This window comes from Streptomyces sp. NPDC039423 (genome assembly GCF_055598725.1).
In genome coordinates, this window is sequence record NZ_JBVKAH010000016.1 from 1 (window position 1) to 55,675 (window position 55,675).

Annotated in this window: 53 protein-coding genes (1 of these 53 cut by a window edge); 20 read left to right on the forward strand and 33 right to left on the reverse strand. The window is 73.3% G+C overall.

All coding sequences use genetic code 11. From position 1 onward, the window contains the following. Positions 1–524: 524 nt before the first annotated feature. Positions 525–1,523: a tryptophan--tRNA ligase gene (trpS, locus tag ACZ7LK_RS31330; protein ID WP_471144580.1), complete on the forward strand. Its 999-nt coding sequence runs from the start codon at positions 525–527 to the stop codon at positions 1,521–1,523. 96 nt (positions 1,524–1,619) lie between these two features. Here the strand turns inward: trpS and proC are convergent, their stop codons facing one another. From proC to ACZ7LK_RS31360, 6 genes are all read right to left on the reverse strand, one after another. After that, entirely contained in the window at positions 1,620–2,429 is an 810-nt protein-coding gene (proC, locus tag ACZ7LK_RS31335; RefSeq protein WP_392275329.1) for a pyrroline-5-carboxylate reductase, read from the reverse strand. Positions 2,430–2,438: 9 nt separating this feature from the next. Beyond that, a complete protein-coding gene (locus ACZ7LK_RS31340) occupies positions 2,439–2,990 on the reverse strand; it encodes a GNAT family N-acetyltransferase (protein WP_469462177.1) in 552 nt (183 codons plus the stop codon). Between the two features lie 9 nt (positions 2,991–2,999). Further along, on the reverse strand, positions 3,000–3,737 hold the full coding sequence (locus ACZ7LK_RS31345) for an ABC transporter permease (protein ID WP_469462175.1): 738 nt from the start codon (positions 3,735–3,737) through the stop codon (positions 3,000–3,002). Next, the gene (locus ACZ7LK_RS31350) at positions 3,734–4,501 is read right to left on the reverse strand and encodes an ABC transporter ATP-binding protein (RefSeq protein WP_392275332.1); all 768 of its coding nucleotides are present in this window, start codon (positions 4,499–4,501) and stop codon (positions 3,734–3,736) included. The genes ACZ7LK_RS31345 and ACZ7LK_RS31350 overlap by 4 nt, the downstream gene beginning before the upstream one ends. A 255-nt stretch (positions 4,502–4,756) precedes the next feature. After that, positions 4,757–5,278 carry a hypothetical protein gene (locus tag ACZ7LK_RS31355; RefSeq protein WP_392275685.1) on the reverse strand — a complete coding sequence of 174 codons (522 nt, stop codon included), beginning with the start codon at positions 5,276–5,278 and terminating at the stop codon, positions 4,757–4,759. A gap of 25 nt (positions 5,279–5,303) precedes the next feature. Beyond that, positions 5,304–5,618 (reverse strand): peptidase, encoded by a 315-nt coding sequence (locus tag ACZ7LK_RS31360; RefSeq protein WP_392275333.1) that lies wholly within the window; start codon positions 5,616–5,618, stop codon positions 5,304–5,306. Between the two features lie 154 nt (positions 5,619–5,772). Here ACZ7LK_RS31360 and ACZ7LK_RS31365 point away from each other — a divergent pair, with 154 nt between their 5' ends. After that, on the forward strand, positions 5,773–7,929 hold the full coding sequence (locus tag ACZ7LK_RS31365) for a serine/threonine-protein kinase (protein WP_471144593.1): 2,157 nt from the start codon (positions 5,773–5,775) through the stop codon (positions 7,927–7,929). Positions 7,930–8,093: 164 nt separating this feature from the next. On the opposite strand, the gene ilvD is transcribed toward ACZ7LK_RS31365, so the two are convergent. From ilvD to ACZ7LK_RS31385, 4 genes are all read right to left on the reverse strand, one after another. Continuing rightward, a complete protein-coding gene (ilvD, locus tag ACZ7LK_RS31370) occupies positions 8,094–9,947 on the reverse strand; it encodes a dihydroxy-acid dehydratase (RefSeq protein ID WP_392275334.1) in 1,854 nt (617 codons plus the stop codon). A gap of 92 nt (positions 9,948–10,039) precedes the next feature. After that, positions 10,040–10,648 (reverse strand): TetR/AcrR family transcriptional regulator, encoded by a 609-nt coding sequence (locus ACZ7LK_RS31375; RefSeq protein WP_392275335.1) that lies wholly within the window; start codon positions 10,646–10,648, stop codon positions 10,040–10,042. Positions 10,649–10,754: 106 nt separating this feature from the next. Further along, entirely contained in the window at positions 10,755–11,561 is an 807-nt protein-coding gene (locus ACZ7LK_RS31380) for a sugar phosphate isomerase/epimerase family protein (protein ID WP_392275687.1), read from the reverse strand. A gap of 44 nt (positions 11,562–11,605) precedes the next feature. After that, positions 11,606–12,538 (reverse strand): Ppx/GppA family phosphatase, encoded by a 933-nt coding sequence (locus tag ACZ7LK_RS31385; protein ID WP_392275336.1) that lies wholly within the window; start codon positions 12,536–12,538, stop codon positions 11,606–11,608. Between the two features lie 39 nt (positions 12,539–12,577). On the opposite strand from ACZ7LK_RS31385, the gene ACZ7LK_RS31390 reads away from it, so the two are divergent. Next, on the forward strand, positions 12,578–13,411 hold the full coding sequence (locus tag ACZ7LK_RS31390; protein ID WP_392275337.1) for a DUF3109 family protein: 834 nt from the start codon (positions 12,578–12,580) through the stop codon (positions 13,409–13,411). A gap of 21 nt (positions 13,412–13,432) precedes the next feature. On the opposite strand, the gene ACZ7LK_RS31395 is transcribed toward ACZ7LK_RS31390, so the two are convergent. Then, positions 13,433–15,259, reverse strand: coding sequence for a BACON domain-containing protein (locus tag ACZ7LK_RS31395; RefSeq protein ID WP_471144581.1), 1,827 nt, complete (start codon positions 15,257–15,259; stop codon positions 13,433–13,435). A gap of 198 nt (positions 15,260–15,457) precedes the next feature. Here ACZ7LK_RS31395 and radA point away from each other — a divergent pair, with 198 nt between their 5' ends. Together radA and disA are read left to right on the forward strand one after the other, a co-directional pair. Beyond that, on the forward strand, positions 15,458–16,867 hold the full coding sequence (gene radA / locus ACZ7LK_RS31400) for a DNA repair protein RadA (RefSeq protein ID WP_392275339.1): 1,410 nt from the start codon (positions 15,458–15,460) through the stop codon (positions 16,865–16,867). Between the two features lie 225 nt (positions 16,868–17,092). Then, on the forward strand, positions 17,093–18,217 hold the full coding sequence (disA, locus tag ACZ7LK_RS31405; RefSeq protein WP_031077317.1) for a DNA integrity scanning diadenylate cyclase DisA: 1,125 nt from the start codon (positions 17,093–17,095) through the stop codon (positions 18,215–18,217). 85 nt (positions 18,218–18,302) lie between these two features. Here the strand turns inward: disA and ACZ7LK_RS31410 are convergent, their stop codons facing one another. Next, entirely contained in the window at positions 18,303–19,145 is an 843-nt protein-coding gene (locus ACZ7LK_RS31410; RefSeq protein ID WP_392275340.1) for a hypothetical protein, read from the reverse strand. A gap of 135 nt (positions 19,146–19,280) precedes the next feature. On the opposite strand from ACZ7LK_RS31410, the gene ACZ7LK_RS31415 reads away from it, so the two are divergent. The 6 genes from ACZ7LK_RS31415 to cseC all read left to right on the forward strand — a co-directional run bounded on the left by ACZ7LK_RS31415 (position 19,281) and on the right by cseC (position 24,455). Beyond that, complete coding sequence (locus tag ACZ7LK_RS31415) at positions 19,281–19,946, forward strand: phosphatase PAP2 family protein (RefSeq protein WP_392275341.1); 666 nt, start codon at positions 19,281–19,283, stop codon at positions 19,944–19,946. A 25-nt stretch (positions 19,947–19,971) separates the two neighbouring features. Then, positions 19,972–20,895 carry an HhH-GPD family protein gene (locus ACZ7LK_RS31420; RefSeq protein WP_471144582.1) on the forward strand — a complete coding sequence of 308 codons (924 nt, stop codon included), beginning with the start codon at positions 19,972–19,974 and terminating at the stop codon, positions 20,893–20,895. 180 nt (positions 20,896–21,075) lie between these two features. Next, positions 21,076–21,660: a SigE family RNA polymerase sigma factor gene (locus ACZ7LK_RS31425; RefSeq protein ID WP_392275343.1), complete on the forward strand. Its 585-nt coding sequence runs from the start codon at positions 21,076–21,078 to the stop codon at positions 21,658–21,660. Between the two features lie 56 nt (positions 21,661–21,716). Then, entirely contained in the window at positions 21,717–22,349 is a 633-nt protein-coding gene (locus ACZ7LK_RS31430; protein WP_392275688.1) for a hypothetical protein, read from the forward strand. A 67-nt stretch (positions 22,350–22,416) separates the two neighbouring features. Beyond that, on the forward strand, positions 22,417–23,130 hold the full coding sequence (cseB, locus tag ACZ7LK_RS31435) for a two-component system response regulator CseB (RefSeq protein ID WP_392275344.1): 714 nt from the start codon (positions 22,417–22,419) through the stop codon (positions 23,128–23,130). Next, positions 23,127–24,455: a two-component system sensor histidine kinase CseC gene (gene cseC / locus ACZ7LK_RS31440; RefSeq protein ID WP_392275345.1), complete on the forward strand. Its 1,329-nt coding sequence runs from the start codon at positions 23,127–23,129 to the stop codon at positions 24,453–24,455. Before cseB ends, cseC begins: the two co-directional genes overlap by 4 nt. 81 nt (positions 24,456–24,536) lie before the next feature. Here cseC and ACZ7LK_RS31445 read toward each other — a convergent pair whose 3' ends face one another. Then, positions 24,537–26,219: an MDR family MFS transporter gene (locus tag ACZ7LK_RS31445; RefSeq protein WP_471144583.1), complete on the reverse strand. Its 1,683-nt coding sequence runs from the start codon at positions 26,217–26,219 to the stop codon at positions 24,537–24,539. A 102-nt stretch (positions 26,220–26,321) separates the two neighbouring features. Between ACZ7LK_RS31445 and ACZ7LK_RS31450 the strand changes: the two genes are divergently transcribed. After that, the gene (locus ACZ7LK_RS31450) at positions 26,322–26,885 is read left to right on the forward strand and encodes a TetR/AcrR family transcriptional regulator (RefSeq protein WP_392275347.1); all 564 of its coding nucleotides are present in this window, start codon (positions 26,322–26,324) and stop codon (positions 26,883–26,885) included. Between the two features lie 3 nt (positions 26,886–26,888). On the opposite strand, the gene ACZ7LK_RS31455 is transcribed toward ACZ7LK_RS31450, so the two are convergent. Then, positions 26,889–27,620 (reverse strand): M23 family metallopeptidase, encoded by a 732-nt coding sequence (locus tag ACZ7LK_RS31455; RefSeq protein WP_392275348.1) that lies wholly within the window; start codon positions 27,618–27,620, stop codon positions 26,889–26,891. A gap of 501 nt (positions 27,621–28,121) precedes the next feature. Here ACZ7LK_RS31455 and dacB point away from each other — a divergent pair. Beyond that, a complete protein-coding gene (dacB, locus tag ACZ7LK_RS31460) occupies positions 28,122–29,699 on the forward strand; it encodes a D-alanyl-D-alanine carboxypeptidase/D-alanyl-D-alanine endopeptidase (protein WP_471144584.1) in 1,578 nt (525 codons plus the stop codon). A 56-nt stretch (positions 29,700–29,755) separates the two neighbouring features. Here the strand turns inward: dacB and ACZ7LK_RS31465 are convergent, their stop codons facing one another. Then, positions 29,756–32,281 (reverse strand): ATP-dependent Clp protease ATP-binding subunit, encoded by a 2,526-nt coding sequence (locus tag ACZ7LK_RS31465; RefSeq protein WP_392275350.1) that lies wholly within the window; start codon positions 32,279–32,281, stop codon positions 29,756–29,758. Positions 32,282–32,711: 430 nt separating this feature from the next. Between ACZ7LK_RS31465 and ACZ7LK_RS31470 the strand changes: the two genes are divergently transcribed. Then, complete coding sequence (locus ACZ7LK_RS31470) at positions 32,712–33,287, forward strand: SCO3374 family protein (RefSeq protein ID WP_471144585.1); 576 nt, start codon at positions 32,712–32,714, stop codon at positions 33,285–33,287. Here ACZ7LK_RS31470 and ACZ7LK_RS31475 read toward each other — a convergent pair. The 11 genes from ACZ7LK_RS31475 to ACZ7LK_RS31525 form a co-directional block, all read right to left on the reverse strand. Continuing rightward, the gene (locus ACZ7LK_RS31475) at positions 33,266–33,601 is read right to left on the reverse strand and encodes a histone-like nucleoid-structuring protein Lsr2 (protein WP_392275352.1); all 336 of its coding nucleotides are present in this window, start codon (positions 33,599–33,601) and stop codon (positions 33,266–33,268) included. The genes ACZ7LK_RS31470 and ACZ7LK_RS31475 overlap by 22 nt on opposite strands. 135 nt (positions 33,602–33,736) lie before the next feature. Further along, positions 33,737–34,288 carry an amino-acid N-acetyltransferase gene (locus ACZ7LK_RS31480; RefSeq protein WP_392275353.1) on the reverse strand — a complete coding sequence of 184 codons (552 nt, stop codon included), beginning with the start codon at positions 34,286–34,288 and terminating at the stop codon, positions 33,737–33,739. A 9-nt stretch (positions 34,289–34,297) separates the two neighbouring features. After that, entirely contained in the window at positions 34,298–34,729 is a 432-nt protein-coding gene (locus ACZ7LK_RS31485; RefSeq protein ID WP_469462147.1) for a BlaI/MecI/CopY family transcriptional regulator, read from the reverse strand. A 98-nt stretch (positions 34,730–34,827) separates the two neighbouring features. Beyond that, positions 34,828–35,016, reverse strand: coding sequence for a hypothetical protein (locus ACZ7LK_RS31490; RefSeq protein WP_392275355.1), 189 nt, complete (start codon positions 35,014–35,016; stop codon positions 34,828–34,830). 13 nt (positions 35,017–35,029) lie between these two features. After that, the gene (locus ACZ7LK_RS31495) at positions 35,030–35,608 is read right to left on the reverse strand and encodes a hypothetical protein (RefSeq protein ID WP_392275689.1); all 579 of its coding nucleotides are present in this window, start codon (positions 35,606–35,608) and stop codon (positions 35,030–35,032) included. A 272-nt stretch (positions 35,609–35,880) separates the two neighbouring features. Continuing rightward, entirely contained in the window at positions 35,881–36,687 is an 807-nt protein-coding gene (locus ACZ7LK_RS31500; RefSeq protein WP_471144586.1) for a type III pantothenate kinase, read from the reverse strand. Next, complete coding sequence (gene nadC, locus ACZ7LK_RS31505) at positions 36,687–37,718, reverse strand: carboxylating nicotinate-nucleotide diphosphorylase (RefSeq protein ID WP_392275357.1); 1,032 nt, start codon at positions 37,716–37,718, stop codon at positions 36,687–36,689. Before nadC ends, ACZ7LK_RS31500 begins: the two co-directional genes overlap by 1 nt. Positions 37,719–37,720: 2 nt before the next feature. Beyond that, a complete protein-coding gene (locus tag ACZ7LK_RS31510) occupies positions 37,721–39,415 on the reverse strand; it encodes an L-aspartate oxidase (protein WP_392275358.1) in 1,695 nt (564 codons plus the stop codon). Further along, positions 39,412–40,524 (reverse strand): pantoate--beta-alanine ligase, encoded by a 1,113-nt coding sequence (gene panC / locus ACZ7LK_RS31515; protein WP_471144587.1) that lies wholly within the window; start codon positions 40,522–40,524, stop codon positions 39,412–39,414. Before panC ends, ACZ7LK_RS31510 begins: the two co-directional genes overlap by 4 nt. Beyond that, complete coding sequence (locus ACZ7LK_RS31520) at positions 40,521–41,423, reverse strand: Rossmann-like and DUF2520 domain-containing protein (RefSeq protein ID WP_392275360.1); 903 nt, start codon at positions 41,421–41,423, stop codon at positions 40,521–40,523. The genes panC and ACZ7LK_RS31520 overlap by 4 nt, the downstream gene beginning before the upstream one ends. 82 nt (positions 41,424–41,505) lie before the next feature. Next, positions 41,506–41,673 (reverse strand): hypothetical protein, encoded by a 168-nt coding sequence (locus ACZ7LK_RS31525; RefSeq protein ID WP_392275361.1) that lies wholly within the window; start codon positions 41,671–41,673, stop codon positions 41,506–41,508. A gap of 105 nt (positions 41,674–41,778) precedes the next feature. Here ACZ7LK_RS31525 and ACZ7LK_RS31530 point away from each other — a divergent pair, with 105 nt between their 5' ends. Next, a complete protein-coding gene (locus tag ACZ7LK_RS31530) occupies positions 41,779–42,885 on the forward strand; it encodes a DUF5937 family protein (protein ID WP_392275690.1) in 1,107 nt (368 codons plus the stop codon). 69 nt (positions 42,886–42,954) lie between these two features. On the opposite strand, the gene ACZ7LK_RS31535 is transcribed toward ACZ7LK_RS31530, so the two are convergent. After that, entirely contained in the window at positions 42,955–43,629 is a 675-nt protein-coding gene (locus tag ACZ7LK_RS31535; protein ID WP_392275362.1) for a response regulator, read from the reverse strand. A 28-nt stretch (positions 43,630–43,657) separates the two neighbouring features. Beyond that, entirely contained in the window at positions 43,658–44,860 is a 1,203-nt protein-coding gene (locus tag ACZ7LK_RS31540) for a sensor histidine kinase (RefSeq protein ID WP_471144588.1), read from the reverse strand. A gap of 87 nt (positions 44,861–44,947) precedes the next feature. Between ACZ7LK_RS31540 and ACZ7LK_RS31545 the strand changes: the two genes are divergently transcribed. Next, complete coding sequence (locus tag ACZ7LK_RS31545) at positions 44,948–46,033, forward strand: SAM-dependent methyltransferase (protein WP_471144594.1); 1,086 nt, start codon at positions 44,948–44,950, stop codon at positions 46,031–46,033. Beyond that, a complete protein-coding gene (locus ACZ7LK_RS31550; protein WP_392275364.1) occupies positions 46,030–47,172 on the forward strand; it encodes an NADH-quinone oxidoreductase subunit D in 1,143 nt (380 codons plus the stop codon). Before ACZ7LK_RS31545 ends, ACZ7LK_RS31550 begins: the two co-directional genes overlap by 4 nt. Before the next feature lie 12 nt (positions 47,173–47,184). Here the strand turns inward: ACZ7LK_RS31550 and ACZ7LK_RS31555 are convergent, their stop codons facing one another. From ACZ7LK_RS31555 to ACZ7LK_RS31570, 4 genes are all read right to left on the reverse strand, one after another. Further along, the gene (locus ACZ7LK_RS31555) at positions 47,185–48,198 is read right to left on the reverse strand and encodes a hypothetical protein (RefSeq protein WP_392275365.1); all 1,014 of its coding nucleotides are present in this window, start codon (positions 48,196–48,198) and stop codon (positions 47,185–47,187) included. 108 nt (positions 48,199–48,306) lie between these two features. Next, entirely contained in the window at positions 48,307–49,281 is a 975-nt protein-coding gene (locus ACZ7LK_RS31560; protein ID WP_392275366.1) for an ABC transporter substrate-binding protein, read from the reverse strand. Positions 49,282–49,330: 49 nt separating this feature from the next. Beyond that, a complete protein-coding gene (locus ACZ7LK_RS31565) occupies positions 49,331–50,008 on the reverse strand; it encodes an ABC transporter permease (RefSeq protein WP_392275367.1) in 678 nt (225 codons plus the stop codon). Between the two features lie 3 nt (positions 50,009–50,011). Next, the gene (locus ACZ7LK_RS31570) at positions 50,012–50,722 is read right to left on the reverse strand and encodes an ABC transporter permease (protein ID WP_392275368.1); all 711 of its coding nucleotides are present in this window, start codon (positions 50,720–50,722) and stop codon (positions 50,012–50,014) included. A gap of 159 nt (positions 50,723–50,881) precedes the next feature. Here ACZ7LK_RS31570 and ACZ7LK_RS31575 point away from each other — a divergent pair, with 159 nt between their 5' ends. Continuing rightward, positions 50,882–52,021, forward strand: coding sequence for an ABC transporter ATP-binding protein (locus ACZ7LK_RS31575; protein ID WP_392275369.1), 1,140 nt, complete (start codon positions 50,882–50,884; stop codon positions 52,019–52,021). Here ACZ7LK_RS31575 and ACZ7LK_RS31580 read toward each other — a convergent pair whose 3' ends face one another. Further along, positions 52,022–53,137: an alpha/beta hydrolase gene (locus ACZ7LK_RS31580; RefSeq protein ID WP_471144589.1), complete on the reverse strand. Its 1,116-nt coding sequence runs from the start codon at positions 53,135–53,137 to the stop codon at positions 52,022–52,024. 148 nt (positions 53,138–53,285) lie between these two features. On the opposite strand from ACZ7LK_RS31580, the gene ACZ7LK_RS31585 reads away from it, so the two are divergent. Both ACZ7LK_RS31585 and folP read left to right on the forward strand, forming a co-directional pair. Beyond that, entirely contained in the window at positions 53,286–55,124 is a 1,839-nt protein-coding gene (locus ACZ7LK_RS31585; RefSeq protein WP_471144590.1) for a phosphatidylglycerol lysyltransferase domain-containing protein, read from the forward strand. 37 nt (positions 55,125–55,161) lie between these two features. Then, positions 55,162–55,675: the 5' portion of a dihydropteroate synthase gene (folP, locus tag ACZ7LK_RS31590; protein ID WP_469462131.1), read on the forward strand. Its footprint extends 347 nt past the window's final position; 514 of the gene's 861 nt are visible here — the first part of the coding sequence; the start codon lies at positions 55,162–55,164; its stop codon lies off the right edge, out of view.

Sequence of the window (55,675 nt, forward strand, 5' to 3'; positions counted from 1 at the left end):
CCGTTCTTCGCTTTCGCGTTTCCCTTTCCGGCGGTTCCGACTCTATCAGATCCTTTCGGGCCTGATTCCCAGTCAGCGGGGTTTGTCTTTCCGGCCGTTGGGCCGTTCCGACGAGTGAGACTTTAGCGGATTCCTGGGCTCCGACGCTAATCGGGGCCGCGCTCGTTCGAACGTGGATTCCTCATTTCGCAAAAGCGCACGAAAAGCAGGGCGACGGATCGTCGCTCGCTTGGAGTGGTTCTTGCGGAATGGCTGTCCGGGGACCGACCGGGGTCGGCGCTCACGTCGGACAACCCGGAGAACAGTACGGATCGAGCAAAGCCGTGTCAACCCCGGGCCTGGGGGCGTAGTCTTCGGGCATGACATCGCGTGCGTTCACGACCCAGTGGTGGGCCGCCTGACGGCGGCCGCGCTGATACGCATGCACTCAACGGCCGCCGCCTCGGCGGCCGTTCGTGTTTCTCCCTCCGGGGAGGCCCGGCCGCGGTGGCGGGGGCCTCGACCGTAGGGCGGAGGAGAACGCGATGACGCGGATCTTCAGTGGGGTCAAGCCGACCGGGCACCTGACGCTGGGGAACTACCTGGGGGCCGTACGCAGGTGGGCCGAGGTGGACCAGTACCGGGCGGACGCGCTGTTCAGCGTGGTCGACCTGCACGCGCTGACCGTGGAGCACGATCCGGCGCGGGTGCGGCGGCTGAGCCGGCAGGCGGTGACGCTGCTGCTGGCGGCCGGGCTCGATCCGGAGCGGTGCACCCTCTTCGTACAGAGTCATGTGGACGAGCACGCGCGGCTCTCCTATCTGCTGGAGTGCACGGCCACGGACGGGGAGCTGCGGCGGATGATCCAGTACAAGGAGAAGTCGGCGGCGGCGCGGGCGGCCGGGCAGAGCGTACGGGTGTCGCTGCTGACGTACCCGGCGCTGATGGCGGCGGACATCCTGGCGTACGAGACCGACGAGGTGCCGGTGGGGGACGACCAGACGCAGCACGTGGAGCTCACGCGCGATCTGGCGGTGCGGTTCAACCAGCGGTACGGCCACACCTTCACGGTGCCGAGGGCGACGCCGCCGAAGGTGGCGGCGCGGGTGATGGACCTGCAGGACCCGACCGGGAAGATGGGGAAGTCGCACGAGAACGGTGCCGGAATCGTCTATCTGCTCGACGAGCCCGACGTGGTGCGGCGGAAGGTCATGCGCGCGGTGACCGACAGCGGGCGGGAGGTGGAGTACGACCGGGAGGGCCGGCCGGGGGTGGCGAACCTGCTGGACGTACTGGCGGCGTGCCGGGGCGGGGAGCCGGCGGAGCTGACCGGTGCCTACGCGTCGTACGGGGCGCTGAAGGAGGACGTGGCCGAGGCGGTGGTGGAGCTCCTGCGGCCGTTGCGGAAGCGGCACGCGGCGCTGGTGGCCGATCCCGGGTACGTGGACTCGGTGCTGCGGGAGGGCGCCGAGCGGGCGCGGGGGGTGGCGCGGCCGGTGGTGGACCGGGCGTACCGGGCGGTGGGGCTGCTGCCGCCGGGGTGAGCGCCGGGTGGTGGCGGGTGCGGGCCGCCGGCTCCGGGGTGGCGGGGCCGGCGGCGGGCGGGGGCGTCGGGGCGTGGGGGGGCGTCGGCGGGCGGGTCAGCCGTTGCCGCCGGCCAGCTCGCGGCTGCGGTCGCGGGCGGCTTCGAGGGCGGCGATCAGGGCGGCGCGTACGCCGTGGTTCTCCAGCTCACGGATGGCGCTGATGGTGGTGCCGGCCGGGGAGGTCACGGCTTCGCGGAGCTTGACGGGGTGCTCGCCGCTGTCGCGGAGCATCACGGCGGCGCCGATGGCGGCCTGGACGATCAGGTCGTGGGCCTGGGCGCGGGGCAGGCCGAGGAGGATGCCGGCGTCGGTCATCGCCTCGACGAGGAAGTAGAAGTACGCCGGGCCGGAGCCGGAGAGCGCGGTGGCCGCGTCCTGCTGGGACTCGGGGACGCGGAGGGTCTTGCCGACGCCGCCGAAGATCTCCTCGGTGTGGGCGAGGTGGTCGCCGGTGGCGTGGCTGCCGGCCGAGATGACGGACATGCCCTCGTCGACCAGGACGGGGGTGTTGGGCATGACGCGGACGACGGGGGTGTCGGCGGCCAGGCGCTCCTCGATGAACGCCGTGGTGATGCCGGCGGCGGCGCTGATGACGAGGCGGTCGGGGGCCACGTGGGGGGCGAGCTCGTCGAGGAGCTTGCCCATGTCCTGGGGCTTGACGGCCAGGATGAGGGTGTCGGCGCGCTTGGCGGCCTCGGCGTTGGTGACGGTCTCGACGCCGTAGCGGGCGCGGAGTTCCTCGGCACGGTCGGAGCGGCGGGTGGTGACCAGGAGGTGGGCGGCCGGCCACCCGGCCCGGATCATGCCACTGAGCAGGGCTTCACCGATCTTGCCGGTACCGAGGACTGCGACGGTCTGGGTCATGGCTGCTGTTCACCTCGCCGGGTGGGGGTACGTGTCGCCATCCTCGCACCGGGGGCCGGTCCGGGGTGTGGGCGTCCGAGGGGCGGTACGGGAGGGGTCGAGCTCGGCGACGATCTCGTCGTCCTCGACGGTGCCGGTGGGGACGAAGCCGAGCGACTCGTAGAGCGCGCGGGCGGGGGTGTTGTCCGGGTGGTAGGAGAGGCGGACGGCGCGGCAGTCCTCCTTGGCCGTGAGCCAGGCGGTGAGGGTGGGGAGGGCGGCGCGGCCTATCCCTCCGCCCTGGTGGGCGGCGTCGATGAGCATGCCGCCGATCCAGTGGGTGCCGTCGTCCTCGCGCGCCCACATGAGGTGGCCGGTCACCTCGTCGCCGGCGAGGACGGCGAGTGAGTGCCAGACGTCCTCACGCTGGGAGAGGAGCAGGTAGCGGGCGGCGAGGGCGGGGACGTAGGTCCGCTGGTCGTCCCGGGGGGCGACGTCGGCGACGGCCCGCCAGTTGTCGTCGGTCACCTCGTGGAGGGTGACGGGGCGGCCGGTGGCGTCGTGCAGTCCGTAGTCGATCATGCGGCGAGGCTACGGGGTGCGGCGGCGGAGGGTGACGGCTCCGAGGACGAGGACCAGGAGGGCGCAGCCGGCGACGACAAGGCCGTCGCGGACGAAGACGGTGGTCATGTCGGTGTGGTGGAGCACCTCGTTCATCCCGTCGACGGCGTACGACATGGGCAGGACGTCGGAGAGGGCTTCGAGGGCGGGCTGCATGGTGTCGCGCGGGGTGAACAGGCCGCACAGCAGGAGCTGCGGGAAGATCACGGCCGGCATGAACTGGACCGCCTGGAACTCGGAGGCGGCGAAGGCGGAGACGAACAGGCCGAGGGCGGTGCCGAGGAGGGCGTCCAGCAGGGCGACCAGGAGCAGCAGCCAGGGTGAGCCGGTGACGTCCAGGCCGAGGACCCAGAGCGCGGTCGCGGTGGCGAGGGCGGACTGGACGACGGCGAGCAGTCCGAAGGCGAGGGCGTACCCGGCGATGAGGTCGGGCTTGCCGAGGGGCATGGCGAGGAGGCGTTCCAGGGTGCCGGAGGTGCGTTCGCGCAGGGTGGCGATCGAGGTCACCAGGAACATCGTGATCAGCGGGAAGATCCCGAGCAGGGAGGCGCCGATGGAGTCGAAGGTGCCGGGGCTGCCGTCGAACACGTACCGGAGGAGGGTGATCATCCCGACCGGGACGAGGAGCATCAGCGCGATGGTGCGGGGGTCGTGACGTAGCTGGCGCAGTACGCGGGCGGCGGTGGCGAGGGCGCGGGCGGCGTTCACGGGCGGGCCTCCTGGAGGGCGTCGGCGGCGTCGACGAGGCGGAGGAACGCGTCCTCGACGGTGGCGGTGTCGTGGCGGCGGCGGAGTGCTTCGGGGGTGTCGTCGGCGAGGACCTCGCCGTCGCGCATGAGGAGGAGGCGGTCGCAGCGTTCGGCCTCGTCCATGACGTGCGAGGAGACGAGGAGGGTGGCCCCGCGGTCGTGGGCGAGGTGGTGGAAGAGGTCCCACAGGTCGCGGCGGAGGACCGGGTCGAGGCCGACGGTGGGTTCGTCGAGGACGAGCAGGTCCGGGGTGCCGAGCAGGGCGACGGCGAGCGAGACGCGGCTGCGCTGGCCGCCGGAGAGGTTTCCGGCGAGCGCGTCGGCGTGGCGGGTGAGGTCGACGTCGGTGAGGGCGCGGGTGACCGCTTCGGCGCGGGTGTCGTGGTGGGCGCGGCCGGGGAGCAGGACGGCGGCGAAGTAGTCGAGGTTCTGCCGGACGGTGAGGTCGTCGTAGACGGACGGGGCCTGGGTGACGTAACCGACGCGGTCGCGGAGGGCGGGGTCGCCGGCGGGGTGGCCGAGGACGTCCAGGGTGCCGGTGACGTTCGCCTGGGTGCCGACGACGGCCCGCATCAGGGTGGACTTGCCGCAGCCGGAGGGGCCGAGGAGGCCGGTGATGGAGCCGCGCGGCACGGAGAAGGTGAGGCCGCGCAGGACGGTGCGGCGGCCGCGGACGACGGTGAGGTCGTGGGCCTCGATGGCCCGACCCGCATAATTCATCATGTGATGAATATTGCGCGTACGGGGGCGGGCGTCAAGGAGCCGGGGGCCGGGGGATCCCGGGGTGGGGCGTGGGCGTGGGGCGGGGATGTGGGGCGTGGGGCGGGGATGTGGGGCGTGGGGCGGCTTGAGGCGCGCTTGCGCCGAGCGTTGCGGGCGCGGTGCGGCCGGGGCTGCTCGGACTGGTGGGCGCCCGCGGGCGGGCGGGCGCTTGGGGGGACGGGCGGGGGACCCGCGTGCCGCGAGTGCGCGGGTGGGTCAGCGCTTGGAACGCTTCTTGCGGGCGGACGGGTTGCCGGTTCGGGGGGAGCGGCGCTTCTCGTACTGGTCGAGAGCCGTCTCGTACTCGGAGCGCAGCAGCTTCTCGCCCGGCGCCTCGACGAGCGAGCGGACGGAGTAGGCCAGGAGGGAGCCGAGGAAGCCGATCGCCTTCAGGCTCCGCAGCGCCTCCTCCCGCGAGGGGTCGGCGGGACGGCGGGTGAAGCCCTGCCACGTCCGGCTGAAGGCGATGGCGGTGCAGACCGCGAACATGACGACGACGAGGGCGTTGACGAAACCGCCCACCTCGGCGACGGTCAGTCCCTCGTAGGCGAAGCGGAGGACCAGCGCCCCGGCCGCCGCGGCGGCGAGGGAGCCCACGGCGACCCCGGCGCGCCGCAGCCCGTACCCGCCGTCGTGGCCGACCCAGGTCGTGCCGAAGAAGCGGAGGGGCTCGGGCCGCGGCCCGGCGGGGGTGCCGCTGGTGCTGGTGTCGCTGGTGTGGTCGCTCACGGGGTCGATTATCCCCGGGCGGCCGGTGCGGCGGTCAGGAGCAGCGCACGGCGACGTATCCGTCGGTACCGGTGTTCACGTACGCGTCGGAGACGTACTGGCCGTTGGCGATGTTGTCCCACAGATTGGTGGTGCCGTAGGGGCCGGTGACCGTGGTGCCCGGCTTCTGGCAGTTGATCGGGACGCGGACGCCCTCGGGCAGCACCTTGATCACGCTGTAGTTGGTGCCCGGGCCGCTGCGGACGTTGACCCGCTGGCCGGGCGCCACCGGGTAGCGCTTCACCGTGTAGGCGGTCCGGACGGCGTCCTGGCCGTCGGTTCCGGTGGTCGTTCCCGTGGTGTCTTCCATGGCCGTACGGCCCTCCCCCGTAGCGGCGCGTGCCCCGTGCAGCGCGCCGCGCGCAGGCTAACAAGCCCCAAGGGCATCGCACGCATCATCGACTAGGCTCCGTGCGTCGCGCTGGACGCGGGGCGCGCGCGGACGAACACACACGGGGGTGGCGATGCCGCCGTTGCGCAGTACCGGGCCGGGTCAGGGCCCGGCTCCGGAAGCGGAGCATCCGCAGTACGCCGGGCGGTACCGGCTGGAGGAGTGCCTGGGATCGGGCGGCATGGGTGTCGTCCACCTGGCCAGGTCCGCTTCGGGGCTGCGGCTCGCGGTGAAGGTGGTGCACGCCGAGCACGCGGCGGACGCCGAGTTCAGGGCGCGTTTCCGGCAGGAGGTCGCGGCCGCACGGCGGGTCAGCGGGGCGTTCACCGCGCCGGTGGTGGACGCGGACCCGGATGCTCCGCGGCCGTGGATGGCCACGCTCTTCATCGACGGGCCGACCCTGTCGGAGCGGGTCAAGCGGAACGGCCCGCTGGGCTCCCTGGAGCTGCGCGGGGTGGGCGCGGGGCTCGCCGAGGCGCTGCGCGACATCCACCGGGCGGGTGTCGTGCACCGCGACCTGAAGCCGAGCAACGTGCTGCTGGCCGCGGACGGGCCGAAGGTCATCGACTTCGGGATCTCCCGCCCCATGGACAGCGATCTGCGCACGGAGACCGGCAAGTTGATCGGGACGCCGCCGTTCATGGCGCCCGAGCAGTTCCAGCGGCCCCGGGACGTGGGCCCCGCCGCCGACGTGTTCGCGATGGGTGCCGTGCTCGTCCACGCGGCGACCGGGCGCGGGCCGTTCGACTCCAACTCGCCGTACATCGTGGCCTACCAGGTCGTCCACAACGAGCCCGATCTGGCCGGCGTACCGGAGGACCTGGTCCCGCTGCTGCGGCGCTGCCTGGAGAAGGACCCGGCGCTGCGGCCCACGGCGGACGAGCTGATGGGCGAGCTGCGCGCACCCGACCCGGCTCCCGGTCCGGTCCCGGGCCCGGCCGCTCCGCGCCCCGCCGCCCGGCCGGCCCCCGGGCCCGCGCCGCGCCCCGCCCCCCGCGCCGTCACGCCCCGCGGACGGCGGCTGCGCTGGGCGGCCGGGCTCGCGGTGCTCGCCGCCCTGGTCGCGGGCGGCGTGGCCGGGGTGACGGCCGGGGCCCGGGGCGGGCCGCACGGCGAGCCGGCCGCCACCGCCGCGCAGGCCGGCCCCGGCCGCGGGTTCCGCCCCTGGGCCACCACGCTCGGCGCGGGCGGCGGCGAGAACCTGACGCCCCTGTGCACCGCCGGCGGCGACGACGCGCTCTACTGCACCGCCCCCGGGGTCAAGGCCGCCCGCCTCGACCCCGCCGGCGGGCGCGCCCTGTGGACGGTGCGGGCGACGGGCGCCGAGGCGGGCGCCGCCCCGGTCCTCTCCGGCGGGCTGGTCCATGTGGTCGCGCCGGGTGGCGCCCGGCTCGAAGCGCTCCTCCCGGACACCGGCGCCACCCGGTGGAGCGCGGACGTCTCCTCGTACACCGGCGTCCTGCACTCGGGGGACACCGTGCTGCTGGTGGCGGCCGACGGCACCGTCCGCGCGCTGGACGGAGCGACGGGCAGCGAGCGGTGGCGGAAGCGGCGGCTCGCCGCACCGGGCGCCCAGTGGGTGACCGGCGGCGGGGCGGTGTACGCGGCGGCCGCCTCGCCCGACGGGACGTCCACCCTGGTGAGCGCGCTGGACCCGGCGGACGGCCGGGTGCGGTGGACCGAGCGGCTGAGCGGCGCCCTCAGTCCCGTACAGGCGTCGGGGGACGCGCTGCTGCTGCTCGCGGCCGACGCGGACCTGTACACCGAGGCGGTCGTACGGCTGGACCTGGCCGCGCGCACCGCCCGGCGGGTGCCGCTGACGGTCCCGGCCGACCAGGCGCAGGCCGTGATGGCGGGCGGGACGGTGTACGTGATCGGGTCGGGCGGTTCGCTCGCCGCCGTGGACACCGGCGCCGGGGGCGGCGCGGGCACCGGACCGGAGGGCGCCCGGCGGGCGCAGCGCTGGCGCCTGGAGACCGGGGTGACGCACGCGTCCCGCCCGGTGGTGGCGGGCGGGCGGGTGTACCTGACGGCGGCGGACGGGCGGCTGCTGGCCGTGGACGCCGAGCGGGGCGTGCTGCTGGGGGTGACCAAGCCGCGCATGGACGGCGGGCGGTACACGTTCGCCGCGCTGCTGCCGGCGCCCGCCGTCGCGGACGGGAAGGTGTTGGCGACGGCGCCGGACGGGTCGGTCTTCGCCGTGGCGGCGGAGGACCCGGCCCGCTGGTGACCGGCCGGGCCCGGAGCCCGGCCGGCCGGTGATCAGCCGATCGGCCGAACGGCGGAACGGCGGAAGGGCCGAAGGGCCGAAGGGCCGAACAGCTCGATCGGCCGGACGACTCATTCGGCCGGGGACTCGACCGGCCGAGGACCTCGATCGGCCGAGCAGCCCGATCAGCCGAGCTTGGAGACGTCCCGGACGGCGCCCTTGTCGGCGCTCGTGGCCATCGCCGCGTACGCCCGGAGGGCCGCCGACACCTTGCGGTCGCGGTTCCTCGGCGCGTACGTACCGCCCATGGCCTCGCGGCGGGCGGCCAGGACGTCGTCGCCGACCAGGAGCTCGATGGAGCGGCTGGGGATGTCGATGCGGATCCGGTCGCCGTCCTCGACGAGCGCGATGGTGCCGCCGGCGGCGGCCTCGGGCGACGCGTGGCCGATCGACAGGCCCGACGTGCCGCCGGAGAAGCGGCCGTCCGTGATCAGCGCGCAGGTCTTGCCCAGGCCCCGGCCCTTGAGGAACGACGTCGGGTACAGCATCTCCTGCATGCCCGGGCCGCCCTTGGGGCCCTCGTAGCGGATGACGACGACGTCGCCGTCCGTGATCTCCTTGCGGAGGATCTTGTCGACGGCCTCCTCCTGCGACTCGCAGACGACCGCCGGTCCCTCGAAGGTCCAGATCGACTCGTCGACACCGGCCGTCTTCACCACGCAGCCGTCGACCGCCAGGTTGCCCCTCAGCACGGCGAGGCCGCCGTCCTTGGAGTAGGCGTGCTCGGCGGAGCGGATGCAGCCTTCGGCGGCGTCCACGTCCAGGGTCTCCCAGCGCTCCGACTGCGAGAACGCCTCGGCGGAGCGGACGCAGCCGGGGGCGGCGTGCCACAGCTCGACGGCCTCGGCCGACGGCGAGCCGCCGCGCACGTCCCAGGTCTTGAGCCAGTCGGAGAGCGAGGGGCTGTGGACGCTGTGCACGTCCTCGTTGAGCAGCCCGGCGCGGTGCAGCTCGCCGAGCAGGGCGGGGATGCCACCGGCGCGGTGGACGTCCTCCATGTAGTACGTGCGGTTCTTCGCGACGTTGGGCGCGACCTTCGCCAGGCACGGGACGCGGCGCGAGACGGCGTCGATCTCCTCCAGGCCGAAGGGGACGCCCGCCTCCTGGGCGGCGGCCAGCAGGTGCAGGATCGTGTTGGTGGAGCCGCCCATGGCGATGTCGAGGGCCATGGCGTTCTCGAAGGCGGCCGTGGTGGCGATGTTGCGGGGCAGGACCGACTCGTCGCCCTGGGCGTAGTAGCGGTCGGTCAGCTCCACGACCGTGCGGGCGGCGTTCTCGTACAGGGCGCGGCGGGCCGTGTGGGTGGCGAGGGTCGAGCCGTTGCCCGGCAGGGAGAGGCCGATGGCCTCGGTCAGGCAGTTCATCGAGTTGGCGGTGAACATGCCGGAACAGGAACCGCAGGTCGGACAGGCGTTCTCCTCGATGCGGAGGATGTCCGCGTCGGAGATCTTCTCGTTGACGGCGTCCGAGATGGCGTCGACCAGGTCGAGCGTACGGACCGTGCCGTCGACCAGGGTGGCCTTGCCGGCCTCCATGGGACCGCCGGAGACGAAGACCGCCGGGATGTTGAGGCGCAGGGCGGCCATCAGCATGCCGGGGGTGATCTTGTCGCAGTTGGAGATGCAGATCAGCGCGTCGGCGCAGTGCGCCTCGACCATGTACTCGACGCTGTCCGCGATCAGGTCGCGGGAGGGCAGGGAGTACAGCATGCCGCCGTGGCCCATGGCGATGCCGTCGTCGACGGCGATCGTGTTGAACTCGCGGGCGATGCCGCCCGCCTGGGTGATCGCCTCGGAGACGATCCGGCCGACCGGCTGGAGGTGGGTGTGGCCCGGCACGAACTCCGTGAAGGAGTTGGCGACGGCGATGATCGGCTTGCGGCCGATGTCCGCGCCCGGTACACCGGAGGCCCGCATAAGGGCGCGGGCGCCCGCCATGTTGCGGCCGTGGGTGACAGTGCGGGACCTCAGCTCGGGCATCGTCGCTCGCTCCTTCGGACGGATGTGACTCTTCGAGCCTACGCTCCGGCTCCAAGATCTGGACAGACCGTCCGCATACCGGGACGGCCGGCTCAGTCCTCGGTCAGGTACCGCTGGAGGGTGGGCGCGACCATGGCCACGATGTCGTCCGGGTGCGCGGACGCCAGGGGCTCGACCTGGATCACGTAGCGCATGATCGCGATGCCGATCATGTGCGAGGCGGCCAGCTCCGCGCGGAATTTCGGATCCGGTACGTCGAGGTCGTCGGCGATCCGTTCCAGCAGCCGGCGCAGCACGAAGCCGCGCAGCACCTTCGCGGCCGCCTCGTGGGTGAGCGCCGAGCGGAGGATCGCGAGCAGCGGGGCGCGGGTGGCGGGGTTCTCCCACACGGAGATGAAGTAGCGGGCCAGCCGCTCGCCGATGCCCTCGGCGGGCCCGCCGACGATCGCCGGGATGACCAGCGCCGGCTCGAAGGACACCTCGACGGCGGCGGCGAAGACCTCGTCCTTGGTCCCGAAGTAGTGGTGCACCAGCGCCGGGTCGACGCCCGCCGCCTTCGCGATGCCGCGCACCGACGTCTTGTCGTAGCCGCGCTCGGCGAACTCGGCGCGGGCGGCCTGGAGGATGCGCTCCCGCGCGCCCGGGCCCTCGACGGCCTCCGCCCTGGACGGCCGCCCCCGCCCCCGGCGCTCCCCGGTCACCGGAGCCCCGCCGGTGCGGTGCGGGCGGCGGTGCGGGACGCGGTACGGGCGGCGGTGCGGGACGCGGCCGCCGGGCGCGGGGCGGCGGGGCGGCGGCGGGAAGCGGTCATCGGACGCGGGCGGAGGAGGCGAGGTGGAGACGGGTGAAGGCGAGCGCCTCCGCCAGGTCGGCCTCGCGTTCGGCCGCCGACATCGCGCGCCGGGTGTTGACCTCGATCACCACATGGCCGTCGAAGCCGGTGCGCGCGAGGTGCTCCAGCAGCTCGGCGCACGGCTGCGTGCCGCGCCCCGGCACCAGGTGCTCGTCCTTCGCCGAACCCCGGCCGTCGGCCAGGTGGACGTGGCCGAGCCGGTCCCCCATGCGGCCGATCATCTCCATGGCGTCGCTGCGGGCGGTCGCGGTGTGGGAGAGGTCGATCGTGTAGTGGCGGTAGTCGTCCTTGCTGACGTCCCACTCCGGCGCGTAGGCGAGCATCTCGCGGTCGCGGTAGCGCCACGGGTACATGTTCTCGACGGCGAACCGTACGTCCGTCTCGTCCGCCATCCGCCAGATGCCGTCGATGAAGTCGCGCGCGTACTGCCGCTGCCAGCGGAACGGCGGGTGGACGACGACCGTCGACGCGCCCAGCTTCTCGGCCGCCGCCCGGGCGCGCTGGAGCTTCACCCACGGGTCGGTCGACCACACCCGCTGGGTGATCAGCAGGCAGGGCGCGTGGACCGCGAGGACCGGCACCCCGTGGTAGTCGGAGAGGCGGCGCAGCGCCTCGACGTCCTGGCTGACGGGGTCGGTCCACACCATGACCTCGACGCCGTCGTAGCCCAGGCGGGCAGCGATCTCGAAGGCGGTCGCCGTCGACTCCGGATAGACCGAGGCCGTCGACAGGGCGACCTTCGCATCGGGGATGCGCAGCACTGATTCCGACGTTTCAGCCACGTGGGACAGAGTACGGGCACCCGCTAGGCGGCCGGGAGGTGGTCCAGCCGACGCAGGATGACTCCCTCGCGCAGTGCCCATGGGCAGATCTCCAGTTCCTCGACCCCGAAGAGGTCCATCGCACCCTCCGCGACCAGGGCTCCCGCCAGGAGCTGCGGCGCCCTGCCCTCGGAGACCCCGGGGAGGGCGCGGCGCTGCTCGGCGGTCATGGCGGAGAGCTTGGGGACCCACTCCTCCAGTGATGTACGACTCAGTTCCCGCTGTACGTACGGACCCTCGCCCGAGCCGGGAGCGCCGGCCAGCCGCGCGAGCTGCTTGAACGTCTTGGACGTGGCGACGACGTGGTCCGGCCGGCCGAACCGGGCGAACTCCCCGACCGTACGCGCTATCGCCGCCCGTACGTGGCGGCGCAGCGCCCGCACGTCGGCGGGGTCCGGCGGGTCGCCGGGCAGCCAGCCGGCGGTCAGCCGCCCGGCGCCCAGCGGCAGGGACACGGCCGCGTCGGGTTCCTCGTCGAACCCGTACGCGATCTCCAGGGACCCGCCCCCGATGTCCAGGAGCAGCAGCTTGCCCGACGACCAGCCGAACCAGCGGCGGGCGGCGAGGAACGTGAGGCGGGCCTCCTCCTCGCCGGTGAGGACCTGGAGGTCCACGCCCGTCTCGTCCCTGACCCGCTTCAGCACGGCGTCGGCGTTGGCCGCGTCGCGGATGGCGGAGGTCGCGAAGGGGAGCACCTCCTCGCAGCCCTTGTCCTCGGCGGTGCGCACGGCGTCGTGGGTGATGGTGACGAGCCTCTCGACACCACGGGCGCCGATGGAGCCGTCCGCGTCGAGCAGTTCGGCGAGCCGCAGCTCCGCCTTGTGCGAGTGGGCGGGCAGGGGCCGGGCGCCGGGATGGGCGTCCATCACCAGCAGGTGCACCGTATTCGAACCGACGTCGAGGACTCCGAGTCTCATGCCCCGAACGCTACTGTGCCCGGCGCATACGCTTGGAGTGTGCCAAAGACGAAGAAGGCGAAGCCCACGAAGCCCGCCAAGAAGCACGACAAGTCCCTCGGACTTCCCGTACCGGACGTATCCGATGAAAAGGGCCTGGACTTTCCCCGGGCGTGGGTGGAGTTCCCGGACCCGGCCGATGACGAGCAGGTCTTCCGCTGCGACCTGACCTGGCTGACGTCGCGCTGGACCTGTGTCTTCGGCAGCGGCTGCCAGGGCATCCAGGCAGGGCGCGCGGCCGACGGCTGCTGCACGCTGGGCGCGCACTTCTCGGACGAGGACGACGAGGAGCGCGTCGCCACGCACGTGGCGCGCCTGACCCCCGAGCTGTGGCAGTTCCACGACGAGGGCACGTCACCGAACGGGTGGGTGCAGCTCGACGAGGACGGTGAGCGCCAGACGCGCCGCTGGGAGGGCTCCTGCATCTTCCAGAACCGTCCGGGCTTCGCGGGCGGGGCGGGCTGCGCGCTGCACATCCTGGCGCTGCGCGAGGGGCGCGAGCCGCTGGAGACCAAGCCGGACGTCTGCTGGCAGCTACCGGTGCGGCGTACGTACGACTGGATCGACCGCCCGGACGACACCCGGGTGCTCCAGATCTCGATCGGCGAGTACGACCGCCGGGGCTGGGGACCGGGCGGCCACGACCTGCACTGGTGGTGCACCTCGGCGACGTCGGCGCACGGCGCGGGCGAGCCGGTGTACGTGACGTACCGCCCGGAGCTGACGGAGCTGATGGGCAAGGAGGCGTACGAGGTGCTGGCCGGGCTGTGCGAGGCCCGCCTGTCCTCGCTGCTCCCGCTGGTCGCCCCGCACCCGGCGGACCCGGTGGGCTAGGACGCTGCCCGGCCCGGTGGGCTAGCCGGGCGGCGGGGCCGTCGACGGGTCGGCCGTGGGCGGCGGGGTGTCCGTGGGCGTGGGGTCGGGGGACGGCGGCGGGGTCGAGGGCGGCGCGGACGCGGAGGGCGTCGGCGTGGGGTCCGGGGACGGCGGCGGGGTCGTCGCCGGTGTGGACGGGGTGGGGGTGTGCGGGGCGGGGCCCGGGTGGGACGGCGGGCGGGGCGCCCCGCGGCCGTCGATCTCCACCACGGCGCCCGCCGGGTCGACGCCCACGCGGGCGGTCCAGTCGCCCGACGGTTCGCGGGTGTGGTCGACGGTGACGTACACCGTGACCGACCGGCCCGGGGCGAGGGTGCCGGAGGCGCGGCTGGCGTAGAGCCAGGGGGCGTCCGTCCACAGGGACCAGGCGACCGGTGTGCCGCCCGACGCCGTGAGCGTGAGCATCGTCGAGTCGCCGCCGGACGGCTGCGCCGTGACCGTGATGCGGCCGGGGCCCGGGCGGCCGGGTGCGGCCGGCGGAGGGGGCGTACCGGTACTGATGACCTCGACGGAGACGTGCGACGAACCGGCGGCGGGACGGCGGGCGCGGTCGGTCCGCGCGCTGCCCGCGTTCTCGTAGTGGTCCGGCCGGCTCTCCGCGCCGTTCCCGCGCGGGTCGCCGACCGCGGCGTCGGCGGCGCTGACCGTCACACCGTCCCGCCCCTCCCCGGTCACCGGCGCCCCCCGGTAGGCGGCCCACAGGGCGAGCACCGGCGCGGCGACCACGGTGGCCACGACCGTGGTGGTCACCGCCCGGGCGCGCATCCGGTCGCGGCGGGCCGCGTGGTCCCTGGGGTCCAGCGGGAAGCCGTCCCGCCCGAACCGCGGTCCGCCCGCCCGGGCGCGCGGCACGTGCAGCATCGCGACGTACGCCGCCGCCCTCGGCGCCTCGACCAGCGGCAGCTCGGCGGGCGTGACGGACGAGCCGGGCCACGGCCCGCCGGCCCCGGCGCGCTCGGCGGCGCGGCGGCAGCGCGGGCAGTCGTCGACGTGCCGGACGAGCTCCCGGCGGAGGGTCGCGGAGAGCAGCAGCTCGTTGTCGCCGGTGAGCCGGGCGACGGCCGGGCAGGTGCCCGTCTCGACCACGGCGAGGGCGGCCCGGGTGCGCTCCACCTCGCAGGCGGCGGCGGAGAGCAGCTCGCGGGTGGCGGACACCTCCATGCCGAGGACGGCGGCCACCTGGGGGGCGTCGAGGCGGTGCCGTACGGCCAGCTCCAGTGCCTCGCGCTGCTCGGGGGTGGTGCCGGCCGCCTCGGGCCAGGCGAGCAGGGCCAGTTCCCGGCGGCGCGCCTCGGAGGTCCCGGGCGGTACGCGCGGGGCGTCGGCGGCGGGCGCGGTGAGGGGCGGGGCGGAGGGGGCGGAGGGGGCGGAGGGGGCGGAGGCCGGGCCGGGCGCGGGAGGGCCCGTGGGCGCCGGGTCGTGGCCCGAGGCGGGGGGCGGGGCGGGGGCGGGGCGCGCGGCGTGCGCCCCCTGGCCCTGCTGTCTGCGCCGTCTGCGCTGCTCGGCCAGCTCCCGGAGGCACGCCCAGCGGGCCAGAGCGTACAGCCAGGCCTTCCGCTCCGGGTCGCCGCCGGGGCACCGCCCGAACTGCCGCTCGGAGACGGCCAGTACGTCGCCCAGCACCGAGGTGGCCGCCTCGTGGTCGCAGAGCACGGACAGGCAGTACGTGAACAGGCCGTCCAGGTACGCCTCGTACCGGGCGGGCGGGCGCTGGGCCAGGGTGCGGGGCCCGGACCGGGGCGCGCGGCGCCGTGCCCGGTGTGCGCCGGTGGTGTGCGTGGGAGTTTCCAGCCTGCTGCTCGTCACCCGGCGACCGTAGGCAGTGGAAGGCACACCCTTCGTACCCCTTCCACACTTTTAATCCTTACGGGTGAACGTATCCCTCAAAAGGGGACAGGAAGCGCAGATTCCGCGCCGGTCACCCTCCCACGCCCCTGATGCCCCCGCCGCCCCGCCAGCCCCGCGCGGGCAGGGTTGTCAGTGGGGACCGCTACGGTCTTCCGCATGGCTGCCCGTACGAAATCCGCCAAGGACAGGCCCTCCTACCGCTGTACCGAGTGCGGCTGGACGACCGCCAAATGGCTCGGCCGCTGCCCCGAGTGCCAGGCCTGGGGGACGGTGGAGGAGTACGGCGCGCCCGCGGTCCGCACCACCGCGGCGGGACGCGTCTCCACCGCCGCGCTCCCGATCGGCCAGGTCGACGGCCGGCAGGCCACGGCCCGGACGACCGGGGTGGACGAGCTGGACCGGGTCCTGGGCGGCGGCCTGGTGCCGGGTGCCGTCGTCCTGCTCGCCGGCGAGCCCGGCGTCGGCAAGTCCACGCTCCTCCTCGACGTGGCGGCGAAGGCGGCGAGCGAGGACCACCGCACGCTCTACGTGACCGGCGAGGAGTCCGCGAGCCAGGTCCGGCTGCGGGCCGACCGGATCGGCGCGCTCGACGACCACCTGTACCTGGCGGCGGAGACGGACCTGTCGGCCGTCCTCGGCCACCTGGACGCCGTCAAGCCCTCGCTCCTCGTCCTGGACTCCGTACAGACGGTGGCCTCCCCCGAGATCGACGGGGCCCCGGGCGGCATGGCGCAGGTCCGCGAGGTCGCCGGCGCGCTCATCCGCGCCTCCAAGGAGCGCGGCATGTCCACCCTGCTCGTCGGGCACGTCACCAAGGACGGTGCCATCGCGGGCCCCCGCCTGCTGGAGCACCTCGTGGACGTCGTCCTGTCCTTCGAGGGCGACCGGCACGCCCGGCTGCGGCTGGTGCGCGGCGTGAAGAACCGGTACGGGGCGACGGACGAGGTGGGCTGCTTCGAACTGCACGACGAGGGGATCACGGGGCTGGCCGACCCCTCGGGCCTCTTCCTCACCCGCCGCGCGGAAGCCGTGCCCGGCACCTGCCTGACGGTCACGCTGGAGGGCCGCCGCCCGCTGGTCGCCGAGGTCCAGGCGCTGACCGTCGACTCCCAGATCCCGTCGCCCCGGCGGACCACGTCCGGCCTGGAGACGTCACGCGTCTCCATGATGCTGGCCGTCCTCGAACAGCGCGGCCGGATCACCGCCCTCGGCAAGCGGGACATCTACTCCGCGACGGTCGGCGGGGTGAAGCTGTCCGAACCGGCGGCCGACCTCGCGGTGGCGCTGGCGCTGGCCTCGGCGGCGAGTGACACCCCGCTGCCGAAGAACCTGGTCGCGATCGGGGAGGTCGGCCTCGCCGGCGAGGTGCGGCGGGTGACGGGCGTCCAGCGGCGCCTGGCCGAGGCGCACCGGCTGGGCTTCACGCACGCGCTGGTCCCGGTCGACCCGGGCAAGGTCCCGGTGGGCATGACGGTCACCGAGGTCGCCGACATGGGCGACGCGCTCCGGGTCCTCCCCCGCTCGCGGCGCCGCGCCCCGGCGCGGGAGGAGGCCCCCCGGAGCTGACGCCGCCACCCGCGGCGCCGCGCGTGGCCGTGCGGCCGGCCTGGCAGCGGCCGGCGGGCCGGGGGCGCCGCCCACCGGGCCCGGAAGCGGCCGCACCGGCCGGCTGCGGGGGCCGCGCCCGGGCCGGGCGATTACGGGGCGGACCGGGCGGGAGCCCGACGGGTCGGGACGGGGTCGCTAGACTTTGCCCAGGTCTCGCCCATCCGTACGAGCCGGAGGAGTGCAGTGGCAGCCAAGGACGGGGCAGCAGCTCCCGGAAAGTCCGGCGCGGGCTCCGGCAATGAAGCGCTGATGCGCGCATCCCTGAGCGCGGTCGCGCCGGGTACGTCGCTGCGCGACGGTCTGGAGCGCATCCTCCGCGGGAACACCGGTGGTCTCATCGTCCTCGGCATGGACAAGACCGTCGAGTCGATGTGCACGGGCGGGTTCGTCCTGGACGTGGAGTTCACCGCGACCCGGCTGCGCGAGCTGTGCAAGCTCGACGGCGCGCTCATCATCGACAAGGACATCACCAAGATCCTCCGGGCCGGCGTACAACTGGTCCCGGACGCGTCGATCCCCACCGAGGAGACCGGCACCCGGCACCGCACCGCGGACCGGGTGTCGAAGCAGTGCGGGTTCCCCGTGGTGTCCGTGTCGCAGTCGATGCGCCTGATCGCGCTGTACGTCGACGGTGAGCGCCGCGTGCTGGAGGAGTCGGCCGCGATCCTCTCCCGCGCCAACCAGGCCCTCGCGACGCTGGAGCGGTACAAGCTCCGTCTGGACGAGGTCGCCGGCACGCTCTCCGCGCTGGAGATCGAGGACCTGGTGACCGTCCGGGACGTCACGGCCGTCGCCCAGCGCCTGGAGATGGTGCGCCGGATCGCCACCGAGATCGCCGAGTACGTGGTGGAGCTCGGCACCGACGGCCGGCTGCTGGCCCTCCAGCTGGACGAGCTGATCGCGGGCGTCGAGCCGGAGCGGGAGCTGGTGGTGCGCGACTACGTGCCGGAGCCCACCGCCAAGCGGTCCCGTACGGTCGCCGAGGCGCTCACCGAGCTGGACGCGCTCAGCCACGCCGAGCTGCTGGAACTGCCGATCGTGGCGCGCGCCCTGGGATACACCGGGTCGCCGGAGGCGCTCGACTCGGCGGTCTCGCCGCGCGGCTACCGGCTGCTGGCGAAGGTGCCCCGGCTGCCCGGGGCGATCATCGAGCGGCTCGTGGAGCACTTCGGCGGCCTCCAGAAGCTGCTGGCCGCGAGCGTGGACGACCTCCAGACGGTCGACGGGGTCGGCGAGGCGCGGGCCCGCAGCGTACGGGAGGGGCTGTCGCGGCTCGCCGAGTCGTCGATCCTGGAGCGGTACGTCTAGGGCGTGTCCCAGGTCGTGTCCGCAAAGTCCCGCCTGTCCCGCCCTCCGGGCGGACGCCGGTACTTCACGGACACTCCCTGGCGCGTCAGTCCTTGGTGAGGGTGAACGACGCGGGCATCACCTTGGCGCCCGGCACGGTCGCCTCGACCAGGTAGGTGCCGGGGCCGGCGGGTGCCGCGGGCGGGGTCGCGCACCGCGGGGCGCTGGGCCGGCGGTCCCACTCCAGGGTGTGCGTGACGCTTCCGCCGGCCGGGACGCGCAGCAGCAGCGTGCCGGAACCGCGGGGGCAGTCCTTCGACGACCAGACCTGGTCGGCCTCGTCGTCCTTGATGCTCAGCACGGCGGTCCCGGGGCCGAGGTCGGCCTTGCAGGTGGTGGCCGAGGTGTTGCGGGCGACGAGCTGGAAGCGGGGCTTCTCGCCGGGCGCGTAGCTCACCTTGGCGCTGCGCAGCGTCAACTGGAGCGTGCCGGGGGCGCAGTTGGGGAGCGGGGAGTTCGCCGGGACCTGCTCACCGGAGCTGGTGCCGCCGGCTCCGCCGCCGCCGGTTCCCGCACCGGTGCCGTCGCCCGCTCCGGCGCCGGAGCCGCCGCCCGTGCCGCCGCCCGTGTCCGAACCGGGGTCGCCGTCGCCCGGTGACGTCGTGTCACCGTTCTTGCCGCCGTCGTCGCCCTCGCCGGGGCCCGACTCGTCGCGTCCGCCCGGCTGTTCGCTGATCGCCGCTCCGGGACGGGAGGGTCCCGGGGTGATGGAGGTGGCGGGAGCGGCCCCGTCGGAGCGGTCGCCGCCCTTCTTCCCGTCGCCGTCGCCGGAGCTGACGAACCATACGATCAGCAGCGCGAGCAGCGCGACCAGGCTCGCCGCGACTGCCCTCCGTCGCCAGTAGATGGAGGAGGGAAGCGGCCCGACCGGATTGCGCAGAGATCCCACGGACCGAACTGTACGAGAGATCGCCGCCAACTCCCGCCCCACCCGCCGCCCGTGCACCAAGTTTTGCCGATGATCACACTCGAACGACCGGGCTCCGGTCGGGCGGGCTCCGGGGGCCAGGTACCGTCCGTAACCATGAGTCAGGACCTCTATCGCGACATCACCGACCTCGCCCATGACGCACCGGGCTGGTTGCAGCTCGTCGCCGAGCTGTGGACGGAGGCCGGCCTGCTGCTGTTCGGCGTGCTGTTCCTGGCCGGCTGGTGGCGGGCGCGGCCGGCCACGGGCCGTGCCATGGCGCTCGCCGTCCTCGCGCCGCTGGGCACCGCGTTCGGGTACGTGGTCAGCGAGCTGCTGAAGTCGGTGGTGGACGAGGAGCGCCCGTGCCGGGCGGTCGCCGGGGCCGCGGCCTCGATCGTGGAGTGCCCGCCGTACGGCGACTGGTCCTTCCCGAGCAACCACTCGGCCATCGCGGGTGCCGCCGCGGTCGCCCTCGCGCTGGCCTGGCGCCGGATCGCCTGGCTCACCGTGCCGATGGCGCTGCTGATGGCCTTCTCGCGGGTGTTCGTCGGGGTCCACTACCCGCACGACGTGGCGGCCGGTCTGGTGCTGGGCGCGCTGATGGCGGTCCTGTTCGTGAAGCTGCTGACCGGGCCCGTGCGGGCGCTGACCGACACCATGCGGACGAGCCGGTCCGCCCTGGCCGCGTGGCTCGCCGGGCCGGGGCCGGCCGTTCCCGTGGCGGGCGCGGGCCGGGCCGCGAGCCGGCGGCGCCGGGAGCCGATGCACCGCCGCTCCTGAGATACGTGCCAGGATCGGGGGTGCCATGACTGCGATCCCCTCTTCTCCCGAGACCAGGCCCGGATCCGGGCCCGACGCCGCCGCCCTGCACGCGCCGGTGCTCGCCTGGTTCGAGCAGAACGCCCGCGACCTTCCCTGGCGCCGCCCCGAGGCGGGTGCCTGGGGGGTGATGGTCAGTGAGTTCATGCTCCAGCAGACGCCGGTCGCCCGGGTGCTCCCGGTGTACGAGCAGTGGCTGGCCCGCTGGCCGCGTCCGGCGGACCTGGCCGCCGAGGCCCCCGGCGAGGCGGTGCGCGCCTGGGGCCGGCTCGGTTACCCGCGCCGGGCGCTGCGGCTGCACGGCGCGGCGGTGGCGATAACGGAACGGCACGAGGGTGACGTACCGAGCGACCACGCCCAGTTGCTGGCCCTGCCGGGCATCGGCGAGTACACGGCCGCGGCGGTGGCGTCGTTCGCGTACGGGCAGCGCCACGCGGTGCTGGACACCAATGTGCGGCGGGTGTTCGCCCGGTCGGTGACGGGCGTGCAGTACCCGCCCAACGCCACCACCGCCGCCGAGCGGAAGCTGGCGCGGGCGCTGCTGCCGGACGACGAGGGCACGGCGGCCCGGTGGGCGGCGGCGTCCATGGAGCTGGGCGCGCTGGTGTGCACCGCCCGGAACGAGGACTGCGCCCGCTGCCCGATCGCCGAGCGGTGCGCCTGGCGGCTGGCGGGCAAGCCCGCCCACGACGGCCCGGCGCGGCGCGGCCAGACGTACGCGGGGACGGATCGCCAGGTGCGCGGCCGGCTGCTGGCGGTCCTGCGGGAGGCGGTGACCCCGGTGGAGCAGGCGGCGCTGGACGCGGTGTGGCACGAGCCGGTGCAGCGCGCCCGCGCCCTGGACGGCCTGGTCGCGGACGGTCTCGTCGAGCCGCTGGACGGCGGGCGGTACCGGCTCCCGGCGGGCTGAGGGCCCCGGCCGGCGGGGTTCCGCGGGCCGCCCCCCGCTGTGTAACACCATCGCTGTTACACAACCGATGGCCAGCCGTGCGTCCGCCGACGGTCTGTGCGGACAGGCCCGTGACACGAGCTCCGTAGCGTCTCCGACGTAAAGACCAGCGGGGAAAACGGGGATCGGAGGCGGTTCGGGATGTCGCACGGCGAGGTGCTCGAATTCGAGGAGTACGTACGCACACGGCAGGACGCTCTGCTGCGCAGCGCCCGGCGCCTCGTCCCGGACCCGGTGGACGCGCAGGACCTGCTCCAGACGGCGCTGGCCCGGACGTACGGCCGCTGGGACGGCATAGCGGACAAGAGCCTCGCCGACGCCTATCTGCGCCGCGTGATGATCAATACGCGTACGGAGTGGTGGCGCGCCCGCAAGCTGGAGGAGGTGCCGACCGAGCAGCTCCCCGACGCGTCCGTCGAGGACGCCACCGAGCAGCACGCCGACCGGGCCCTGCTGATGGACATCCTGAAGGTGCTGGCGCCCAAGCAGCGCAGCGTCGTGGTGCTGCGGCACTGGGAGCAGATGAGCACCGAGGAGACCGCCGCCGCGCTCGGCATGTCGACCGGTACGGTGAAGTCCACGCTCCACCGGGCGCTGGCCCGCCTCCGCCAGGAGCTGGAGAGCCGGGCCGTCGACGCCGACGCCCGCGTCCTGGAGCGTGACGGCCGTGCGGAGCGTGCGGCCGGACGCGGCCACGAACGGGGGCGGGAGCGGTGCGCGGCCTGAGCGCCAGACACAGCGGGAGCGGTACGGGCGGTATCCGGGCGGCGGGCACCACGGCGATGGCGGTGGCCGCCGCCATCGGGCTGCTTACGGCCGGGTGCTCCACCGGCGGTACGGGGACGCGCGACGAGGGCGCGGCCCGGGCCGACCAGGGCACGCCGTCGAGTGCGCCGGCTCCCGCGTCATCCGCGTCGTCACCGGTGAAGAAGGTGGACGCGGTCCAGTTGATCATGAACGATCCCAAGGTCAGCGGGCGGGTCAAGGACGACCTCAAGCCGTGCGTGGCGGACGCCTACCCGGTCGACACCTCCTACGGCACCCTGACCGACTCCGGTACGCCGGACGTCGTGGTGAACGTGCTGACGTGCGGTGACGCGGTGGGCGTCGGGACGTACGTGTACCGGCTCGGCGACGCGAAGGACGAAGCCAAGGGCACGGCGTACGAGAATGTGTTCTCGCTGGAGGAGCCGGCCGTCTACTCGACGATCGACCGGGGGGACCTGGTCGTCACCAAGCAGGTGTACGCGGAGGGCGACCCGGTGTCGTACCCCTCCGGCGAGGACGTGATCACCTACCGGTGGGCGGGGAACAAGTTCTCCGAGCACGACCGGGTGCACAACGAGTACAGCAGGACGGCCGGCGACGGCGGCATCGACGGTCCGGCCGAGCCGACCGCGCCCGGCAAGGGCTGAGCGTCCGGCGGGGGCCGGGCGTCCGGTGAGAGTACGAGCAGACGAGAGAGCACGGAGAGAAGCGCCGATGGCGGAGACCCATGTCCTGTTCGTGGAGGACGACGACGTCATCCGTGAGGCCACCCAGCTCGCCCTGGAGCGCGACGGCTTCGCGGTGACCGCGATGCCGGACGGGCTGTCCGGCCTGGAGTCCTTCCGGCAGCGGCAGCCGGACATCGCGCTGCTGGACGTGATGCTGCCGGGCATGGACGGCGTGAGCCTGTGCCGGCGCATCCGCGACGAGTCGACCGTGCCGGTGATCATGTTGTCGGCGCGTGCCGACTCGATCGACGTGGTGCTGGGCCTGGAGGCCGGTGCCGACGACTACGTCACCAAGCCCTTCGACGGCGCCGTGCTGGTCGCGCGGATCCGTGCCGTGCTGCGCCGTTTCGGGCACGCCGGCGGGTCCGCGGGCGGGAGCGCCGGGGACGGGGACCGGGGCGGGCCGGGGCAGGGCGGGGTGCTGTCCTTCGGTGACCTGGAGGTGGACACCGACGGCATGGAGGTCCGCAAGGGGGGCGCCCCGGTGGGCCTGACCCCGACGGAGATGCGGCTGCTGCTGGAGTTCTCCTCGGCGCCGGGCACCGTCCTGTCGCGCGACAAGCTGCTGGAGCGGGTCTGGGACTACGGCTGGGGCGGGGACACGCGGGTCGTGGACGTCCATGTGCAGCGGCTGCGCACCAAGATCGGCCAGGACCGGATCGAGACGGTCCGCGGCTTCGGCTACAAGCTCAAGGGATGAAGCCACCCGCCCTGCGCACCGGTGTCCGGTGGAAGATCTCGATCGCCATCGCCGCGGTGGGCGCCCTGGTCGCGGTCGCGCTGAGCCTCGTCGTGCACAACGCCGCCCGGGTCTCGATGCTCGGCAACGCGCGGGACGTGCAGATGGAGCGGCTGATGTTCGCCCAGCGGATGTACGAGTCGGCGAAGCCGAAGACGGATCCGAAGTTCGGGGCGAAGCTCAACGACCCGGCGCTGCCGCGGGAGCTCGACGAGCTGATGCGGGAGCGGCGGCGCGGGACGTACGTACAGGAGCACGCCGAGGGCCCGCCGGACGTGTGGGCCGCCGTGCCGCTGGGCAACGGGGACGTGCTGTCGCTGCACAGCCCGTTCGCCAGCCGCAGCACGACGATCATGAAGGACCTGGACGAGGCGCTGGTCGTCGGCTCGGTGTCGGTGGTCTTCGGCGGGTGCGCGCTGGGGGTGCTGATCGGCGGGCAGTTGTCGCGCCGGCTGCGCAAGGCCGCCACGGCGGCCGGGAAGGTCGCCCAGGGCAACACGGACGTCCGGGTCCGGGACGCCATCGGCGGTGTCGTACGCGACGAGACGGACGAGCTGGCCCGGGCGGTGGACGCCCTGACGGACGCGCTGCACGAGCGGATCGAGGCGGAGCGGCGGGTCACGGCGGACATCGCGCACGAGTTGCGGACGCCGGTGACGGGGCTGCTCACGGCCGCAGAGCTGCTGCCGCCGGGCCGGCCGACGGAGCTGGTGCGGGACCGGGCGCAGGCGATGCGCACGCTGGTCGAGGACGTGCTGGAGGTGGCCCGGCTGGACAGCGCGTCGGAGCGGGCCGAACTCCAGGAGATCGCGCTCGGGGAGTTCGTGGAGCGCCGGGTGGTGGCGATGGACCCGGACGCCGTGGTGCGGGTGGTGCACGAGTCGTGGGTGAACACCGATCCGCGCCGGCTGGAGCGGATCCTGGGGAACCTGCTGGCCAACGCGGCCAAGCACGGCAAGGGCCCCGGGCCGGTCGAGGTCACGGTCGAGGGCCGGGTGGTGCGGGTCCGCGACCACGGGCCGGGCTTCCCGGAGGCGCTGTTGCGGGAGGGTCCGAGCCGTTTCCGTACGGGGGCGAGCGACCGCGCCGGGCACGGTCACGGCCTGGGCCTGACGATCGCGGCGGGCCAGGCGCGGGTGCTGGGCGCGCGGCTCACCTTCCGCAACGCGGCGCCCACGGGTACCGCCCCGGGGGCGGGGGGCGCGATCGCGGTGCTGTGGCTCCCGGAGCACGCTCCCACGGCGACGGGCAGCTTCCCGATACTCCAGTTCCCGGGCGCGCCCTGAGGAGGCGGCTCCCGTACGCCATGACGGCGGTGGCCCCCGGTGCGCTCGGGCACCGGGGGCCACCGCCGTCGGGCGAGGGGGTCAGACGGCCGTGTCCGCGAGCCGCCCGTCCTTGCGGTCGCCGTCGCCGCGGGCGTTGTCCTCGCCGTCGCCGTCGCCGCGGTCGCCGTCCTGGCGTGCCGCGGGTTCCCCGGCGGCCGTCTCCGGCGCGTCCGGTCCGGCGGCGTCGGCGGGCTCCGGCCGGGGGCCCGCGCCCTTCAGCGGGACCTCCTTGACGAACAGGGCCGCCAGGAAGCCGAGGACCGCGACCGCCGCGCCGACCAGGAAGGCGACGTGCGTCCCGGACGACACCGCGAACTGGTACGCCTCGCGCACCGGGTCCGGCAGCTTGGCCAGGGCGTCGGCGGTGAGCTGGGCCGACTGCTGCGTGGCCGCCCCGCCGCCGCGCGCCGCCATCTCGTCCTGCACCCGGCCGGTGAACAGCGCGCCCATGATGGCCACGCCGAAGGACGAGCCGAGCGTGCGGAAGAGGGTGGTGGCGGACGAGGCGACGCCCATGTCCTTCATCTCGACGCTGTTCTGCGCGACGAGCATGGTGATCTGCATCAGGAAGCCCATGCCCGCGCCGAGGACCGCCATGTAGACGCCCGAGGTCAGGCGGGAGGTGCCGGTGTCCATCTGCGAGAGCAGGAAGAGACCGAGGACCATCAGCGCGCCGCCCGCGATGGGGAAGACCTTGTATTTGCCGGTGCTGGTGGTGACCCGGCCGGCGTACAGGGACACGACCATCATGGCCAGCAGCATCGGCAGGAGCAGCAGGCCCGAGTTGGTCGCGGAGGCGCCCTGCACGGACTGCTGGTACAGCGGCAGGAAGAGCGTGGCGCCGAACATCACGAAACCGGTGAGGAAGCCGATCACCGACATGAGGGTGAAGTTGCGGCTGCGGAAGATGTGCAGCGGGATGATCGGCTCGGCCGCGCGGGTCTCGACGAAGAGGAAACCGGCGAGGGCGGTGACACCGATGGCGATGAGTTCCATGATGACGGCGGAGTCCCAGGCGTACTCCGTGCCGCCCCAGGTGGTGACCAGGACGATCGAGGTGATGCCCACCGTCAGGAGGGCCGCGCCGAGGTAGTCGATGCGGGTCCGGCCGGTGCGCTCCTTCCTGGGGAGGTGCAGGACGGCGGTGACCATGGCGAGCGCGACGGCGCCGAGCGGCAGGTTGATGTAGAACGACCAGCGCCAGCCCCAGTGGTCGGTGATGGTGCCGCCGACGAGCGGCCCGCCGATCATGGCGAGGGCCATGACTCCGGCCATCATCCCCTGGTACTTGCCGCGCTCCCGCGGCGGTATGAGGTCGCCGATGATGGCCATGACGCCGACCATCAGGCCGCCCGCGCCCAGTCCCTGCACGGCCCGGAAGCCGATGAGCTGGCCCATGTCCTGGGCCATGCCGCTGAGCGCCGAGCCGGCCAGGAAGATGACGATCGAGGTGAGGAAGGTGCCCTTGCGCCCGTAGAGGTCGCCCAGCTTGCCCCAGATGGGGGTGGAGGCGGCGGTGGCGAGGGTGTACGCGGTGACCACCCAGGACAGGTGGGCGAGGCCGCCCAGTTCCCCGACGATCGTCGGCATCGCCGTACCGATGATCATGTTGTCCAGCATGGCCAGCAGCATCGCGATCATCAGCGCGAGCAGGACGACGCGCACACTGCGCGGCGCTTTCTCCTCCGCCGCTGGCGCCGCCTTCTCCAAGGGCTCCGACATGTTTCCCACTCCCGTTACTTACTTGCCGCCCGGCTAGTTACTACACTGGGGAAGGTAGACCCGTCACTAGCCGGGCGTCAAGTAAGTTTTCGGGAGCGGACCATGGCCAGAGGCAACACCCGTCAGCGCATCCAGGACGTGGCCCTCGAACTCTTCGCCGAGCACGGCTACGAGAAGACGTCCCTCCGCGAGATCGCCGAGCGCCTGGACGTCACGAAGGCGGCGCTGTACTACCACTTCAAGACCAAGGAAGACATCGTCATCAGCCTCTTCCGCGATCTGACGCGGCCGATCGACGAGCTGATCGACTGGGCCGAGCAGCAGCCGCGCACGCTGGAGACCAAGCAGGAGATGCTGCGCCGCTACCACGCGGCGCTCATGGGCGCGGCGCCGCTCTTCCGCTTCATGCAGGAGAACCAGGCGACCGTGCGCGACCTGAGCATCGGGGAGACGTTCAAGGAGCGCATGATCACCTTGACGCGGCTGGTCCAGGAGCCGGACTTCAGCATGGCCGACCGGGTGCGCTGCATCAGCGCGCTGTTCACGATGCACGCCGGGATGTTCTTCATGCAGCACGTCGACGGCGACCCCGAGGAGAAGCGCGAAGCCGTCCTCGAGGTCGCCGTCGATCTGGTGACCAGGGCCCACCAGGGCCCGCGGGGCTGAGCGTCAGATGACGACGCCCTCGGAGCGCAGGAACTTGGCCGGGTTCAGCGCGGAGCCGTAGTTCGGGGTCGTACGGATCTCGAAGTGCAGGTGCGGGCCGGAGGAGTTGCCGGTGTTGCCGGACCGGGCGATGGTCTGGCCCGTCTTCACGGTCTGGCCGAGGTGCACGTTGATCTTCGAGAGGTGCGCATACTGGGAGTACGTGCCGTTGGCGTGCTTGACCACGATGGCGTTGCCGTACGCCGAGCCGTCACCGCCGCCGCGCGGGCCGGCCTTGACGACGGTGCCGGAGTGGGCGGCGTGGACCGCGGTGCCCACCGGCACGGCGAAGTCCTGGCCGCTGTGCTTGTGGGACCACATGGCGCCGCCCTGGTTGAAGCTGGCGGTCAGGGTGTAGCGGGCGACGGGCTTGACCCAGGACGACGCCTTCTTGGCGGCGGCCTTCTTCGCCAGGGCGGCCTTCTTGGCGGCGTTGGCGGCGGCGGCCTTCTTGGCGGCCGCCTTCTTCGCGGCGGCGGCCTTGACGGCCTTCGCCTGGGCGGCCTGGGCGGCCTTGGCCTGCTCCGCCTGCACCTGGGCCTGGGCGGCCACGGCGGCGGCGGGACCCGCGGCGGGGATCGTCTTGCTGTCGGCGGCGACGGCGGCACCGCCTCCGAACACCATCGACGCTCCGATGCCGGCGGCGGCGAGGGCGACGACGGCGTTACGGGTGGGGTGCTGGACGCGCTTCGACATACGGGGAAGTCCTCCGGACAAGAGCGGACCCGACGCGAAGGGCGCGCCGGGCGGTTGGACTCATCCTTGGTAACCCGCCCACCCATCCCACCTCAAACCACCCATCTACGACATCTGGTCGTAGAGCGTGGGGTGTGACGTGGACTCTTGACGCCCCGCCCGGATCCAGGCAGCAAGTCCGAAATGTCCTGTGAAAGTAAGGTTTACCCCCTTGGCGACCCCGGCCACCTGCCGCATCGCGCCCGGCTCACCGCCCTCCGCGAGGACACCCGCGCTCCCGGCCCCCTCGGGAGCCCCGGGAACGGCGCCTCCTACCCGGGCGAACGCACTATTCCACCTAGTACCGCCCAAAACGCCTGTGCGCCTTGTCACGGCCACGAGCCCGGAACCCGGCCCCGTCCGGCTTCCGGCGGCCCTCGCGGCGTCACCTTCCGGCTGCCCGTCCGGCCGGGAGCGCGGGCCTCCTTCCCACCCCCCGCCCCCTCCGCCATCCTCCTCAGCATGAGCAGACACGTGATGCGCGTGACAGCCCTCGCCCTGGGCCTCGCGGCCCTCGTCCCGCTGGCCGGCGCCGTCCCCGCCGGGGCCGGGCCGTCCGGCACCGGCCTGAAGGACGCCATCGACACGATCCTCACCGACTCCCGGCTCGACGGGGCCGCGGCGGGTGTGGTCGTCGCCGACGCCGGCACCGGCGACACCCTCTACCAGCACGACGGCGGTGACCGCCTCATGCCCGCCTCCAACACCAAGCTCGCCACCTCCGCCGCCGCCATGGCGCTGCTGGGCCCCGACCACCGCTTCCGCACCGAGGTGCTGTCGGCCGGCCGTGTCCGGGGCGGGGTCCTCCACGGCGACCTGTACCTGCGCGGGACGGGCGACCCCACCACCCTCGCCAAGGACTACGACGCGCTGGCCGCCCGGGTCGCCGGCTCCGGGATCCGGCGCGTGACCGGGCGCCTGGTCGCCGACGACACCCGGTTCGACACCGAGCGGCTCGGCCGGTCCTGGGCCGCCGACGACGAGTCCTCGTACTACTCGGCGCAGATCTCCCCCCTCACGGTCGCGCCCGACACCGACTACGACTCCGGCACCGTCATCGTCGAGGCCGCCCCCGCCTCCGGCCCCGGCGCGCGCCCGCTGATCACCCTCACCCCCGCCACCGGCTACGTACGGATCGACAACCGTGCCACCACCGTCCCCACCGGCCGCCCCGACACCCTCACGGTCCAGCGGGAGCACGGGACGAACGTCATCACCGTCACCGGCGAGATCCCGCTCCAGGCCTCCCCCACCAGGGAATGGGTCACCGTCTGGCAGCCGACCGGCTACGCCGCCGCCGTCTTCGCCGACGCGCTCGCCGCCCACGGCGTACGCCTCGACGGGCCGACCCGCCCGGGCCGCCCCACACCCCCCACCGCACGGCTGCTGGCCACGCACGAGTCCATGCCCCTCAAGGACCTGCTGCGGCCGTTCATGAAGCTGTCCAACAACATGCACGCCGAGACGCTCACCAAGGCCATCGGCCACCGGACGTCCGGCCGCGGCACCTGGGGCGCGGGCCTCGCCGCCATCGACGCGTACCTGCGGAAGGAGGGCGTCCGCACGTCGGCGGTCCGCCAGGCCGACGGCTCCGGGCTGTCCCGGATGAACCTCTTCCCCGCCGCCGAGCTCACCCGGCTGCTCCTCGCCGTCCAGGACGCCCCCTGGTACGCCGACTGGTACGCGGCCCTGCCCGTCGCCTGCGCCCCCGACCGTGCCACCGGCGGCACGCTGCGGACCCGGATGTGCGGCACCCCGGCCGCCCTGAACACCCACGCCAAGACGGGCACCCTCACCGGGGCGTCCGCCCTCTCGGGGTACGTCACGGACGCCGGCGGCCGGCGGCTCGTCTACTCGATCGTCCTCAACAACCACCTGGCGTCGTCGGTGAAGGGCGTCGAGGACGCGATCGTCGTCTCCCTGGCCCGGTCCGACACGGCCGGGGGCGTCATCCGCGCCGTCCGCCCGGCCCGCTCCCGGGCGGCCACGGAGGCGGACGCCGGCCTCGAATGCTCCTGGCGCAAGCCGCGGCCCTGCTGAGAACGCGAAAGGGGCTGCCCCGTGGGGCAGCCCCTCTCATTCAGCGGTACGGGCGCTTACGCGTCCTTCGACAGGTTCGGACCGGCGCCGCCGGCGGCCTGCTCGATCGGGGGGACGTCCGGCAGGGCGGACTTCTCCTCGCCGCGGAAGGTGAACTTCTTCTCCTCACCCTCGCCCTCGGTGTCGACGACCACGATGTGACCGGGGCGCAGCTCGCCGAAGAGGATCTTCTCCGACAGGATGTCCTCGATCTCGCGCTGGATCGTCCGGCGCAGCGGCCGGGCGCCCATGACCGGGTCGTAGCCGTGCTTGGCGAGGAGCTCCTTGGCGGAACCGCTGAGCTCGATGCCCATGTCGCGGTCCTTCAGGCGCTCGTCCACCTTGGCGATCATGAGGTCGACGATCTGGATGATGTCTTCCTGGCTGAGCTGGTGGAAGACGACCGTGTCGTCGACGCGGTTGAGGAACTCGGGCCGGAAGTGCTGCTTCAGCTCTTCGTTGACCTTCGCCTTCATCCGGTCGTAGCCGGTCTTGACGTCGCCCTGGGCCGCGAAGCCCAGGTTGAAGCCCTTCGAGATGTCCCGGGTCCCGAGGTTGGTCGTCATGATGATGACCGTGTTCTTGAAGTCCACGACCCGGCCCTGGGAGTCGGTCAGGCGACCGTCCTCCAGGATCTGGAGCAGAGAATTGAAGATATCGGGGTGGGCCTTCTCGACCTCGTCGAAGAGGACGACGGAGAACGGCTTGCGGCGCACCTTCTCGGTGAGCTGGCCGCCCTCTTCGTAACCCACGTATCCGGGCGGGGAACCGAAGAGGCGGGAAACCGTGTGCTTCTCGCTGAACTCCGACATGTCGAGGGAGATCATCGCGTCCTCGTCGCCGAAGAGGAATTCGGCGAGCGTCTTGGACAGCTCGGTCTTACCGACACCGGACGGGCCGGCGAAGATGAACGAGCCACCGGGGCGCTTCGGGTCCTTCAGGCCGGCACGCGTACGGCGGATCGCCTGCGACAGGGCCTTGATGGCGTCCTTCTGGCCGATGACGCGCTTGTGGAGCTCGTCCTCCATGCGGAGCAGACGCGAGGACTCCTCCTCGGTCAGCTTGAAGACCGGGATGCCGGTGGCGGTCGCGAGGACCTCGGCGATCAGCTCGCCGTCGACCTCGGCGACGACGTCCATGTCGCCGGCCTTCCACTCCTTCTCCCGCTTGGCCTTCGCCGCCAGCAGCTGCTTCTCCTTGTCGCGGAGGCTCGCCGCCTTCTCGAAGTCCTGGGAGTCGATCGCGGACTCCTTGTCCCGGCGGACACCCGCGATCTTCTCGTCGAACTCGCGGAGGTCCGGCGGCGCGGTCATCCGGCGGATGCGCATCCGGGAACCGGCCTCGTCGATCAGGTCGATCGCCTTGTCCGGCAGGAAGCGGTCCGAGATGTACCGGTCGGCCAGGGTGGCGGCCTGGACCAGCGCCTCGTCCGTGATGGAGACCCGGTGGTGGGCCTCGTAACGGTCGCGCAGGCCCTTGAGGATCTCGATGGTGTGCGGCAGCGACGGCTCCGCGACCTGGATGGGCTGGAAGCGGCGCTCGAGGGCGGCGTCCTTCTCCAGGTACTTGCGGTACTCGTCCAGCGTCGTGGCACCGATGGTCTGGAGCTCACCACGGGCGAGCATCGGCTTGAGGATGCTCGCGGCGTCGATCGCGCCCTCGGCGGCGCCCGCACCCACCAGGGTGTGGAGCTCGTCGATGAACAGGATGATGTCGCCGCGGGTGCGGATCTCCTTGAGGACCTTCTTCAGGCGCTCCTCGAAGTCACCGCGGTACCGGGAGCCGGCGACGAGCGCGCCGAGGTCCAGGGTGTAGAGGTGCTTGTCCTTGAGGGTCTCGGGCACCTCGCCCTTGACGATGGCCTGCGCCAGGCCCTCGACGACCGCCGTCTTGCCGACGCCGGGCTCGCCGATGAGGACCGGGTTGTTCTTGGTCCGGCGGGACAGCACCTGCATGACCCGCTCGATCTCCTTCTCGCGCCCGATGACCGGGTCGAGCTTGGACTCACGGGCGGCCTGGGTGAGGTTCCGGCCGAACTGGTCGAGGACCAGGGACGTCGAGGGCGTGCCCTCGGCAGGACCACCGGCGGTGGCAGCTTCCTTGCCCTGGTAGCCGGAGAGCAGCTGGATGACCTGCTGCCGCACCCGGTTGAGATCGGCGCCCAGCTTCACGAGGACCTGGGCGGCGACGCCCTCGCCCTCGCGGATCAGGCCGAGCAGGATGTGCTCGGTGCCGATGTAGTTGTGGCCGAGCTGAAGGGCCTCGCGGAGCGACAGCTCCAGGACCTTCTTGGCACGGGGCGTGAAGGGGATGTGCCCGGACGGGGCCTGCTGGCCCTGGCCGATGATCTCCTCCACCTGCTGGCGGACCGCCTCGAGCGAAATCCCGAGGCTCTCCAGGGCCTTAGCGGCGACACCCTCACCCTCGTGGATAAGGCCCAGGAGGATGTGCTCGGTGCCGATGTAGTTGTGGTTGAGCATCCGGGCTTCTTCCTGAGCCAGGACGACAACCCGCCGCGCGCGGTCGGTGAACCTCTCGAACATCGTTAATCGCTCCTCAGAGCGGTCAGGCAGTAAGGGGTCGGTCCCCTCCCTGTCCTTCCGCAGCTTAGTCCCGCAAGCGGGGACCGCTCATTCCAACTGCCGACACCCGTCTCTGGCCTCCTGACCCGAACGCCGACAAATGCTCCAACCCAATGGTCCGAGACGATGTTCCCGCAGGCCAGGCACTTACCCTCACCGGCAGTACGCCGATGGCGAACGTGAGACGCCCGGATCCCGCGTGTCGCCCCTCCTCACTAGGAATGTCTTACCCGTAAGCAGGGACACTCCATGCGGCGGACACCGGTTCCCTCAGCTACGGGCGAACACCCTTGCGTCGCACCCTCCCCCTGAGCCCCACCCCGAGAAACACGCAGCGTACCGATCTCGACGCGTTCCGTAACTTTCGGTACGGGTCACGAGTTCCCCGGTCATGGCCTCCACCCTTCCCCTCCCGGCACCCCGTTCACCGTTCGCCCGTGCCGGCGTCGCGCGGTGGTACGAGCACGAGCTCGGCTGGGCCACGGCGGAGGGACGCGCGGGTGATCCGGTGGAGCTGCTCACGGGGCTGCGCTTCGACGTCCTGGAGCTGCCGGCCGCCGCCGGGTTCGCCGTACTGCGGCGACTGGGCGGCCGGGGTCCGGTCGCCGTGGCGGGAGGCAGGATGCGGCTGCTGGTGGCCGCCGGCGCGGCGGACGAGCTGCCGGGGCTGCTGGACTGGCTGGAGTGGGGCGGGATCGCCCTGGACCTGGCCGTCCTCGGCGCCGGCGACCGGACGTCCGCTCCGATTCCCCCAGGATGGAGCGGGTCCGGCTCGCCCGGCGCCGCCTCGTGGCTGCGCCCCCCCGAACCCGGGCGCGAAGTCGAGCCGACCCTTCCGGCCATGCCGGCCGTGGGGGGCGGAACCGGTGCCTCCAGTCTGGTGCGGCTCGTGGACGCGGCGGCATCGGAATGCCACCGGGTCCGACTGCTCGGTGCGGACCGCACTCAGCGGTTGGCGTCCTCGTAGGCCTGCTTGATGTCCGCGGGCACCCGGCCGCGGTCGTTCACGTTGTAGCCGTTCTCCTTGGCCCACGCGCGGATCTTCGCGGTGTCGGGGCTGCCGCTCGTGGCGGCCCTGCCCTTGCCACGCCCGGCGGAGGCGCGGCCACCGGTACGCCGGCCGCTCTTGGTGTACGGCTCGAGCAGACCACGGAGCTTGTCCGCATTGGCGGTGGTGAGGTCGATCTCGTAGGTCTTGCCGTCCAGAGCGAACGTCACCGTCTCGTCCGCCTCGCCACCGTCGAGGTCGTCGACAAGAAGGACCTGAACCTTCTGTGCCACCGGATTTCCTTTCATCGAAAATGCAGTACGCGGAAAGGAAACCGCTTTTCCCTGGAAAACACAAACCCCTGGGAGAGGTTCAGATCCCCGAGAGCACGGGAAACGTGCGCGATTCGGACATAGGGTGCCGCCGGCTCACAGGTGCAGAAGCATCCGACTGTTACCCAAGGTGTTCGGCTTCACTCGTTCGAGACCGAGGAACTCGGCGACGCCCTCGTCATAGGAACGGAGGAGCTCGCTGTAGACATCTCCGTCGACCGGGGTCTCGCCGATCTCGACGAACCCGTGCTTCGCGAAGAAGTCCACTTCGAAGGTCAGGCAGAAAACCCGGCGGACGCCGAGCCAGCGGGCGGTGTGCAGCAACTTGTCGAGCACGTGATGACCGATGCCGGCCCCGGTGAACTCGGGATCGACGGCGAGAGTGCGCACTTCGGCGAGGTCTTCCCACATCACGTGCAGTGCGCCGCAGCCGACGACGGTGCCGTCCGCGTCGCGTTCCGCGACCCAGAACTCCTGGATGTCCTCGTAAAGCGTGACGGGCGCTTTGTCGAGGAGGATGCCTTCGGTGACGTACGGATCGACGAGTCGGCGGATCGCCTGCACATCACCGGTCCGGGCCCGGCGTACGGTCACGGCTTTCACGGGGCCGGGGGACGTGGGCCCGGAGGCCGCGGAGGAGGACGACATGAGTGGACGCTATCGCCCCGTCCCCGCGTCCCCCTCGTCGGCCCGGTGTCCTTCCGGTTCTTCGCCGCCCTGTTCCGGGGTGTCCCGTTGCACGATCCGGACGGCGTCGTTGAGCGCCTCTCGCTGCTCGGACGACATCATGCCGAAGAAGGCCACGAGAGCGGCGGCGGGGTTGTCGCTCTTCGACCAGGCCTCGTTCATCAGTGCGGCCGAGTAGGCGGCCCGCGTGGAGACCGCGGTATATCGATAGGCGCGGCCCGAGACTTCCCGGCGCACCCAGCCCTTCTGATGGAGATTGTCCATTACGGTCATGACGGTGGTGTAGGCGATGGACCGTTCCTGCTGGAGATCCTCCAGGACTTCCCGGACGGTGACGGGCCGGTTCCATTGCCAGACGCGTGTCATGACGGCGTCTTCGAGCTCTCCCAATTGACGGGGCACACTGCCACCATAGTGGGAGATGTCGGAATAACTGGCTATTGACAGAACAAAAAGGGCGTACGACGGGTGGTCGTACGCCCTGGGCGGTGGAGGGGTGGTCAGGCCCGGCCGGGCTCGGCGCCCGCCTCCGCCTGGCGGGCGGCCTCGACGCGCGCGAGGGCCGCGTCCACGGCCGCGTCCTCCTTGGCCTTGTTGGGGCCGCCCTGGCTCTTGACGATCGTCACGACGAGGCCGATGAAGAAGGCGGCCATCACCACGGGCGGCAGGAGCGCGGATACGTATTCCATGCCACCAGGGTAGCTAGCCGGCGGCCCGCTCCTCGGCCGGGGGCGGCGCGGCGGGTCGCCGCCGGGGCGGGAAGACCTCGGACGGTTTGGGCACCGGGCGGTCGGCGGGCGGCGGGGCGGGGCGGGGGTCGGGCGAGGGCCGGGGCTTCGGCTCGTCGGCCCCGTGGACGCGGCCGCCGGGAAGGGCGAGCAGCCGGGTGCGGGGCGCGGGGGTGACGTGGCGGCCGGCGAGGCGGGCCCGCACGGAGTGCTCGGCCAGCGTCCGGCAGCGCGCGAGGAGGGCGGCGCCGACGGGGGTGCCGCGGAGGGTGCGCAGGGCGGCGAGGTCCTCGGGGCGGGGGTCGTAGCCGGCGGCGAGGGCGTCCTGGAGCAGTTCCAGGTACCCGGCGGCCGAGCCGGGCAGCGCGTCGCGGTAGCGGGCGAGGTCGGCGAGGAGGAAGGCCCGCATCCGGCCGGCCTCGCGGACTGCTTCGTCCACGGAGCCGGCGAGTCGCAGGCAGTCCTGCACGTCTTCGTCGTCGAGGGGCGTGGGGTGGAGGGCATGGGCGAGGGCGCGTCGGAGCACACGCAGCTCGTCTGCGCCGAACGCCAGGCCGCCGCGGGATCCGTAGGGCGTGGGCATGGGCCGACGATACGTGCTAATCGGACAAAATTCGCTTATCGACCACCCCGGGCGCGTTGCCGTACGGGGCCTGCCCGGACCCGTCTCTCGCGCCGTCGTGGGCAGGCGTCCCGCAGGGCGGGACGGGTGGGCACGACGGACCGCGGGCGGTGCCCGTTCCGGGTGCCCACCGGGGCGGCGCCCTTCCGGCGCTCGGCCCCCGGCCGGGCGCCGGGGCGGGCCGCCCGGACCCGCCCGGAAAGCTACATACGGGAGATGTTGCGCTCGTAGACCAGGCGCAGGCCGATCAGCGTCAGCCACGGCTCGTGCTCGTCGATCTCCGCCGCCTCGCCGAGCACCATCGGCGCCAGCCCGCCCGTGGCGATGACCGTCACGTCCGACGGGTCGCTGTCACGGCCGGCCAGCTCGCGCTTCATACGGCTGACGATCCCGTCCACCTGGCCCGCGAAGCCGTACACGATGCCCGCCTGCATGGCCTCGACCGTGTTCTTGCCGATCACACTGCGCGGGCGGGCCAGCTCGATCTTGCGGAGCTGGGCGCCCCGGACACCGAGCGCCTCGACGGAGATCTCGATGCCGGGGGCGATCACCCCGCCGATGTACTCGCCGCGCGCGCTGATCGGGTCGAAGGTCGTCGCCGTACCGAAGTCGACGACGATCGCCGGGCCGCCGTACAGCTCGCTCGCCGCGACCGCGTTGACGATGCGGTCGGCGCCGACCTCCTTGGGGTTGTCCGTCAGGATCGGCACGCCGGTCTTGATGCCGGGCTCCACGAGCACGGCCGGGACGTCGCCGTAGTACCGCCGCGTCACCTCGCGCAGCTCGTGCAGTACGGACGGGACCGTCGAGCAGATGGCGATGCCCTCGATGCCGTCGCCCAGCTCTTCGCCGAGCAGCGGGTGCATGCCCATCAGGCCCTGGAGCAGCACGGCGAGCTCGTCGGCGGTGCGGCGCGGGTCGGTGGAGATGCGCCAGTGCTCGACGATCTCCGTACCGTCGAACAGGCCCAGGACCGTGTGGGTGTTGCCCGCGTCGATCGTGAGCAGCATCAGCCCTGGTCCGCCTCTCGGAGGTCGAGGCCGATGTCGAGGATCGGGGAGGAGTGGGTGAGGGCGCCCACGGCGAGGTAGTCGACGCCGGTCGCGGCATACGCGGCGGCGTTGTCGAGGGTGAGGCGCCCGGAGGACTCCAGGACGGCGCGGCCCGCGACGAGCGTCACGGCCTCCTCCGTCTCGGCGGGCGAGAAGTTGTCCAGCAGGATCAGGTCGGCGCCCGCGTCGAGGACCTCGCGGACCTGGTGGAGGGTGTCGACCTCGACCTCGATCGGGACGTCGGGGAAGGCCGTGCGCACCGCCTTGAAGGCCTGGGCGACGCCGCCCGCGGCGATGACGTGGTTGTCCTTGACCAGGGCCGCGTCGGACAGCGACATGCGGTGGTTGACGCCGCCGCCGCAGCGGACCGCGTACTTCTCCAGGGCGCGCAGGCCCGGGGTGGTCTTGCGGGTGTCGCGGACCTTCGCCTTGTAGCCCTCCAGGGCGTCCGCCCACGCGCGCGTGGCGGTGGCGATGCCGGACAGGCGGCACATGATGTTGAGCGCGCTGCGCTCGCCGGTGAGCAGGTCGCGGGTGCGGGTCGTGACCGACAGCAGCTTCTGGCCGGCCTCGACCCGGTCGCCGTCCGCCACGTGCCGCTCGACGGCGAACTCCTCGGTGCACACGACCGAGAGGATCGCCTCGGCCACGTGGATGCCGGCGACGACGCCCGCCTCCCGGGCGGTGAAGTCACCGGTCGCGACGGCGTCGTCCGGGACGGTCGCGGCGGAGGTCACGTCGACGCCGCCGTCCAGGTCCTCCTCGATGGCGCGGTACGCCACGTCCTCGACGAGTACGGGGTCGAGGCCGGCGTTCACCAGGAGCGCGGCGAGCGCCGGGTCCAGCCCGCACTCGTACGCCTCCTCGTCGAAGTCGGCACCGCCGCAGCCGCAGCCGTCACCGCAGCCGCCGGCGGCCTGCTCGGCCGGGGCGCTGATGTTGATCAGGGGTACGTCCACGGGCTGCGGGCGTTCTTCGGGCGTGCTCACGGTTACGGCTCCCTGGGGGCGTCGGCGTCGGTCGGGGGGAAGTCTTGGGTGTCGGTGGGGCGGACGTCCAGGGTCCGGTCCGGGCCGAGGCGTACGACCAGGTGGCGGCGCCAGGCGGCGTCGTCGCGGTCGGGGCGGTCCTCGCGCCAGTGGCAGCCGCGGGTCTCCTCGCGGCGCCGGGCGGCGGCCACCAGCACGCGGGCCACGCACAGCAGGTTGGTGGTCTCCCAGGACTCGACGCCCGGCTCGGCGGCCTTGTGCCCGTCCGGGCCGTCGTTCAGCGCCTCGGCGTGCACGGCGTCCAGGGCCTCGGCGGCCCCCTCCAGGCTGGCGGCGGAGCGCAGCACCCCGGCGCCGGTGGTCATGACGTGCTGGATCCGGGCCCGGGCCGCGGGGTCGAGCAGCGGGAGGACGGTGGGCGCGGGGTGGGGGACGGGGTCGCCCGCCCGGGCCGGGGAGGCGACGATGTCGTCGGCGATGCGCTCGGCGAAGACAAGACCCTCCAGGAGGGAGTTCGACGCCAGCCGGTTGGCGCCGTGGACGCCGGTGCAGGCGACCTCGCCGCACGCGTAGAGGCCGGGCACCGTGGTGCGGCCGTGCAGGTCGGTGCGGACGCCGCCGGAGGCGTAGTGGGCCGCCGGGGCGACCGGGACCGGCTCGGTCACCGGGTCGATGCCGTGGGCGCGGCAGGCGGCGAGGATCGTCGGGAAGCGGGACGCCCACATCGCGGCGCCGAAGTGCCGGGCGTCCAGGTACATGTGGTGGGCGCCCTGCTCGCGCATGCGGCGCATGATGCCCTTGGCGACGATGTCGCGCGGGGCGAGCTCGGCCAGCTCGTGCTGCCCGACCATGAAGCGGACCCCGTCGGCGTCGACGAGGTGGGCGCCCTCGCCGCGTACCGCCTCCGAGACCAGCGGCTGCTGGCCCTCGGCGTCCGGGCCGAGGAAGAGCACGGTCGGGTGGAACTGGACGAACTCCAGGTCGCTCACCTCGGCGCCCGCCCGCAGCGCGAGGGCGACGCCGTCGCCGGTGGAGACGGCCGGGTTGGTGGTGGCGGAGAAGACCTGGCCCATGCCGCCGGTGGCGAGGACGACCGCGGGGGCGTGGACGGCGCCGACGCCGTCGTGCTGGCCTTCGCCCATGACGTGCAGCGTCACGCCCGCGGTGCGGCCGGCGGCGTCCGTGAGCAGGTCCAGGACGAGGGCGTTCTCGATGGTGCGGACACCCCGGTCGCGGACCGCGTCGACGAGCGCGCGGGAGATCTCCGCGCCGGTCGCGTCACCGCCCGCGTGCGCGATACGGCGCCGGTGGTGGCCGCCCTCGCGGGTGAGCTCGATGGTGCCGGCCTCGTCGGTGTCGAACCGGGCACCGGTGGCGATCAGCCGGCGTACGGCCTCGGGACCCTCGGTGACCAGGGCGCGCACGGCCCCCTCGTCGCACAGCCCCGCCCCCGCGACGAGCGTGTCGTCGAGGTGCTGCTCGGGGGTGTCGCCCTCGCCGAGGGCGGCCGCGATGCCGCCCTGCGCCCAGCGGGTGGAGCCGTCGTCCAGGCGGGCCTTGGTGACGACGACCGTGCGCAGTCCGGCGGCCGCGGTGCGCAGGGCGGCGGTCAGGCCCGCGACCCCGGAGCCGACCACGACGACGTCGGCGTCGATCGACCAGCCGGGGGCGGGGGCCTGGAGGCGTATGCCGGTCATGCGGGGGCTCCGAAGGTGAGGGGGAGGTTGTCGATCAGCCGGGTGGTGCCGACCTTGGCGGCGACGGCCAGGATCGCCTCGCCGGTGTGGTCGTCGGGTACGTCGGTGAAGTCGGCGGGGTCCACCAGCGCCAGGTAGTCCAGGCGCAGCGGCGGGTCGGCCTGCGCCGCCTCGTCGAGTACCGCGCGGGCCGCGGCCCGAACCGCGTGGGCGCCGCCGCCCGGAGCCGCCACGGCGACGGCGTGGGCGTCGGCGGCGGCGCGGGCCTCGCCGAGCCGGGACAGGGCCGCGGCGCGGCTCTCGGAGGCGGGCAGGGTCTCGGCGCGGGCCAGCAGGGCCGTCTGGGCGGCGAGCCGGTCACGGGCGGCGAACAGCGCGCCGGACAGGGCGAGGGCGGTGCGGCGCTCGGCGGACGAGAGGTACCGGTTGCGGCTGGACAGGGCCAGGCCGTCGGCCTCGCGGACGGTCGGGACGCCGACGATCTCGACCGGGAAGTTCAGGTCGCGGGCCATGCGGCGGATCAGGGCGAGCTGCTGGGCGTCCTTCTGCCCGAAGAACGCCACGTCGGGGCGGGTGAGGTGGAGCAGCTTGGCGACCACGGTGAGCATGCCGTCGAAGTGGCCGGGGCGGGAGGCCCCTTCGAGGCGCTCCCCCATGGGTCCGGCGGTGATCCTCACCTGAGGCTCGCCGCCGGGGTAGACCTCGTCGGCGGCCGGGGCGAACACGGCGTCCGCGCCGGCCCGCTCGGCGACCCCGAGGTCGGCCTCCAGGGTGCGGGGGTAGCGGTCGAGGTCCTCGCCCGCGCCGAACTGGAGCGGGTTGACGAACACGGTGACGACGACGAGGCCCTGCGGGCCGACGTGCCGACGGGCGGCCCGGACGAGCGTGGCGTGGCCCTCGTGGAGGGCGCCCATGGTCATCACGACGGCGGTGCGGCCCCGGGTCGCGGACCGCTCCAGGACGCGCTCCAGCTCGTCCCGGGTGGGCACGAGCACGAAGCCGGACCTCCCGGATGCGGGGCGGCCGGACGCGGGGGCCGCCGCTTCGTGGGCGGGGGCGGGGGCCGCCGGGGCGGGGGCGGGGCTCTTCGGTGCGCGGTCGGGGCTCATCGGCCGCTCTCTCCTTCCGCGAGGACACCCAGCAGGTCCTCCGCGAGCTCGGGCTTGAGGAGGCCGTGGGCCAGGGCGCGGTCCGCGGTCGTACGGGCCATCGCGAGGTACCCGGCGACGGTGCCGGGCGCGTGCTTGCGCAGTTCCGCCACGTGCGCGGCGACCGTGCCCGCGTCACCGCGCGCGACCGGGCCGGTGAGGGCGGCGTCGCCGGAGCGCAGGGCGTTGTCGAGGGCGGCGCCCAGGAGCGGGCCGAGCATCCGGTCGGGGGCGGCGACGCCCGCCTGCCGCAGCAGCTCCATCGACTGGGCCACCAGGGTGACGAGGTGGTTCGCGCCCAGGGCGAGGGCCGCGTGATAGAGCGGGCGGGCCGCCTCCTCGATCCACTCCGGCTCGCCGCCCATCTCGATGACCAGGGCCTCGGCCGCCAGGCGCAGCTCCTCGGGGGCGGTGACGCCGAAGGAGCAGCCGGCCAGCCGCTGGACGTCGACGGCCGTGCCGGTGAACGTCATGGCGGGGTGCAGGGCGAGCGGGAGGGCGCCGGCGCGGCGGGCCGGGTCGAGCACGGCCGTGCCGTACCGGCCGGAGGTGTGGACCAGCAGTTGCCCCGCGCGGACGGCACCGGTTTCGGCCAGGCCCTCGACCAGGCCGGGCAGCGCGTCGTCCGGCACGGTGAGCAGGACGAGGTCGGCGTGCTCCAGGACCTGGGCGGGCGGGACGAGCGGCACGCCGGGCAGCAGCTCGGCGGCGCGCCGCCGGGACGCGTCGGACACGCCGGAGACGGCGACGGGACGGTGCCCGGCCAGGCTCAGCGCGGCGGCGAGGGCGGGTCCCACCCGGCCCGCGCCGACGACGCCCACGGCGAGCCGGGCGGGTCGGGGTTGAGATGATGCGTTCACGCGTCGACGGCCTTCCGTTCCAGTCCGCGGGGGGTACCGGACGATTTCTCGTCATGCTACGCCAGCGTTACGCGGGGCTACCTCACTGTCCACAGCCTGTGGACCGCGCCCGGGGGCGGGCGCGCCGTAGGTACCGGTCGCGGGCGGCACGGAGGACGGCCAGGTCGTCCCGGCCCGGGGGCGGCGGGGGCGCCTCACCGCGCCGGGCGGCCCGGTAGGCGTCGATCATGTGCTGGTGCAGGGCGTTCATGTACGCCAGCCTCCGCCCGTCCGCCGCGCCGTGCCCCGTGGATTGACGAGCACCGTCAATCGGCGGGAGGTCCGCGGCCGGACCCCGCACCATGGGGGCGTGAGCGTGATCATCGACATCACGGGCCTGCCGCCCGAGCGCATCGTCTTCGAGCCGTCGCCCCTCGCCGAGCTGGGCGTGGCGCTGCACGCGCTGGCCGAACCGGGCCACCACCCGGGCCTGCACGGCTGGGCCACCGCCACGGCGGCCTCGCTCAAGCCGGACCTGGCCGACCGGCTGCACGAGGCGGACTTCCTCTGGACGACCACTTTCTCGGACGTCCTGATGCCGTACGCCGGCATCCGTGGCGGCGACGGCCGGGCGGGTGCGACGCTCGCCGACGAGCTGGACCTGCTGGACCGGCTGGACGAGGACCGGTTCGTCGCCGCCGCGCTGGAGTTCACCTGTTCCGCGCAGTACGCCACCGGCGGCCCGGTACGCCCCGAACGGGCGCTGGAGCTGGCCGCCAACCGGGGGCCCAAGCAGCTCGACTTCACCCGCCGCATGCTCGCCGACCCCGCCGGGGTGCGCGCCTGGCTGCGGAGGCTCTTCGAGGACTGCGACCGGGCGTTCTTCGCGGACACCTGGCGCCGGGTCGCGCCCGCCCTGGCCGCCGACGCCCGGCACAAGACGGAGCTGCTGCGCCACAAGGGCCTGCCCGAGACGCTGCGGGCGGTGTCGCCCGCGGTGACGCTGGGGGTCTCCGAGGACGGCTCGCAGCAGCGCATCGAGGTGGACAAGCTGGCGAACGGGCGGACCACCGCCGCCGACCCGGCCGTCGGGGCGGGCGTGTCGTTCGTGCCGTCCAGCTTCGGCTGGCCGCACCTGATGGTGCTGCACGCCCCGGGCTGGCGCCCCGTCGTCCACTACCCGGTGGGCGCGCCGGAACTGCCGAGCCCCGCCTCGGTGGAGCTGCTCCAGCTCCGCATGGACGCCCTGGCCCACCCCATGCGGATGCGCATGTGCCGGCAGCTTGCGCGCGCCGCGTACACGACGGGCGAGCTGGCGGACGCGTACGGCATCACCCCGCCGGAGGTCTCCCGCCACCTGGCCGTGCTGAAGAAGGCCGCCCTGGTCACCACCCGCCGCCGGGGCCGCTACGTGCTGCACCAGCTCGACGTGGCGGCGGTCGCCCGGATCGGCAGCGACTTCCTGGAAACCGTGCTGCGCTAGGGAATGTCCGGAACCGGACGGCCGGGGCGTCCGGGACCGGAGGCCGCCCCGCCCGGGGGCGTCCGTGGGTCAGCGGCCGCCGCCACCGGCCCGGACCAGGCCGGTCTCGTACGCCATGACCACCACCTGGACGCGGTCCCGCAGCGCCAGCTTGGTGAGGATGCGGCCCACATGGGTCTTCACCGTGGCCTCGGACAGGACGAGGCGGGCGGCGATCTCGCCGTTCGACAGGCCCTGGGCGACCAGCATCATCACCTCGCGCTCCCGCTCGGTCAGCCGCTCCAGGGTCTTGTCGCGCGGCTCGTTGCCGGTGGCCGGGAGCATCGGCGAGAAGCGGTCCAGCAGCCGCCGGGTCGTGGAGGGCGCCACGACCGCGTCGCCGCTGTGCACGGAGCGGATCGCGCTGAGCAGTTCGCCCGGCGGGACGTCCTTGAGCATGAAGCCGCTCGCGCCCGCCTTCAGCCCCGAGAAGGCGTATTCGTCGAGGTCGAAGGTGGTGAGGATGAGGACCTTGGGCGGCTCGGGCGCCGCGCAGATGCGCCGGGTCGCCTCCACCCCGTCCAGCCTCGGCATCCGTACGTCCATCAGGACCACGTCCACGGCGGTGGCGCGGAGGACCTCGATGGCCTCGGCGCCGTCGCCCGCCTCGGCGACGACCTCCATGTCCGGCTGGGCGGCGAGCACCATGCGGAAGCCGGTGCGCAGCAGCACCTGGTCGTCGACGAGCATCACGCGGATCGGCATGCGGTTCCTCACGTCCTTGTACGAGCGGTCAGTGGGCGGGCTTGAGGGGGAGCAGGGCGCTGATGCGGAAGCCGCCGCCCGGCCGCGGCCCGGCGTCCAGGGTGCCGCCGACCATACCGACCCGTTCGCGCATGCCGATCAGGCCGTGGCCCCGGCCGTCGGCGCCGCCGTCCTCGTACATCTCGTGCGCCGCGCCGCGTCCGTCGTCCTCGACGAGCAGGCCGAGTCCGTCGTCGAAGTAGACCAGCCGCACGCTCGCGCCGGCGTCCGGGCCGCCGTGCTTGCGGGTGTTGGTCAGCGCCTCCTGCACGATGCGGTACGCGGTGAGCTCGACGCCGCTGGGCAGCGGGCGCGGGGTGCCCTCGACCCTGAAGTCCACGGCCAGCCCGGCGGCGCGGACCTGTTCGACCAGGTCCTCGATCTGCTGGACGTCGGGCTGGGGGACGTAGTCCTCGGAGTCCTGCGGCTCGCCGGTGCGGAGGATGCCGAGCAGCCGGCGCATCTCGGCGAGGGCCTGACGGCCGGTGCCGGAGATCGTCTCCAGGGCCTGCCTGGCCAGGTCGGGGGAGGTGTCGAGGACGTAGGCGGCACCGTCGGCCTGGACGACCATGACGGAGACGTTGTGGGCGACGACGTCGTGCAGCTCGCGGGCGATCCGGGCGCGCTCGGCGGCGACGGCGACCTTGGCCTGGGCCTCGCGTTCCCGTTCCAGCCGGGAGGCACGCTCCTCGAGCTGGGCGAAGTAGGCGCGGCGGGTGCGCATGGAGTCCCCGAGCACCCAGGCGAGGACGAACGGCACGATGAGCACGACGGTGAAGAAGATCTTCCCGGCGGTGGAGACGTTGGCCTCCGGCCAGCGAAGCTGAGCCAGGGGCGCCGCGCACACGCCACCGGCGAGGGCGAGCCGGGACGCCCAGCGCGGTCCGTCGCCCTGGGCCGCGACCGTGTAGATGACGACGAGCATCGCGAAGTCGGCCGGGTTCACCCCGATGTCCAGGACGAGCTGGGCGACACCGAGCGCGGCGGTGAGCACCAGCACCTTCTCCGGCGCGCGGCGGCGCAGCGCCAGCGTCAGGCACAGCAGCAGGACGATCCCGGCGGCGACGCCACGCGGCTGGGCCCCGTCCGGGGCCTGGACCACCCACAGCGAGGAGAACCCCAGGAGCATCACAGCCCAGAAACTGTCGACGCCCGTGGGGTGTCTGCGGATGAAGTCGTAGAGGCGCTGCACGTGACCCAGCGTAGGGAAAGCGGATAGGTGCATGGGTCAACCGGAGGGCCGATCCAGGCGGCGGAGGCGTACTCCGCAAGGTGGAGACTGGTGCCCGTGAATGATGACACCTGTCCCCGCGGTCCCTGGCGCGGCTGGCGGGACGCCACGGAGGCGGCTCTGTACGGGCCCGGCGGCTTCTATCTGCGGCCCGAGGGACCGGCGGGGCACTTCCGTACGTCGGTGCACGCCTCGCCCCTGTTCGCCGGGGCGGTCGCCCGGCTGCTGGCCGGGGTGGCGGAGGGGCTGGGCACGGACGACGTCACGCTGGTCGACCTGGGCGCGGGCCGGGGCGAGCTGGTGGCGGGTGTGCTGGCCGCCGCGCCGCCGGGGCTCCGGGTACGGGCGTACGCCGTCGAGCGCGCGGCCCGGCCGGAGGGCCTGGACCCGCGGGTCGTCTGGACGGCCGAGCCGCCGTCCGGGGTGCGGGGGCTGCTGTTCGCCAACGAGTGGCTGGACAACGTCCCGGTGGACGTGGCGGAGCGGGACGGGTCGGGCACCGACCGGTACGTGGAGGTGGCGCCGGACGGCACCGAGCGGCTGGGCGCCCCGGTGGCGGGCGCGGACGCCGCGTGGCTGTCCCGCTGGTGGCCGCTGCGGGAACCGGGCGACCGCGCCGAGATCGGCCGGCCGCGCGACGAGGCGTGGGCCCGGGCGGTCGGCACCCTGGAGGCGGGCCTGGCGGTGGCGGTGGACTACGCGCACGCGGTGGGCGCCCGGCCCCCGTTCGGCACGCTGACCGGCTTCCGCGCGGGCCGCGAGGTGCCTCCGGTCCCGGACGGCACGTGCGACATCACGGCCCATGTGGCCCTGGACGCCTGCGCCGCGGCCGGCGTCGCGGCCGCCACGTCCGGGGCGGGCGGAAGCGGCGGTACGGCCGGGGGCGGGGGTACGGCCGGGGGCTCCGGGCCCTTCCCGTACCGCACCGAGCTGGTCGGCCAGGCCGAGGCGCTGCGGCGGCTCGGGGTGAACGGGAGGCGCCCGCCCCTCGACACGGCCCGGACGGACCCGGCCGGATACGTACGGGCGCTGGCACGGGCCGGGGAGGCCGCCGAGCTGACCGCGCGGGGCGGGCTCGGGGACTTCACCTGGCTGCTCCAGCGCGTGCCCGGGGAGGGATACTGTCCGGCATGACGGAGACCACGGTCGGCATCGGCGGTGCCGCGGAAAGCACCGACATGGTGCTGAACATCGGACCCCAGCACCCCTCCACGCACGGCGTGCTGCGCCTCCGCCTCGTCCTGGACGGCGAGGTGATCCGGCACGCCGAGCCGGTCGTCGGCTATATGCACCGCGGCGCGGAGAAGCTCTTCGAGGCGCGGGACTACCGCCAGATCATCATGCTGGCCAACCGCCACGACTGGCTGTCGGCGTTCTCCAACGAGCTCGGTGTGGTCATGGCCGTCGAGCGGATGCTGGGCATGGAGGTCCCCGAGCGGGCCGTATGGACCCGGACCCTGCTCGCCGAGCTGAACCGGGTGCTCAACCATCTGATGTTCCTCGGCTCGTACCCCCTCGAACTGGGCGGTATCACCCCGATCTTCCACGCCTTCCGGGAGCGGGAGGACCTCCAGCACGTGATGGAGGAGGTCTCCGGCGGGCGGATGCACTACATGTTCAACCGGGTCGGCGGCCTCAAGGAGGACCTGCCGGCCGGCTGGCTCGGCCGGGCCCGCGCGGCGGTGGCCGAGGTCCGCTCGCGCATGGACGTGTACGACCGGCTCGTGCTGGGCAACGAGATCTTCCGCGGCCGCACCCGCGGGGTCGGCGTGCTGTCGCCGGAGATCGTCCACGCGTACGGGGTCAGCGGCCCGATCGCGCGCGCCTCCGGCGTGGACTTCGACCTGCGCCGCGACGAGCCCTACCTGGCGTACGGGGAGCTCCAGGACGCCCTGGAGGTCGTCACCCGCACCGAGGGCGACTGCCTGGCCCGCTTCGAGTGCCTGCTGGGCCAGACCCACAACTCGCTGGACCTCGCGGACGCCTGCCTGGACCGGATCGCCGCCCTGCCGCCCGGCCCGATCAACCAGCGGCTGCCCAAGGTCCTCAAGGCGCCCGAGGGCCACACGTACGCCTGGACCGAGAACCCGCTCGGCCTGAACGGCTACTACCTGGTCTCCAAGGGCGACAAGACCCCGTACCGCCTCAAGCTCCGCTCGGCGTCCTACAACAACATCCAGGCGCTGGTCGAGCTGCTGCCCGGCACGCTGGTGGCCGACATGGTGGCGATCCTGGGGTCGTTCTTCTTCGTCGTCGGCGACATCGACAAGTAGCCGGCCGCCGGCCTACGACACCGCGTCGCGCCGCAGTTCCACCACGTCGAGCTGCTCGGTCTCGTCGTGCGCGGTCAGGTCGATGACCTTGCCGACCGCGCGGTCCTCCCGCCGCCGTACGGCGAGGGCCTCCTCGCCCACCACGTCCGCGAGGTCCTCGTGCTGCACGGACTCGATGGCCTGTCCGGACTCGATGGCGGCGGGGGCCTTCGCGCCCGTGCCGAAGAAGTCGAAACCGCCCTGGAGGCGCGACGCCGGGCGGCGCTGTTCGGTGCGCGGCACGACCGCGGCGGCCGGCGGGACCCGGCGCATCGCGGAGGCGTCGTGGACGGCAGGGGCGGCGGCCGACGGGCGGTCGTGCCGCCGCTCGGCGACCGCCGCGTGCTTCCCCTGCGGCTCGTCCGCCTCCCGGGCCCGTTCGGCCAGGTCGCGGCGGCGGGCCTCCTCGGTGGTGCGCCGGGCCTCCTGGGCGGCGGCGTTGCGCGTGAGGTTCTCCAGCGCCCTGGCGGCCTGGAGGTAGCCGGCCGGGGTGGGCGTGGACCCCGCGGCGGGCAGCGCCCGGGTGGGGGCGGCGGCTTCGAGGGCAAGCTGCCGGCGGCCCTCCAGGGCGCTGGCGCGCTCGGTCTCGGCGGTGGCGTACCGGCGCAGCAGTTCGGCGTGCTCGTTCCGCAGCGCGGCCAGTTCGACCCGCTTGGCACGGAGCCTGGCGTCGAGCTTGGCGCGCAGCTCGCGGGACTCCTCCAGGTCCGTCTCCAGTTCGGCGACGCGTTCCTCGGTGCGCCACTGGTCGCCGGCCCGGGCCCGGGTCAGTTCGGCGACACGGCGGCCGGCCGCGCGGTCCCAACTGCGCATCAGCACCGCGCCGGTGACCGCCGCGGCGGCCGCGGCGGCGGTCAGGACGCGCAGGACCAGCGGATCGGTGAGGAGCCAGGCGCCACCGGCGCACAGAACGGCCGCTCCGGCTACGGCGGAAGGGGGCAGAAGCCTGTGCAGGGGTGGGGAATGGCGGTGGCGTCCACGTGGCATGGCCTGAAATTTACCGTGCGTAGGCGCCGTATGGGGTGTCGGCCCGGCAATGTTTCGGCCCTGTGATGCGAATCGGCTTCGCACCGGGTCGGCACCCCGTGGCACCGCTTACTTCTTGATCAGTCCCTCGGCCTCCAGGTAAGCCTTCGCCACGTCCGCCGGCTTTGCCCGCTCGGCGTCGACCTTCCTGTTCAACTCCACCAGATCCGCCGTGGTGAGGGCTTTGGTGATCTTGTTCAGGGCGGCGGCTATCTCCGCCGAACCGGCGTCCTCCGCATTGACGACGGGCAGCACGTTGTCGGCGTTCTGGAGCTTCTTGTCGTCCTCCAGCAGCACCAGCCCGAAGGCGTCCAGCGTCGCGTCGGTCGTCGTGGTCAGGACGAGCTGGTCGGTGCCGTCCTTCACGGCCTGCTTGGCCTGGGGCGTGCCCACGCCCTTGGGGTCGATGCCCGCCACGTCGATGCCGTACGCCTTCTTCAGCCCGGGTGCGCAGAACGGCCGCACCTCGCACTCGTCACCGGCCGCGATCCTGACCTTCAGCCGGGAGGCACCGAGATCGGAAAGGGTCCTGAGCTTGTTCTTCGCGGCGAATTCCCGGGTGACGGCGAAGGCGTTCTGATCGACCGCCGCACCGGCCGGAAGCACCTTCAGGCCACGCGGTCCGGCGAGCTTCTCGAGAGCCGTCACGGTCGCGGTGACATCGCTGGAAGCGACCGGCTTCTCCTCGACCGCCTTCGGGCCGTTCACCTTCGCGTTCAGGAATTCCGCAAGCGTAGCCGCGTATTCCGGTACGACGTCGATGTCGCCCTTCTCCAGGGACGGTTCGTAGAGCTCGCGGTTCTCCACGGTCTTGATGGACGTGGAGTATCCGGCGTCCTTCAACACCTGCGCGTACAGCTCGGCCAGCACATTGGCCTCGGTGAAGCCGGCCGACCCGACGACCAGCGTCCCCTTGTCGCCGCCACCGGACGCGGTGTCCGCGCCGCCCCGCTCCTCCAGGCTCTGGCCGCCACCGCACGCGGCCAGCCCGCCGGTGAGCGCCACCACGCCCAGTACCGCTCCCGCCATCGAGATCCTGCTCATCACGCTCTCCGTCCGGTCCAGCCGTCTTGCCGTGTCGCTTCGCTTCGGTTCACCGGGCGCGCCGGGTCGCCCGCATCGGGTCGCACACCCGGCCCGCCAGCACCAGCAGGCCCTCGGCCAGCAGTGCGAGCGCGCCGACCACGAGTGCCCCGGCGACCACCTGCGCGGTGTCGTTGGTGTGGAAACCGGCGGTGATGATCCGGCCCAGCCCGCCACCGCCGGCCATCGCGGCGAGCGTGGCGGTGGCGATCACCTGCACGGTGGCCGTCCGGATACCCGTCATCACCATCGGGTACGCCAGCGGCAGTTCCACCCGCCGGAACACCTGGCCCCCGGACATCCCCATGCCGCGCGCCGCCTCGACCACCGCCCGGTCCACCCCGCGCATCCCCACGTACGCGTTGGTGAGCAGCGGCGGCACGGCGAACAGCACCAGCGCGATGATCGTCGGCAGGTCGCCGTGCCGGCCCAGCGGGGTGAGCGTCAGCAGCACCAGCACCGCCAGCGTGGGCACCGCGCGCCCGGCGTTGGACAGGTTCACCGCCAGGGCGCCGCCCCGGCCGAGGTGCCCGAGCCACAGCGCCACCGGCAGGGCGATCAGGCCGGAGACGACCAGGCAGACACCGCTGAACCACAGGTGTTCCGCCAGCCGGTTCAGCACCCCGCTCTCGCCCTGCCAGTGCGCCCCGGTCGTCAGCCAGGTCCAGGCGTCGGCCACCGCGCCCATCGCTCACCCCGCCTTGCGTACGCGCGCGCCCGCCCCGGGCGTGCGGGTCCAGGGCGTCAGCAGCCGCTGCAGCCCGAGCAGCAGCAGGTCGGCGGTCACCGCCAGGAGCACGCACAGCGCGGAGGCGGTCAGCACCTGCGCCTTGAAGAAGCTCTGCAGCCCCGTGGTGATCAGCGTGCCCAGGCCGCCGTAGTCGACCAGCGCGCCCACCGTCGTCAGGGCGACGGTCGACACCGTCGCCATCCGCACCCCCGCCATCACCGCGGGCAGCGCCAGCGGCAGTTCGACCTCCCAGAGCAGCCGGCCCCGTCCGTACCCCATCCCGCGCGCCGCCTCCCGGGCCTCCTCGGGCACCGCGGCGAGGCCCGCCAGCACGTTCCGCACGAGGATGGTCAGCGAGTAGAGCACGAGGCCGGTGACCACCAGCGCGGCCGACAGGCCGAAGAACGGCAGCAGCAGCGAGAACATCGCCAGCGAGGGGACCGCGTACAGCACGGTGGTCAGCCCGAGCACGGGCCCGGCCCACCGCGGCCGGGCGCGCACCAGCAGCGCCAGCGGGAACGCGACGGCCAGCCCGATCAGCACCGAGACGACCGTGATCCACACGTGCTCGATGGTGGCGTCGGTCAGCTCCTGGGCGCGGGAGCGCACGTACTCACCGCAGATCCAGTCGTTGGCCGCCAGGCATCCGGCAGCGCTCGTCGCGGCACTCACGCCCCACCTCCCGCCCCACGTCCGCCCGACCCGGTGTTCGATCCGACAACGACCCTAACCCCCTCCACCGACAATCACCGATCGTCACCACAGCCCGGCAACAAGGACTTCACATGCCGCGCGGCCGCGAGGAACCGGCCACCGGCCACAATGGGGCGCATGATCCGATTCGAACGCGTCACCAAGCGGTACGCGGACGGCACGACCGCCGTCGACGACCTGTCGTTCGAGGTGGCCGAGGGCGAACTGGTCACGCTCGTCGGGCCGTCCGGCTGCGGCAAGACCACGACCATGAAGATGGTCAACCGGCTCGTCGAACCCACCGAGGGCCGGATATTCGTCGACGGCCAGGACATCGCCGGAGTCGATCCCGTCCGGTTGCGCCGCCGGATCGGCTACGTCATCCAGCAGGTCGGCCTCTTCCCCCACAAGACGGTCCTGGAGAACACCGCGACCGTCCCCCATCTGCTCGGCGTCAAACGCGCCACGGCCCGCGCCCGGGCCGCCGAACTCCTCGCCCTCGTCGGCCTCGACCCCTCCGTCCACGGCGAGCGCTACCCCCACCAGCTCTCCGGCGGGCAGCGCCAGCGCGTCGGGGTCGCGCGCGCCCTGGCCGCCGATCCGCCCGTCCTGCTGATGGACGAGCCGTTCGGCGCGGTCGACCCGGTCGTACGGGAGCACCTCCAGAACGAGTTCCTCAAGCTCCAGTCGGAGGTGCGCAAAACGGTCCTGTTCGTCACCCACGACATCGAGGAGGCCGTCCGGCTGGGGGACCGCATCGCCGTCTACGGGCAGGGCAGGATCGAGCAGTTCGACGCCCCCGCGACCGTGCTGGGCGCCCCCGCGACCCCGTACGTGGCCGACTTCGTCGGCGCGGACCGGGGCCTGAAGCGGCTGTCGGTCACGCCCATCGAGACGGGCGACCTCGAACAGCCGCCCGTCGTCCACCTCGACGACGCGCTGCCCCGCGACCTCGGGGCGCGCTGGGCGGTCGTCCTGGACGGCGACGACGCCCTGCACGGCTGGATCTCGGCGGAGAGTGCCGCCGGCAGCGGTTCGGTGCGCGACCACGCCCGGCGCATGGACGCCCGGCTTCCCGTCGGGGCGTCGCTCAAGCAGGCCTTCGCGACGATGCTCCAGCACGACGCGGGCTGGATCGCCGTCACCGACCCCGAGGGGCAGGGACGTTTCCTCGGTGTGCTGACCCCGGCCCGGCTGCACGAGGCGCTGCGCCGCTCGATCGACGCGGACGCCCAGGACGTGGCCCGCACGGAGGTCGACGTCCGGACCGTCGGCTGATCAGGCGGCGCTGAGCCGGCCGCTCAGCCACACCAGCGCGGGCGGGATCTCCCGGTTCCAGGTGTTGAAGTTGTGCCCGCCGCTGTCCAGGGTGATCGACGAGACGCGGGCGGGCGCCTTCACCTTCTTCACGAAGGCGCGGGTGGCCCGGAGGTTGCCCTCGCCCTGGCGCGAGGTGGTCACCAGGAACGACGACCGTCCCTGCGGCAGGTGGTCCAGGCTCCACAGCAGGTCGGCGCGGTCGCGCAGGCGCTGGTCCCCGCGGAAGAGGTCGCCGGTGGTCATGTCCTCGGCGGCCCGGTAGTACGCGGACAGGCCGGCGCCGGCCGCGTACCGCTCGGGGTGGTGCAGGGCGATCTTCAGGGCGCAGTAGCCGCCGGTCGAGTTGCCGATGAACCCCCAGTTGCGGGGCGCGGTCCCCACCCGGTAGGCCCTGGAGACCGCCTGGGGCAGGTCCTCGGCGAAGAAGGTCTCCGTCCGCGGGCCGCCCGGGACGTCGACGCACTCCGTGTCGCGCGGCGGGGCCACGGTGGGCCGCAGCATCACCAGGACCATCGGCTGCATCTTCCCGTCCCTGGCCTGCTCGAAGGCGGTACGCGGGTACTTCAGCCCCTTCAGCAGGTTCTCGGCGGTGCCCGGGTAGCCGGTCAGGACGACGGCGGCGGGGAAGGTCTTGCGTGCGTACGCCGGCTGGAAGTACTGCGGCGGCAGGTAGACGTACGCCGGGCTGTCGATCCCCGACCGCCGCCCCGTGACGACGACCTTCTGGATCTGTCCGCCCACCTCCGGGCTCCCTCCCCCGGGCACGCCTTCCGGCTTCTGCTTGCCGACGACCCTGATGTCCTTGGCGCCCGCCGAGTGGTCGACGACCACGCCCATCTCCTGCTGCCGGCCGAAGAGGTCGGCCCAGGAGCCGTAGAAGAGGAAGTAGTTGTTCGCGGCGAGGCCGACGGAGACGAACAGCGCCACCTGGGTCGCCAGCAGCAGGCCGATCCTGCCGAGGACCGCCCGGGGGCCGGCGCCCGCCAGCCGGGGCCACAGCCGGACGGTGAGGGCGAACAGCACCACGGCCAGCAGCACGGCCAGCGCCAGGACTTTGTTGCTGGTGAGACCCATGAGTCGTTCAAGCCTTCTTCGTCGAAGTTTTCCGGGGCGGGAATGAACCAGCCTCCCGTGCGGGCCGTCCTAGAGAGCGCACATCGTCCGGGCCGGACCATTTCCGGCCGATGGGACACAACGAATCTCTGCGGAGCCTTGGGAAGCGATGTCTGTCACGGTAGATGGGGATAAGTCGGAATCGGTTCCGAGCCGGATACGCCGTGTCCTGCGCGGGCCACGGGCCGAGAAGGTGCCCACCCTGGTCGGCACGGCATGCACGTTCATCGGTCTGATCGACATCGCCGCGGGCGTCTTCCCGCGGTTCCGCACCAGCCGGATGCACGCCATCGCCGAGGTGCTGCCCGGCACCCTGGGCCCGCTCTCCGCGGCCCTCTCCATGGGCGTCGGCGTCCTGCTGCTGCTGCTCGCCCACGGGCTCAAGCGCCACAAGCGCCGCGCCTGGCGGGCCGCCGTGGTCCTCCTGCCGGTCGGGGCGGCCGCGCAGTTCGTCTACCGGCACTCCGTGATCGGGGCGCTGTTCTCGCTGCTGCTCCTGGTGCCGCTGGTGCGCCACCACGGGGAGTTCGCGGCGCTGCCCGACCCGCGCAGCCGCTGGAAGGCGCTGGCCAACTTCGTCCTGATGGGCGCCGGATCCATCGCGCTCGGCCTGGTCATCGTCAGCGCCCACCCCGGGAAGGTCATCGGCAGCCCCAGCCTGAGCGACCGCCTGGAGCACGTGCTGTACGGCCTGTTCGGCATGGAGGGCCCCGTCGGCTACCGCGGCGGCGTCGACTGGACCGTCGGCTACTCCCTCGGCGCCCTCGGCCTGCTGACCGCCATCACCACCATCTACCTGGCCTTCCGCCCCGAGCACCCGGTCGCCCGGCTCACCGAGGACGACGAGACCCGGCTGCGCGCCCTGCTCGAGCGGCACGGCGGCCGCGACTCGCTCGGCCACTTCGCGCTCCGCCGCGACAAGGGCGTCGTCTTCTCCCCCAGCGGCAAGGCCGCCGTCTGCTACCGCGTCGTCTCCGGCGTCATGCTCGCCAGCGGCGACCCCATCGGCGACGTCGAGGCCTGGCCCGGCGCCATCGAGCGGTTCATGGACGAGGCCAAGGCCCACTCCTGGACCCCCGCCGTCATGGGCTGCTCCGAGACCGGCGGCGAGGTCTGGACCCGGGAGACCGGTCTGGACGCGCTGGAGCTGGGCGACGAGGCGGTGGTGGACGTCGCGGATTTCTCCCTGACCGGGCGCGCCATGCGGAACGTGCGCCAGATGGTCAAGCGCATCGAGCGCAATGGCTACGAGACCCGGGTACGGCGCGCCCGTGACCTGTCGGACGGCGAACTGGAGCGCATCCGGCGGGCCGCGGCCGACTGGCGCGGCACCGACACCGAGCGGGGCTTCTCCATGGCCCTGGGCCGGATCGGTGACCCGGCCGACGGCGACGCCGTGATCGCCACCGCCCACAAGGCCGACGACGGCTCCGGCACCTCCCCCTACGGCGACCTCAAGGCGATCATCCACTTCGTGCCCTGGGGCACGGACGGCATGTCGCTGGAGCTGATGCGCCGCGACCGCTCCGCCGACCCGGGCATGAACGAGCTGCTGATCGTGGCCGCCCTCCAGGCCTCGCCCAAGCTGGGCATCGAGCGGGTCTCGCTGAACTTCGCGATGTTCCGCTCCGCCCTGGCCCGCGGCGAGAAGCTCGGCGCCGGACCGGTGCTGCGGATCTGGCGCGGCCTGCTGGTGTTCCTCTCGCGCTGGTTCCAGATCGAGTCGCTGTACAAGTTCAACGCCAAGTTCCAGCCGCGCTGGGAGCCCCGCTTCGTGGTCTACCGCAACGCCCGCGACCTGCCGCGCATCGGCTTCGCCGCGATGCAGGCGGAGGGCTTCGTCAGCCTGGCCCCGCCCCGGCCGTTCCGCCGCCGCTCGGCCGCCACGGCCCGCCCGTGCGCGCACCTCACCACGGCCCGCGCCGAGCACGAGGTCCGCGCCGCCTGACCCGCGAGACTTCGCGGACACGACCTAGGCTGGTCGCATGAGTACCTTGCGCGGACGGGGCACGGCCCGGGGCCTGCCCACGTTCGACCGCTGCGCGGTCATGGGGGTCGTCAATGTGACGCCCGACTCCTTCTCCGACGGCGGCCGCTGGTTCGACACCACGGCCGCCATCAAGCACGGCCTCGACCTGGTCGCCCAGGGCGCGGATCTGGTGGACGTCGGCGGCGAGTCGACCCGCCCGGGCGCCACCCGGGTGGACGAGGACGAGGAGCTGCGCCGGGTCGTCCCCGTCGTACGCGGCCTGTCGGCCGAAGGGGTCGCCGTCTCGGTCGACACCATGCGCGCCTCGGTCGCCCGCCGGGCCGTCGAGGCCGGCGCGATCCTGGTCAACGACGTCAGCGGCGGCCTCGCCGACCCCGCCATGGTCCCCACCGTCGCCGCCGCCGAGGTGCCGTTCGTCGTGATGCACTGGCGCGGCTTCAGCAAGGACATGAACAGCCTGGCCGTGTACGACGACGTCGTCACCGAGGTCGTCACCGAGCTGCGCACCC

Bases quoted from the DNA above. Each gene is read 5' to 3' on its own strand.
- trpS (WP_471144580.1), top strand. From the start codon at position 525: ATGACGCGGATCTTCAGTGGGGTCAAGCCGACCGGGCACCTGACGCTG.
- proC (WP_392275329.1), bottom strand. From the start codon at position 2,429: ATGACCCAGACCGTCGCAGTCCTCGGTACCGGCAAGATCGGTGAAGCC.
- ACZ7LK_RS31340 (WP_469462177.1), bottom strand. From the start codon at position 2,990: ATGATCGACTACGGACTGCACGACGCCACCGGCCGCCCCGTCACCCTC.
- ACZ7LK_RS31350 (WP_392275332.1), bottom strand. From the start codon at position 4,501: ATGATGAATTATGCGGGTCGGGCCATCGAGGCCCACGACCTCACCGTC.
- ACZ7LK_RS31360 (WP_392275333.1), bottom strand. From the start codon at position 5,618: ATGGAAGACACCACGGGAACGACCACCGGAACCGACGGCCAGGACGCC.
- ACZ7LK_RS31365 (WP_471144593.1), top strand. From the start codon at position 5,773: ATGCCGCCGTTGCGCAGTACCGGGCCGGGTCAGGGCCCGGCTCCGGAA.
- ilvD (WP_392275334.1), bottom strand. From the start codon at position 9,947: ATGCCCGAGCTGAGGTCCCGCACTGTCACCCACGGCCGCAACATGGCG.
- ACZ7LK_RS31385 (WP_392275336.1), bottom strand. From the start codon at position 12,538: ATGAGACTCGGAGTCCTCGACGTCGGTTCGAATACGGTGCACCTGCTG.
- radA (WP_392275339.1), top strand. From the start codon at position 15,458: ATGGCTGCCCGTACGAAATCCGCCAAGGACAGGCCCTCCTACCGCTGT.
- ACZ7LK_RS31415 (WP_392275341.1), top strand. From the start codon at position 19,281: ATGAGTCAGGACCTCTATCGCGACATCACCGACCTCGCCCATGACGCA.
- ACZ7LK_RS31420 (WP_471144582.1), top strand. From the start codon at position 19,972: ATGACTGCGATCCCCTCTTCTCCCGAGACCAGGCCCGGATCCGGGCCC.
- ACZ7LK_RS31425 (WP_392275343.1), top strand. From the start codon at position 21,076: ATGTCGCACGGCGAGGTGCTCGAATTCGAGGAGTACGTACGCACACGG.
- ACZ7LK_RS31430 (WP_392275688.1), top strand. From the start codon at position 21,717: ATGGCGGTGGCCGCCGCCATCGGGCTGCTTACGGCCGGGTGCTCCACC.
- cseB (WP_392275344.1), top strand. From the start codon at position 22,417: ATGGCGGAGACCCATGTCCTGTTCGTGGAGGACGACGACGTCATCCGT.
- cseC (WP_392275345.1), top strand. From the start codon at position 23,127: ATGAAGCCACCCGCCCTGCGCACCGGTGTCCGGTGGAAGATCTCGATC.
- ACZ7LK_RS31445 (WP_471144583.1), bottom strand. From the start codon at position 26,219: ATGTCGGAGCCCTTGGAGAAGGCGGCGCCAGCGGCGGAGGAGAAAGCG.
- ACZ7LK_RS31450 (WP_392275347.1), top strand. From the start codon at position 26,322: ATGGCCAGAGGCAACACCCGTCAGCGCATCCAGGACGTGGCCCTCGAA.
- ACZ7LK_RS31455 (WP_392275348.1), bottom strand. From the start codon at position 27,620: ATGTCGAAGCGCGTCCAGCACCCCACCCGTAACGCCGTCGTCGCCCTC.
- dacB (WP_471144584.1), top strand. From the start codon at position 28,122: ATGAGCAGACACGTGATGCGCGTGACAGCCCTCGCCCTGGGCCTCGCG.
- ACZ7LK_RS31465 (WP_392275350.1), bottom strand. From the start codon at position 32,281: ATGTTCGAGAGGTTCACCGACCGCGCGCGGCGGGTTGTCGTCCTGGCT.
- ACZ7LK_RS31470 (WP_471144585.1), top strand. From the start codon at position 32,712: ATGGCCTCCACCCTTCCCCTCCCGGCACCCCGTTCACCGTTCGCCCGT.
- ACZ7LK_RS31480 (WP_392275353.1), bottom strand. From the start codon at position 34,288: ATGTCGTCCTCCTCCGCGGCCTCCGGGCCCACGTCCCCCGGCCCCGTG.
- ACZ7LK_RS31490 (WP_392275355.1), bottom strand. From the start codon at position 35,016: ATGGAATACGTATCCGCGCTCCTGCCGCCCGTGGTGATGGCCGCCTTC.
- ACZ7LK_RS31500 (WP_471144586.1), bottom strand. From the start codon at position 36,687: ATGCTGCTCACGATCGACGCGGGCAACACCCACACGGTCCTGGGCCTG.
- ACZ7LK_RS31510 (WP_392275358.1), bottom strand. From the start codon at position 39,415: ATGACCGGCATACGCCTCCAGGCCCCCGCCCCCGGCTGGTCGATCGAC.
- panC (WP_471144587.1), bottom strand. From the start codon at position 40,524: ATGAGCCCCGACCGCGCACCGAAGAGCCCCGCCCCCGCCCCGGCGGCC.
- ACZ7LK_RS31525 (WP_392275361.1), bottom strand. From the start codon at position 41,673: ATGAACGCCCTGCACCAGCACATGATCGACGCCTACCGGGCCGCCCGG.
- ACZ7LK_RS31535 (WP_392275362.1), bottom strand. From the start codon at position 43,629: ATGCCGATCCGCGTGATGCTCGTCGACGACCAGGTGCTGCTGCGCACC.
- ACZ7LK_RS31550 (WP_392275364.1), top strand. From the start codon at position 46,030: ATGACGGAGACCACGGTCGGCATCGGCGGTGCCGCGGAAAGCACCGAC.
- ACZ7LK_RS31555 (WP_392275365.1), bottom strand. From the start codon at position 48,198: ATGCCACGTGGACGCCACCGCCATTCCCCACCCCTGCACAGGCTTCTG.
- ACZ7LK_RS31560 (WP_392275366.1), bottom strand. From the start codon at position 49,281: ATGAGCAGGATCTCGATGGCGGGAGCGGTACTGGGCGTGGTGGCGCTC.
- ACZ7LK_RS31565 (WP_392275367.1), bottom strand. From the start codon at position 50,008: ATGGGCGCGGTGGCCGACGCCTGGACCTGGCTGACGACCGGGGCGCAC.
- ACZ7LK_RS31575 (WP_392275369.1), top strand. From the start codon at position 50,882: ATGATCCGATTCGAACGCGTCACCAAGCGGTACGCGGACGGCACGACC.
- ACZ7LK_RS31580 (WP_471144589.1), bottom strand. From the start codon at position 53,137: ATGGGTCTCACCAGCAACAAAGTCCTGGCGCTGGCCGTGCTGCTGGCC.
- ACZ7LK_RS31585 (WP_471144590.1), top strand. From the start codon at position 53,286: ATGTCTGTCACGGTAGATGGGGATAAGTCGGAATCGGTTCCGAGCCGG.